Genomic DNA, 57,501 nt, shown 5'->3' with positions numbered 1-57,501 from the left:
TATTATCTTTTACTCGATAATGTTTAAATTTATCATATTTTTGATAATTTTGAAAAATAAAATCATCTATATTTTCTAACCTATATGCAATTTCTCCAACATCATATCTATTCAAATCTTCATATATTTTATTAAAAAAGTTTTCACCATTAATAATATTATTAATATCCATTTTAAAGTTGTTTCCTTTCCTGATTTAAAAATAAATCATCACACACATTAAAATAAACACCTAAAAAAGCAAGTTATTTTTAACTTGTTTTTCAAATATTTAATTTTTTTTAATATTATTTAATACAATTTTGATACTTTTTTGATAACAAAAATGTTATATCTTAATTTAAAATAAAAAAAACAAGATTTTTAATCTTGATTATAATAGTTTTCGTTAAAATAAATTTTTAAATAATATTTAAAATCAGAATCATCATCACTAAAAAAGGCATTTTTTACAATTGTAATAATTTTTATAACAAATATAGCAACATGGACTATTACATACAATACATTCATATCCTTTTTTTGCTTTTCTATAACACAATCCTCTTGCACCAGTAAATTGACATTTTTCATCGTTAACATGTTTATTATATTTTTCTCAAAATATTTTTTTAAAAAATTCATTTTCTTTTTTATTTGTTCTTCACTTTTTGGGTTATATTTTAATAAATATTTTATTTCTGCTACAATTTTTTCAAATTCAAGTTCAAATTCAATTTTAGATTCTTTTTCCACTTTTTCCTCCACTTGTTCTTTTTTTTAATAACATATTATCAAAAAAATAAATTTTTATCATTATTCTTTGTATATATTTATATTCATTATATAATTTTTATATAAATAAAATATCAAGAAAGGACTGGGTTATTATGAAAAAATGATTAAGTCTTTTAGGTGCAATCACCTTAATTGGAACAAGTACAGCAAGTTTAGTTGCTTGTAATAATAAAACTAAAATACATGAATATACACTCGAAGAATTAGAACATTTAAAACAAGAAAACCAAATATACACAAATTGACAAGAAATAAAAAACAACTTAGAATGAATTTGCCCTCAAGAAAAACCATTTAATAAAGTTGATAATAAATATTATTTTGTTGTGTGAAAAGGTGACAATCAATGAAATATTAATAAATTTAAAAATGATGAATTTCCAAAACAAATAATACCTAATAGTAAAGGTAAAGATAAAATATTAATTAATTATGGGGATTTTACTGCTGGACAAAGAGAAAAAGAGTTGTTTTTTGTTTATAGAGATTCACTGACAATTAAATATTGGTCTGATGATATAGAGGGATCATATTTTAAATATGTTTATCGTTGAAATGGCGGGGAAGAAAATTTACCTTATTTAGTTGTTAATAATGATGGTAATATAAAAGTTAATGGTGAATAAAAAAGCAATTTAGTAAAAATTGCTTTTTTTTAATTTATTTAATTTTCTTTTTCATCATCTTTTTTAATTATGTCATTAATATTATCTTCTTTATTTTCATCTAACAAAATACATTCATTATTAATTTTTTCTTTTAATTTTAGCATTAGTTTATTAATTTCAGTAAATAAAATTGGCAATCCCAATGTTAAACCGTGAACTATTCAATATGCTAATCGTAAAAAAACTCAGTCTTTTTCTTTTTCATTTTTATTACCATCCTTATTTTTTTGTCTAATATTTATTTTGTTGTTATTGGCAAGTTTGTTATTTATAATTGTAATAACATCTAATTTCGTATTAATATTATTAATTTCAATTTTAATATCGTTTATTTTTTCTTTTAATTCTTTATTTTCATCTCTAATTTTTTGTTGTTTTTTACTCAAAATAGTTGCCGTTATGCCGGTTGTTCCACCAGTAAAAAGTGATATAACCAAAACAATAATTTCTAAAATAGTTTCACTCATAAATACACCTACTTTCTTTTAAAACTTGTAAACAGTGTATAGTGTAAAAATATCAATTTAATTATATTTAAGGTATTATTATGGTTTTATCTCTGTATAAAAATATTTATAAATTTGTTAATTTATTAAAAATTCAAATAATAAATTTAAAAGTTATTATTAAAATTATTATTAGTGAAATAATTGTTTTAATTGGTTATACCATTCATGATAATCAAAAAATAGATGGTATCAAATTTGTAAAAAATGAATTTATTAAATAGAAAAATGAATTTATTATTTCTTCGATATTTTATTTCTCCTTTCTATTTAAAATAATTTATACAGAGAGAAAACCATAATAATATCAACTTAATTATAAACTTATGATTTTATATTTTAATAACTATTGTTAAAAATTAAATAGTATTTTTCAATTTTTATTATTTTTATATTTAACAATGTTTATTAACAGTGTTTATTAAATATTAAATAAACAATATATTAACATTATGTATAACATTGTTAATAATCAGTGTTTATTACAATTAAAAAACATTATATAAACATTATTTATAACATTGTTTATTAAACAAATATTTAGTTAGGAGATGATAAAATTGAGTAATTTTGTTAAGAAAAATCAGAATGTAGAAAATTATTTTATTAGTAAGGGATTTATACCTTTTACAACATATAAAGCAAGTTTTATTAATTTACCTAATCATAATCGTCATATTGGTTTTTGATTGAGTAATAAGTTTATTTATCCGAGTGAAAAACATTCGGAACAAGTAGCAATCGGTTTAATTTATGATAATTCTTATCCTATTGTAAAATATGATGAAAATTTAAAACGTCATATTTGAAAATATTTAACTAGAACAGAATTAATCAATTTATATAATCAATATAAACAAAATTACTTTACTAAAATGAAAGAAGCGTTATTTTCAAGTGAACCTAAAAAAGTAAAAGCAAATAATAACAATAATAATTTAACAAATTGAAGTGTTAAAAAAGTACAAGAATTGATTAATGATTTAGAAAGTTTAAATTAAATGAGTTTATATGATTATTGAGTTCAATTTGTTAGTTATATTATTGGTGCAAATGCCCCTGAGTTTTTATATGTTATGTCGTTTGTGTTATTTATTGTTTTGTTTTTTGGAATGTTTTTTAAACTTATTCAAAAAATGTGGAGTTTTTAAAAATGCAAAATGATTGAATTAAATTAAAAGAGTTTTTTATTCATATATTTTTGTTTATAGATAAAACTAATGTTGAAAGTATTACAATGTGGAATTTAACGCAAAATGAATATTTAACTTTGATGGTTGGTGTTTGAATTGTGATTTTGTTTTTAACTTGGTTTTTCTTGTGAATGGTTTTTAAAATAGTTGGGTATTTTAAAAAATGAAAAAATTTATATTTTTCTTTAAAAACTATTGTTATATTAGTGGTTCAATGCTTTTGTTTAATTTAATTGATTTATTACTTTGGATAATTTCTTTGTATTGTGTTGGTTTAGTATTTTGAATATTATTTGCTTTGCAATTTGTATATTTTCTGTGATGATTGTGAAAAAAATATTTTTTATCAGTTAAATTCTTTTCGGTTAGTAAATTTTGTTTAAGATAATCCGTTATCGGTAATTATTGGTAAGTTAGGAACTGGTAAAACATTACTTTTAACTTATTTGTCGCAAACTATGAAATTATTGACAGATGAAATTTATAGTAATTATCCGTTAAAAGATGATAAAGTTAAAGTTTTAACATTTAAAAATTTAGATTTTACAGATAGAACAAAACCGGTTCCCCCAGATGATAGTGTTATTTTATTTGATGAAAGTTATTTGTATATTGATGGAACTAGTCCTCATGATGAGAAAAAAGTTCATAGTGGTAAAATACCGTGAATTGTTTTAGCGAGACATTTTGGTAATCGTGCGTTGTTTACTGCTCAGCGTGAAGGTATGATTTGAAACAATATTCGCCAGTTAGCAAGTGGGATTATTATTCCAATTTCATTGAAAAAACCTTTTGCTAAAAAAGGATTTAATTTTTTTAATCGTTTCTTTATTATGCGAATTGGGATTTTCCAAGATATAACGGATTATGAAATTTGAAAAACAAAATCAGTAGAACGAACAGCAGAAGGTAAAAGAGCAAAACATAAGTCRGATRTTGGGTTAGGAATTCGGTTTTTTAAAATAATAATTCCCCTTGAATTTGCGAATAAATATGATAGTCAATGATTAAAATTTGTGCGGGAGTTAAAAAATGATGAAATTGTTAATAAAAAAGAATATTATTGGTCGGAAATTACAAAATTAAGTGTTAAAGAACGATTAGAATTGTTTGATATTGATATTTTGAAAAAGAATTTAAAACCTAAAAAAGAAAAAGGAAGTAATAAAGATGATTAATTTATTAGTTGAAAATAATAATAGTAATTGAGACAAGATTTTTAGTTTTGTTTTTGATATATTTTTGTTTATTTTTGATGTAATTTGAAATACAAAATTACCGATGACAAATACATCGATTGCTTATTTTTTAGTCTTTTTTATGATTATTAAATTATCTGTCTATGCAATTCACGGGACATCAACACAATATAATAATTTAGGTTCAACAGTCAATAATGGTGTTTCGCAAGTATATTCGTCAACTGTACGAAAAGGTATTAATGTTGGCAAAAATGTTTATCAGAATAGTAATAAGCAACAAGTTAAAAAAGAACTTAAACGACAAAGTATTAGATATCAAGCAAAAAATATTAGAAGTACTAAATTTAAAGGAGATAAAAAGTAATGATTAAATTAATTTTATTGGTGGCGGGGATTGCCATATTTGGTACTGGTTTTATTACTGTTATTATTAATCAATTTACATCAGCAAAATAAAATTATTATGGATTTATATAATTCTGATACTTGGTTGATTTGATTATTTGGTAGAATGGCAGTTTTGTTTAGTCATCCGTTAATGTTAACGATATCAAGTTTATATATTGTTGAGTTTATTGTTTCAAAAACATTGTATAGTTAGGAGTTGATTTTATGAAAAAATTGTTATCTTTATTTGCCATATTTATTTTAACTTTTTTGGGTTTGGTTATTCCATTTATTACTTTAACGGCGTTTAGACCGTTAAATGAGGAACATTATACGCTTAAACAAGATATAATAGTACTGATAAAGGTATTAATGAAACTGATTTTATTAATACGATGTTTTTACGCAGTATTTTTTTGAAAATTGGTCGGAAACAAATTATTTTATTAATCCAACTTTAAAAACATCAAAAAATTTATTGTTTAATGATAAATGGTATTTAGATTTTTTACAAGATAGTTATTCAACCGGAGTTGTTTATGATAAACCAGATGAAGTATTTTTGTCTTATTATCAACAATGACATAGTTTAAAAAATCGGTATATGGTTAAAAAATTTTATGATGTTAAAAGGGAGAATTTTTTGAATGATTTAACTGATTTTATTTATGCCTTTGCTGTAAAATATAATATGTTTGATGTATCTAAAAAAATTGTGGAAAATATTGATCGTTATAAATTAGTTCGTTATCCAAGAGTTAAGTTGAAAGTAGATAATTGAAAATTAATTAATTTTAATAATAGAAAAAATGAATTTTTAAAACCAAATAATAAATGATATTTTTATGTTCGTCAATTTGGTAGTGAATATAAATATGAAAAATTTTATTTTGATGATAATTTTATAAAAAATCAAAATACACACTGACAACATTTAAAAAATGGAACAGATTTTATATGAAAAAATAATTCTGTTTATTGTTTTAATGGAAGCAGTGAACCATAAATACCTACTATCAACAAAAACACTGGTGAAATTACTAATTGAAATAGTTATCAACAAACTCGCGTAAAAGAATTTATTGATTTATCTTTATATTCTGTTTTGCAGGAAAATATTAGAGTTCAGCGAAGTGGTAGTGCGGATTATGAAAATCCGAATAATGTTGGTACAAAGCGGATAATTTTTGATTTTGAGACGGTTGATGAATTAGATGTTAAAAATATTAAAAAAGCAATTTATCGGATGATTTTAACTGTTGATGAAGCAAATTTAATTATTTCGGGTAATTTGGAATTAAATAATATTAATAATGACGATTTAAGTTTTAATTTTAGTTTTATGCGAACGGGAATTGGTGAAGTTTTTAATTTTAATGGTTCAATTTATTCATCATTAAATAGTAAAGATTTAAAGTATTATCAACAGTTTAGCGGTCAGTTTGATTTATCTAAGTTTTTACAGTCGTTTTTTGCAAGTGCATTGGTGCCAGTGCTTCAAAATCGTAGTTCGTTTATTGAAAATGGATATATTGATAATTTACAATATGATACTGTTTTAGTTAACTTTTTTGCGTTGAAATTACAAAATTTTAATAATATTTTGTTGAGTGAAAATATTAACGATAAATTACAATTTGATAAATTATTAAATAGTATGTTTAAGATTTCACAGAAATTTTATACTAATTATTTAGGTACGATTTTTGATTTAGAAAATAATACTTATGTTCAAGGTTATAATAGAAAATATGGTTTGTTAGTAAATAATGGTTTTAAAATTTACCCACGATATTCTTATTTTTCTGATAAATATCAGCAATTAGATATTAAATTATATTCAGCATTTAAAAATCGGTTTTATACGATTAATAATTATGGTAGTGTTTTTAATTATGATTTTTCGGTTGCTAATAATTATAATATTAACTCAAATTCGGGTTATGTTTTTGAAGATGCTTTAAAAGATAAATATGGTTTAAAGTATAAAAAAATTGAAGAACAAAAAATCGGTTATAATGTTTTTGAATTGCAAGCACAAAAAGAGCCAGCACTGATAATCCTTTAAAGCGCAGTTCATAAGGAATATTAACCTGGGCTGTAATTCCTAATACTGCTTGGAGAGTATCTTCTAATAGTTTTGCTATCTTATCAAAATTAATATTATATAAATCAAATGAAATGTCATTTTCTCCTAAGAATAATGGCATTCTATCAACGTAATAATTTGAATATCGATCTCGTAAATGTTGATTCAAATTATTAAACTCTGCTTTAAAACCAACAAGCAACTGATTTAAAAAACCATATTCACTAATTGCTGTGCTCGTTAAAGTTAAGAAGCCATCATTTTTTGTTTTTACCTCTGCGACTAGTTCTTCAAATGATGATATTTGCTCTGGATAATCCTTAATAATATCAATCATTGTCTTTGTTTGCCATCATGGTAATAAAGTTTCTTTTGTTTCCTTTTTTATTTGATTTAAAATTTCAAGATCTTGATTGCGATCTAACTCATCGTTATCATCAAGCTCATGTTTTGCTCGCACTGTACAACTAACAACACCTAAACTACTACCGAAACCTAAAACAAAAACACTAAAAAGTGTTAATAACCGTTTCATCTAATTGCCACCTTCCTTTTGTGTGATACTCATAATTATACTTTAAAAAAGTACCCTAGTACCTTTGAGCAAATCAAGTTGCACTTGCATTTACAGTTTACATTTATAATAAAAAATAACCTTAAAAGGTTATTTTTTTTAAATCCACAACATGTTTTTTTAAATTATAAAATGTTTTAATTCCATCATATTCAGCTACTTTTCCCAGTTCATCTTCAATTGCTAATAAACGGTTATATTTTGCAATTCTATCACTTCGTGACATACTTCCTGTTTTAATTTGACCAGTATTTAAAGCGACTGCTAAATCAGCAATTGTTGAATCTTCGGTTTCTCCTGAACGATGTGAAACAACTGCCGTTCAACCTGCTTTTTGTGCTAATTGAATTGTATCAATTGTTTCAGTTACTGTTCCAATTTGATTTAATTTAATTAAAACAGAATTTGCGGCATTACGAGCAATTCCTTCTGCTGTAATTTTTGGATTTGTAACAAATAAGTCATCACCAACAATTTGAATTTTATGCCCCATTGTTTTTACTTGCAATTCAAAACCAGCTCAATCACCTTCTGCTAAACCATCTTCAATTGAAATAATTGGGTATTTATCAACTAACTTGTCTAAATATTTAATTAATTCTTCTGTTGTCATTGCATATTCTTTACCTGTAACTTTTTCAATTTTCTTAAAGTGATATTTTTTATCATCAAAATATAATTCTGATGAAGCACAATCCATTGCAATCATAACACCATCTTTGCCTGGTTTATATCCTGCTGTTTCAATTGCTTCAACAATTAAATCTAATGCAACTTCGGCTGGTGTTTTTGCTTGAAATGAAGTTAAATTTTGATCTTTATATGCTCAATTAAAATGCGGAGCAAAACCACCTTCATCACCAATAGCTGTAATATCACCTTTATCCTGTAAGATTTTCTTTAAAGTATGAAAAATTTCTGATGACCATCTTAAAGCTTCTTTAAAAGTTTCAGCTCCAACTGGCATAATCATAAATTCTTGAAAATCAATTGCACTATCAGCATGCTCTCCTCCATTAATAATATTTAACATTGGAACTGGCAGTTTTTTCCCATTAACACCACCCAAATATTTATATAATGGCATTTCTAATTCAGAAGCTGCTGCTTTGGCAACAGCCATTGACACTCCTAACATTGCATTAGCACCTAAATTCTTTTTAAAATCAGTTCCATCTAACGCAATCATGGCATGATCAATTTCAACTTGGTTTGTTACTTCCATTCCAACAAGTTGTTCTGCAATTTTTGTATTAACATTCCCAGCTGCTTTTAAAACACCTTTCCCTTGGTAACGTCCTTTATCACCATCTCTTAATTCTAATGCTTCACGACTTCCAGTTGAAGCTCCTGATGGTACCATTGCTGAACCATATCCGCCAAATTCTGTTCAAACTTCAACTTGAACAGTTGGATTTCCTCGTGAATCAATTACTTCACGAGCATTAATTTTCTCAATTCTCGACATAATTTTGTACTCTCCTTCTAAGTATATAATGTTATTATATTATTTGTTCAAAAAATAGTAAACAAAATCGGTTGAAAATCCATGAAAAAATACTACTTTTATTGTTTTTCTTTTGGAAAAACTAAAATATTTGCTATGATATTAATAAATACATTATCAAATTTGAATAAGAAAGGAAAACATATGGAACAAAAAAAAACAACAATTGTTTCAGGCATTACTGCCACAGGGCAATTAACATTAGGGAATTATATTGGAGCGATAAAAAATTTTATTGAATTACAAGAAGATAATAATTTAATTATTTTTGTGGCAAACTTACATGCAATTACAATTCCAATTAGTAAAGAAGAATTACGAAATAACATTAAAAATATGATTGCATTATATTATGCATGTGGTTTAAACCCACAAAAAGCAATTATTTTTGTTCAATCAGATGTCTTAGAAGTTACCTTATTGGCACATATTTTATTGTGTAACACAACTATTGGGGAATTATCACGAATGACACAATTTAAAGACAAATCAAGCAAAATGAAAGCAGAAAATGGAACCGAATTTATTCCAACTGGATTATTAATTTATCCGACTTTAATGGCCGCAGATATTTTATTATATGATGCTGATTTAGTTCCAGTTGGAAAGGACCAAAAACAACACATTGAATTAACACGAAATATTGCCGAGCGAATGAATAATCGTTATCAACAAAATTTATTTAAAATTCCAACCGACTTCATTCCACTAATTGGTGGCAAAATTATGGATTTACAAAATCCAACCAAAAAAATGAGTAAGTCTTCAAACGACCCCAAGTCCTTTATTAGTTTATTAGATTCACCTGAATTAATTCAAAAAAAAATCCGTAGTGCAGTAACTGATTCAGAAGGAAAAATTGCTTATAATCCTGACCAAAAACCAGGGGTGAGTAATCTTTTAACAATCTATGCTGTTTTAAAAAAAATAACAATTGAAGCAGCTGTTAAGGAATTTGTTCAACAAGATTATGGGCAATTAAAAGAACAAGTTGCCAATGCAATTATTGAAACTTTAGAGCCAATTCAAAAAAAATACCACAAATTAATGAAAGACCAAACAATTGATGAATTAATTAATTTGGGAGCAACAAAAGCACAAGCAATTGCTAATAAAAAAATAACAAAAGTTAAAAATGTTGTTGGATTAAATTATCAAAAGAAGTAGCATTTAAATAAAAATAGACACATAAAGTATAAAACTTATGTGTCTATTTTTTGTCATATTTAATTTTGAATTTAATATTTTAATTCATTTAATTCTCAAATATAATTACCATTTTGGTCAGTTACTTTAAAATTAAATTTTCCACTTTGATTAGCTTTACTAGTATCTAACTGATCAAAATGAAAAGCAATTTTATTTTTTAAATAAGAATATAACTTATCAATATTTTCAATTGTTTTAATATTGCTAATTTTAAAATTATTTGAATCACTATAAACATTTGTTAACCATAATTTAATAATTTTTTCTGTTGTCATATTTTGTTTAAAAGTAAAAGTTGGATGATTCTGAATATAATTAATTAAGTATTCTTCCAAGTCTTTGTTAAGTTCATAACTTCAAAAAACATTAGAATTTAAATTAATTGTTAAATAATAAATTGTTGTTAAAAAATGGTTACCATCTAAAGTATATTCTTCCATTGTTGTTTGCCCCGTAGTATAAGTATACTCGGTTGTATCATGAATTAACGAAAACAAAATAAAATCACGATATAACTGGTCAGGTATTGGTAAATATGTTGGCATAGCTGCAATATATGTTTTAAATAAAACATTAGCTGTTGGTAACTCAAATGCTGGAACATTTGAAGGATTATTAAAATTATAATTAATAATTGGTCATAAAGTATGAGCTTTTCTTTCTTTTGTAAAAGTTGTAAAAATTGTATTATCATCTTGATGTTTTACCAAATACTCGCCTTCGTCATTAATGGGTTGCAACATAAAATTTGCTAAAAACTTACTAACTGCTGGTTGCAATGTTGAATCTTGTGATGGAATATAATATTGTTTTGGATAAGTACAACTAATAGTTAAGAGACTTGGAGTTATAAACATTATTATAGTTCCAAGAAGACTAAGTATTTTTTTCATGGAATTATTCCTTTTGATAAACTTTCTTTTAAATTATAACAAAAAATAACAATTAAAAATTAAAATTATTTGGATCAGCTCCTAGTCTTGCCTGTGGTAAAACAAATAATGCTGTCATATCTTCATCATCTAACATAAAATCATCTAGTTCAGTATTAGCAATAATACGTTCCTTATGTGTTGATTTTGGAATAACAACAATATTTTGTTGAATTGCTCATTTTAAACAGATTTGGGCAGGATTTTTCTGGTGTTTTTCTGCAATTTTAAGAACAGTTGAATTTGTCATACATTGTCCTTGCATTAAAGTTGCTCATGATTCAATAATAATGTTGTTTTCTTGACAAAACTTAATAACATCTGTGTTATTTAAACCCGGATGAAGTTCAACTTGATTAACCATTGGTTTTATTTCACTAATTGCCATTAACTCTTGTAAATGAGAAACTTCAAAGTTGCTAACCCCAATTGCTCGAATTTTTTTTGCTCCATAAGCTGTTTCTAACGCACGGAAACATTCATTTCGATCTGCAGTTGGTCAATGAACTAAACATAAATCTAAATAATCAGTATCTAACCGTTTTAGTATGTTATCGATTTCTTGTAATGCCGCATCATACTTATGATTAGCATTTCAAATTTTACTTGTTAAAAAGATTTCTTTTCGTGGAACACCACTATCTTTGATTGCCTTGCCAATTAATTCTTCATTTCCATAGATTTGAGCGGTATCAATATGACGATAACCATTTTGTAATGCTGTAATAATAGCTTGATAAACTTCATGCTCATCAGTCATTTTATACGTTCCTAAACCAATTAATGGGATTTCAACACCATTGAAAAGTTTTAATTTTGTTGTCAGTGCTTTCATTTTTATACTTCCTTTTCTTTTTTTGGCCTTTGTATAATTATAACTTTAATTAAAATCAATAACAAGAAAAACAAACCTAAAGTGCTTTTAATGGTTAATTCAAAATTTATTAAAAATATCTTATTTCTAAGATATTTTTCTTTCATAGTTATTTGTTTTAATCTACTGGTTGTTCTAATTGTTGTTCATTTAAAATTTTTTGATATTGAATCTGAATCTTATTATGTGTGGTATTTAATTGTTCAATACTAGTATTAAATTTTACAAAATTTTTTGTAAACTCTTGTCAACGTTCAACCCAACGCTCAAATTCGCCTTTTATTTTTAATAAATTAGTTTTAATAGCCTCAATATTTTGGTTAAAAGCAACTTCCCGCATATGTTTTTCTAAAACAAATAAAATTGCTGATAATGTTGTTGGTGAAGTAACTCATACACGTTTTTTAAATGCAAAAGTAATAATATCGTCTGGAAATTGGCAATAAATAAATGCAAATAAATCTTCGGAAGGAACAAACATAATTGCACTTGAAATTTCATTTTCAAGATTAATATATTTAGCAACTTCATTAATTCGGTCTTTTAAATCTTGTTTAAAAAGATTTAAATATTTATTTTTAATTGTTGTATCACTTACTTCTAAGTATTTGTTATAGTTTGATAATGGAAATTTTGCATCAATAGCAATATTTTCTTTTGCTCCCCCAGCTTTAACTAATGCATCAACAACAGTTCCTGTTGGCAATTTATATTGGCGCTCTCATCCTTGATGTCTTTCTCCATACATATCACTTAAAACTTTTTCTAATAAATATTCACCTAAATTACCACGTTTCTTATTATTTAAGAAGATATCATTTAAAGTCTTAACTTTTGTTTCAACTTCTTTTAATGTTGTTGTTGATTCTTTTAAAACTTTTAAATTTGATAAAACATCAGTAAAAGACTTTGAAATAATTTCACCTTGATGGGTTAAATTATTTTTTAAATCTGTATCTTGCTTTGACAAGTTATTTTTAAAATTATTTAATCCTTCGTTTAAAATCGCTAAGTTTCGATTAAATTCAGTATCATTTTTAACTGAATTTGTTTGAAATTCACTAATTAAAGTTAATAATTCCCTTTTTTGTTCAGAAAGTTGATTTTGCAATCCTAACCCTTGTTTCTCTAATAATTCTTTTGATGCTTGAATGTCTTTCTGTAATAATGCTGAATCATTATTTACAAGTGGTTTTTTATGTGTTTTTACTAAATAAATTATTAGAAAACTAACTAAAATAACTAAGATAATTCCTAGTAAAGCATATGAAATTGTTGTCATTGTATTCCCCCTAAATATTTTAATGTTCTATTTTATTCCGCAATAATTTTAATTATAGCCTGTTTAAACAAAAAAATAAACTCATTAATCTTATGAGTTTATTTTCTTTTATTCAAATGTAACATCTAATTTATAAGCTGGGATTTTTGTCATTATATAAGCTAACTTATCAGAAACAGCTAGAATTTTTGACCCTGGTTTAGCTTCAACAATTGCTCCTTTGCCATCTTCATTAAAAGTTACTCAAAGTTCATTATATCAAAGTTCATTATACTGATCAGCAAATTCTTTTCCTAACAACTTGGTAACAAGATCATAACGAAGTTTGTTTTCAGTTTCTTTTGTATAAGTTTCATTTAATTTAACCGGGATTAGATTTTTCGTTGGTTTAATATTATCTTGCGTTAAAAACTTCCGTGGTGGTGTTGTATTAACTTTAAAATTGGCAGTTAGTGTTGAACGATTAATAACATGCTCAACCTCAGTTGTAATTTTTAAAGTACCTTCCCCATTTTCTTGATTAATTGATAAGTCAATGCCACCGTTTAATGCTCCCATCATTGCTTTTAACATTGCATCTTTATATAAACTTGCAAACCGATTACGATCCCCAACAAACTCCATAATGGCTGCTGTCATATTCATAGTTGTACCTTCAGGATTTTTCTTATAATCTGCTCAGACTGCAGCATCAATATAAATATCACCAATATTTCGCAATGGAAATGCCTGCGAAAATGTAATTGGTTCATTAATAATTTCAACTGCTGAACCAGTAAAATTACCACCTGGTTTTGGTACAATTACTCATTGACTAATTTCTTGATCAAAGTTTACTTCAACATCTGAAAAAGTAAAATTTGTTCCATTTAAACTATTAATAACAGTTAATACTTCATCTACGGTTAATTTTTTCCCAGAACCATTATCATATGGCAAAGAAGTAACAGTAATCATTTTATTAATATCATTTGTTGTTCATTTTAAATCAACTTTTTTTGTTAAAAATGGGGGATTTGGAGCATCTGGCATAAAACGAATAGTTGCTGTTTTCATTCCTGGTGCTAAATCAACGTCTAAGTTATCAACATCATAACCTGCTTTTTTTAAATTTGCCTTAATACTACCAACAGTTGGTACTCCTGTCGTATCAATTTCACCCCCAGTTTGAGGACTACGACATGCAACTGCCGTACCAATAATTGGGGTTGATACTGATATTGATGCTAAAATCATCATTAATTTTTTCATTATTTTCTTCTCCTTTATTTTTTTCAATAATTTTTATTACATAGTTAATATTAATTAATTTTAAAAAGATCACTTTATTAAAATTTTAGCAATAATAAATTTTCTTTCTTGTGGTGGTGTTGTTTCCTTTTTGAAAAGTATTAACCGATATGTTTTAATAATATTTGCAATAATAAATGAAATAATAATTAGTTTTTTTAATAAAAAAATAACTAAAATATTAATTCGATACCGCATAAAAAGATACGGTTCTAAAATATTTAAAAATAACGTTAAATTAAGAAACGGATTAAAATAAATTAAATCATTAATCTTATACCAATAAATTAAATAAATTCGCAATGTAACTAAAGCAACAAAAAAGGTAGTAATAAATAATCCATAAAAGAAATAAAACAAAATTAAAATTACTTGATAAAGTTGAAAATAAAATTGTGAAAAACAACTAAGTAACCCTGTTATCGCAATATTTCAATAAATAGTATATGATAATCAAAAAATATTTGTTAACCATAATAAAATTACAATAACATTAACTTTTAAAATACTATCTCATTGCAAGATAATCTGTTTATAATGCTTAAAATCACTTAAAATTTGGATTAAAACAGCTAAGAAAAATAAAACGGCTCCCGTTATTAAAACAATATAAGTTAAATTTAATGAGATACTAACAAATGCCCAATTTGTATAATGTGAAACAAAATAAGGTAAAAATAACGAGATTCCGAAATATAAAATAAACAAAATAAAATATATATTAAAAAATACTTGAAAATACTTTTTGAAATCTGTTCTCATTTTAATCACCCACATATATTTGCTTTTTATTTTGATTATATCTCTCGCTATATTTAATTAAAAACCCTATTGTGAACCAATAATTAAAGCAATTATAATTATCATCTTAATTATTAATAACACGTTCTGAATAATTATACCGTGAAAAGTTTTAAAATTAAAATTAGAATTTTATTTTTTAACATATAATTAAAAAGAAAATAGTCTATATTTTTTACTAACCTCTTACTTAATTAACAACGATGAAAGAAAAAATGAGGAAACTATATGCACCAAAAAAATAACATCTTTTTTATTAAAAAAATGAAATATTTATTTTTTTGCAATTCCGTTATTCGTAATTTCTCTTATTAGTTTAGGAATTCTAATTGCAACAGGATGATATCAAATTGATTACCAAATTGCTGCTGAACTTGCAAAACCTTTATCAAATGAATTTGTTAAATATTGAGTATGTTTTTATGATCAATTAGGAAATACTGAAATAGTCATTGTAATTATCATTTATTTAGCAATTTTGTTAGAAACATGGTTTTTACTTAAAATAAAACAAAAAAAAGCAAAAATTTGTAAAAAATTATTTGCTTACTCTAGTATTATTTTCTAGTCATAGGAGCATGGCTTATTGGTAATATTGTTAATTTATCTTTAATTCCAAGTCTTGACGAGGAATTTGGTCCTGGAATTGACTATATTTTATTTGATAATTATAAGTATAAGTTAACAAGTGTTATTTTAGTTTTTCTTTATCAATCAATCTTATTAGGAATTGGCCTTTATTATGTTCGCTATCGGGTTAGTTAAAACCAACCGTTTGTTAACAGAACAAACATGGTTAAAAGCAACTAAAAGATTAAGTTTTTTAATTAGTACATATATTATTATTGTGATTTTAAAAGGAGCAACACATAAAATTTATTATTATAATGCTATTTTTGGAGATTTAATTAATGCTCATCCTGAATTCTTAGATGCCTATCTTAAATCAGGTTTTCATTTTGGATATAACTTAAATAATGGTTATCTTAATAATATTACCTGAGAATGGCAATATCCTTGGTGAAAACCACCAATTGGTTTATTTAGTAATGTTAATATGCCAACATTTAAAACCCCATGAAAGTATGCTTTTCCAAGTAGTCATATTAATGCTACATATTGTACTGGTTCAATTATTCTTTTATTTTTAAAAAACAAACAAAACACTAAAATTAACTGAAAAATAAAACTTTGTTTTATTATTTGATTAATTCATGTTTTAACAATGAATTTTGCTCTTGTAATTGAACGCTTTCACTGAATTTCTGACACTGCATTTACCTTTATTTTTTCAAGTTCCATGATTTTAGTTGTTCATTTTAGTGTTAATAAAATTTTTGCAAAACTCTTAATTTAAAGATATTTTAATATGAAAAGGTTTAGGTGTTATCAAACACCTAAACCTTTTTTATCGTGAATAATTAAATTTTAAGTAGTAATAAAATTATCTTATGAATTAATTAAATGATAAGTATCTTCACAAATCATTACTTCTTCATTTGTTCGCATCGCATAAATAAGAACATCTGATTTTAATGTTGAAATTAGATTTTCTGTGTCATATGAACTTTGATTTGCTGAAGGAAATAATTCTAAGTTCAATAAAGTAACTTCATTAACGACTAATTGGCGCATTTCATCAGAATTTTCACCAATCCCAGCGGTAAAAACAATTGCATCTGGTTTTGTTTTTAAATCATTAGCATAACTAACAATATATTTTGCAATTCTTTTTGCACTCATTAGCAACGCTAATTTACTACGTTGATTATCCTTGCTACTTTTAAAAACATCACGTAAATCAGATGATACTCCCGAAATTCCTAATAAACCAGATTCTTTATTTAAAGTATTAGTTATTTCATCTAATGTTGTTCCAATTTGATTTGCAATAAATTGGTGAATTGAGGGGTCAATATCACCACTTCGTGTTCCCATAATTAATCCTTCTAATGGCGTTAAGCCCATTGAAGTATTAAAACTTTTTCCATTTTTAACTGCACAAATTGAAGCACCATTGCCTAAATGACAAATAATTGCATTAAGTTCAGCTGCTGGTTTTTGTAAAACTTCAGCTAATCGTTTTGTAATATAACGATAAGAAATGCCATGAAAACCATAACGGCGAACTTGATAATTACTATATCATTCATAAGGAACTGAATATAAATAATTTTCCTCAGAAATTGTTGTATGGAATGAAGTATCAAATACTGCAACATTTGGTACATCAACAATCTTACGAAAAGCTTCAATTGCCGCAATTGAAGGCAGATTATGCAGCGGAGCTAATGTTACCATTCGTTTAATTTCGGCAAATACTTCATCGTTAATAACTATTGATTGTGTAAACTTTTCACCACCATGCACAATTCGATGGCCAATTCCTTGAATATCAGCAAAATATTGAATAATATGATGTTCTTTTAATTTAGCGATTAAAACCTTTGCTGCTGATTTATGATCTGGAAAATCTTCTTTTGTTTGAAACTTCTGACCATTAAATTTAAGGATAAAAATTCCATCAATGTTAATTCGTTCAGCGAGTCCTTTACAAATTACTTCATAATTTTTTGCTGAATTAACTTTATATAATTGAAATTTCATCGAGCTACTACCAGCATTTATTACTAAAATCATTTTTCTTTTTTTCCTTTCTAATCATTTGATTTATGTATACATAAATACGCTGTTACTAAAACAGTATTGTAAATATCATTAATAGTGGCACCACGTGATAAATCATTAACTGGCCGGTCTAATCCAATCACAATTGGACCAATTGCTTCAAATCCTCCCAATCGTTGTGCAATTTTATATCCGATGTTTCCCGCATCTAAATTTGGAAAAACAAAAATATCAACAGGAGCTTTTAAAGATGATGATGGTGCTTTTTTATTACGAATAGTATCATCTCATGCGGCATCAAATTGAAATTCACCTTCAACATAACAATTTTTTAAATTCTTTGCTCGTACAAGGTCATAAGCAGTACGAACTTTATCAACAGAAGTCCCACGTCCTGAACCTTTTGTTGAAAATGATAATAAAGCCATGTTTGGATTTTGAAAGGCAAAAACTTGACTAGCCTCATATCCTAAATAAGCAATATCTGCTAATTCCTCGGCTGTTGGATCAATATTTAAAGCACAATCAGTAAAAATATAGCGCTCAGTATTACGAACCATTAAAAAAAATGATGAAACTAATTTTACATTTGGTTTTGTTTTAATAATTCGTAACGCTGGACCAATGATATCTTTTGTATCATAAGTAATCCCACCAACCATTCCATCAGCTAATCCTTTTTTAACTCATAAAATTGCCAAATAATTGCATTCACGAACTAACTGTTTAGCTTCTGATAATGAAACTTTTCCTTTACATAATTCAACTAAATATTCTGCTAATTCTATTTCATTTTGTTCTTCTGCAACAAGGACTTCACTTTGTAATTCGTCAATTGTTGAAAGAACTTCTGCTCGTGTTGCAAAAACAAGAATTGGCGTAATATTTGTGCCAATTAATTGTTTAGCTACTGTTTGAATCCGTTCAGAATTTCCTTCTGGAAAAATAATTTTTATTTTTTGAGAAAAGGTATTAATTTTTTCAAGTATGTTTTCTAATATGTTCATTTTTTATTCCTTTCTGCTATTAATCATTACCAAATAATTATATTACTTTTTTTGAAGTTTTTAGAAAAAGTAATAAATTAATTATAATTAATTAAAAATTTTCCTATTTTAATTGTTGAAGTTTTGTCACATCAAGTTCAGTGTTTCATGTTCCATCATAGTGAACAACACTGCCAAGATGAATTGCATCACAATAATGACTAACTTCCTGATAATTAGTCAAATTAATGCCACTACCACCTTGAATTTGAACGCCATAATTTCGAAGGTTTTGTAAAGTTACTAAATTTTCCATAATTGGAGTTATCCCACCTTGTGTTAAAATTGTGCTAACTCCTAACTGTGCTAATTATTTAATAAGAGTAACTTTATCTTCAATCAAATCAAAAGCCCGGTGAAAAGTAACTGCTAGTGGATATTCTAAGGTAATTAATTCTTGCATCCGTAATAAATCAATTTGGTGATTAGGTGTTAAAATGCCAACAACAATTCCTTCTGCCTTTGTTGTTTTAATATAAGCAATATCTTTTTTAAGTTGGAAATATTCATCAGCAGGACAATAAAAATCAGTGTCACGATGACGAACCATTACCCGAATGGGAACTTTAATTTGCTCAATACATTCCCTAATAACTGCATAGGGTGGTGAAACCCTCTCTGTGATAAGTTAGTACATAATTCAATTCGGTCAATATTCCCAGCTTGTTCAATAATTTGGCATTCTTGATAGTTTCTTGCAATAACTTCAATAAACATTTATTCTTGCTCCCCACTAATAAACTTAATACGGTTAATAATCCCATTAATTTTATTATTATATGTTCCTAACTTAATATTTAATAATAATACATTATTAACTTTTAATAAATTAGCATAATCCTTATAGATACCAGCAAAAGCAGTAATACTAATTTCGCCACTTTCATCATAACAATCTAAAAATGCCATTTTATTATTGTTTTTATCAGTAATTATTTTTAATCGCTTCACTAGAATTAAAACATTTGTTGATCCTAAACTTAAACGTAAATTACTAATTAATGTTGTTTTATCTTGATATCCTGCTTTTTCACGAATATATTTTAACGGATGATTTGATAAATAAAACCCTAAAAATTCATATTCTTTTTCTAAACAAATAACTTCATCGTTTGGTTCAATTACTAATTCTGGTTTTTCAGCTAATGAAAAATCAACAAATAAATTTTCATTCTCTTCTTGAGTTTTAATTAACTCAATGTAAGTAAGAATCCGTTGATAATTATTAAACAAAGTAATCCGGTTCAACTTAAAAACATCTAATGCTCCGGAAAAACATAATGCTTCATAAGTTTTTCGATTTAAACCTTTTTTATACAGGCGAATAAACAAATCGTATAAATCCGTAAACATTCCATTAGTTTGATACTCTTGGGCAATTTTATTAAAAAAAGCGAAACCAATTTGTTTAATAATTAATAATGGAACACAAATTTGATTATCAATAGTATGATATTGTCAATATGGAGCATTAATATTTGGTGGGACAATTGTTAAATGATTCTTTTTTGCTAAAGCAATATAATCATTTGTTTTATGTTCATCACCAATAACATGTGTTAATAAACTAGCTAAAAAATGGGAAGGATAATTTGCTTTTAAATAGGCCATTTGATAACCTAATAATGAATATGCAACCGCATGGCTCCGATTAAACCCATAGGCAGCAAATTTATAAATTAATTCTCAAATTTCTTGTGCTATTTTCTCAACATAATGGTTTTTAACTGCTTCTTCAATAAATTCAGTTTTCATTTGACTCATAATTGATGCATCTTTTTTCCCCATTGCACGACGAAGCACATCAGCTTTAGCTAATGAAAAATTAGCAACTTTTTGAGCAATTAACATAACTTGCTCTTGATAAACAATAATGCCATAAGTTGGTGCTAAAATTTCAGCTAGCCGTTCATCAATATAAGTAACTTTTGCTAAATTTTTTTTCCGTTTAATAAACAAGGGAATGTTATCTTGAGGGCCAGGACGATATAACGAAGAAGTTGCAACAATATCCTCTAATTGGTCCGGAACCATATCAACTAAAACTTTCGTCATCCCTGGTGATTCTAATTGAAAAATCCCTTTTGTATCTCCTTGAGCTAATAATTGATAAGTTTTTTGATCATTTAATGGTAAAGTGTTAACATCTAATTTTACTTTTGTTTCTTGGTAAATATTATCAATCACATCATGTAAAATTGTTAAATTTCGTAATCCTAATAAATCCATTTTTAAAATTCCCAATTCTTCTAAATAATTCATTGAATATTGCGTTTGATAAATTCCATTATAGCCTTCTTTAACTGGGATAATTGTTTGTAACCGTTGTTGCGTTAAAACAACACCAGCCGCATGGGTTCCTGTTTGGCGTGGTAAACCAATAATTTTTTTTAAATGTAAAAATACTTGGGGGTATTTTTTTTGATAAATTTCAAAAAGAGGATTTGAATTAATTGCTTCTTCATAATGATAATTATATTCTAATGGAACTGCTTTGCTCATCTTGTCTGCTTCTTCAATTGCAATATCAAAAATTCGGCAAATATCTCGAATTGCCATTTTCATTCCAATCGTTTGAAAAGTGATAATATGTGCAACATGTTCACTCCCATATTTTTCAAATAAATATTCAACAACCATTTCTCGTTTATCATCTTCAAAATCAATATCAATATCTGGTAAACTTTTTCGCTCTGGATTTAAAAAGCGTTCAAACAGTAAATTATAGGTAATTGGATCAATTGTCGTAATATCTAATAAGTAACTAACTAAACTACCAGCAGCACTGCCTCGACCAGGCCCAACAAAAATATTTTGTTGTTTTGCATAACGAACATAATCTCATACAATTAAAAAATAATCATTAAAACCCATTTTATTAATCACTGTTAATTCATAATTTAACCGCTCAAGATATGTTGTTTTAGAACTACTAATTCTTTTTTGTTTTAAAGCTGTTTGACAAATTTCTTGTAAAAACTGTTGTGCTGTTTGACCTTCTGGGGTTGGATAACGTAATAAATTATCAAAAATAGTCCCTTTGTGTAAAGAAAAAACATTAATTTCAGTAATAAATGTTTTAATATTGTCAAAATATTGTTGATAATGGGGGGGTGGTGATACTCAACCATATAAATCTTTCATTTTACTTTCTTTAAATAAAGTTTGTGTTTTAATTGTATCAACAACTTTATAAGCAATAAAATCTTCACTTGTAAAATATTGTACTTTATTATTTCAAATAATTTGTTCACTTGCAAGTAATGTTTGCAGTGACTCTAACAATGATAGATTGCCATTATTAATACCTAGATATAAATCTGTTTCAACTTTTAAAAGGTTCTTTAGCGTTTGATATAATTCAGGCTGATAATCATCTGTTGTATAATTAATAATAATCTTAACATCTGTTGTTAAAAACTTGCTAATTTCATCTAATGTTACATTTTTTTTATGTTCAGTATTAATCATTACTAAAGATGAAATTTCAACTAAATTAAAATAACCCTTTTTATTACGGGCAAATAAATTCATATTATAAGGAATATCATTAAATCAAATAATAACATTTAAGCCAATAATTGGTTTAATTTTATTTTTTTGACAAAATTGGTGAAATTCATAAACCCCAAACATATTATTATCACAAATTGCCAATGATAATAAACCCGTTGTCATAGCATAAGTAAAATATTTATCAAAAGTAATTAAAGATGATAATAAACTATAACTTGTTCGAACATTTAAATGGGGAATTGTCATTGTTGCTACCTCACTCTCCTTTCATTTTAACGAAAAAGAAAATAAAAACCACACTTGTGGCCTAATTTTATAATTTAATTGCAATAATAATAATAATAATTAAAAGTGCTAAGATCCCAAAAACTAAATAACGTCATAAACGGACTTTTTTCTTTGGAACTATTTCTTTTAATAATTCTTTTTCTAAATCAATTCCATTTTCATTATAAAAAGAATTTTGTTCTTTGTTCATATTTATTACTTTAATATCTTCATCTTTAACATCACAAATAATTGAAAATTCTTCATCAATTAAAATTGTTTCTTCTAATAAATTTGTTCGTGATTGTTCTGCTTTTTGTAATTCAGATTCATTAACTAATTGTTTTGTTACTTCTTTCTTTTTTTGAAAAAAACTAGTTTTCTTCTTCATAAATCACGCCCTTACCAACGACATATGTTTTTATATTTTTTTTAATTATAACATCAATAATTTCTGCTCACATTAAATTTTTTTCTTGAAATTCTGCTTGTTTTATCCGTGGTTTTGTAACCGGATTCTTTGGAACAAATAAACTACAACAATCTTCAAATGGTAAAATTGATGTCTGATAAGTATCAATTTGTTTTGCAATATCAATGATTTCATTTTTATCAAAACATAATACTGGTCGCAAAATTGGCAATGTAGAAACAGCATTGATCGTATTAATACTTTCAATTGTTTGCGAAGCAACTTGCCCCAATGATTCTCCAGTAATAATTGCCTGACATTTTAATTCTTTGGCTAATAAATTAGCGATCCGATAAAACATTCGTCGCATAATAATAATTCGATAACTAGCATCAGGAATATGCATTAATTCATGCTGTAACATTGAAAAATTAACCACATACAAGCGCTGCTGATTTTGACCAGCATAATAATTTAATTTTTGAACTAAAGTTTTAACCTTTTGTAATGCTTCTTCAGTCGTATGTGGTGGTGGTGCAAAATGTAAATATTCAACATTCATTCCCCGTTTCATTGTTAAAAAAGACGCAACTGGTGAATCAATTCCCCCCGATAGCATTACTAATCCTTGACCAGATATTCCAACTGGTAAACCACCAATTGTTTTAATTTTATTAACAAAAACATATGTAAATGTTCGTCGTACTTCAACATCAATTTGTAAAACTGGTTGATGAACATCAACCTTAACTTTTGTTTGTTGTAATACTTTTGGTGCTAATTGTTGTTTAATTTCTGTCGATGTAAGTGGAAAAGTCTTATCATTTCGGTGCACTTCTAATTTAAAAGTTGCTGGTTGATAATAATTTACAATATTAATTGCACAATTAGCAATTTCTGATAAATCACAACTAACCTTTTTGGCTAATGATAAAGATGATGAACCAAAAACATTTTTAACAATGTTAACAATTTCTATACTAACTGTTGCATCTAATAATTCAATAAATAAACGATCAAATTCTTTTTTAAGTTGATATTGATTTTCATAGACTACTAATTTTGTTTTAATATTATTAACTAAAACTCTTGTAAAATTATTACGGTTTTTTCCTTTTGTTGTTAATTCGCCATAACGAATTAATATTACATCAAAATTCATTTTATACTCCATTTCCTATATTTTTCCTTGTTCTTCATGAATAATTTTTAACGCTAAAAATAATGAGCCATCATAATCGCCATCACGATAAGCAATCTGAGCATTACGTAATTGGTCATCAACATCATCATTTGTTAAAATAAATTTTTGTGCATAAACTAATGTTTCTTGTGATAATAAATCTAATAAAATATTATTTTTAATTTTCTCAAACAATTTTAAAACTTCTGTTTTTAACCGATTTAGTTTACCTGTTACTTCATCAACTTCACTAGGATTATTAACATCAAATGATATTCGTTTAATTTTTTCTAATGATTGGCGATAATCACTAATTGCTTTTTCATATTTTGTTAATAATTTTTTATATTGTAATTGATTTAAGCGAACTTCAGCTTGTAATAAAACAACTTCTAATAAATGAATTGTTTTACGAATTTCAGTTTCTGCAAAATTACGTTTTTCAATAATCTTAACAACATTTTCTAATGCTTCTTGAGTTACAACAGCATTTTCTAATAAACGCACTAATTCTTGATTAAAATTAACATAATCACGACCATTACGATTAATTTCTAATACTAAGCGGTTAGTATCATGCGTTAAATCCTTTGTTTTTCCCATTGCTTCACGATAAATACCTTCTTCATGCGCCGTTAATGTTGATGAACTACGCAATGCTTCAATTTGTCGAGAAATCGCATTAAAACTCCGTTCAATTTTATTAATATAATCCATCACAACTTGATAATACTTTTTAAAGCATGAAATTATTGCTTTTTGGTGCTCAATACTTTGATCAAAATCACTAATTTGATTAATAATCTCAATTGTTTTCTTAGTTGCTTTTTTATATTGCAAGTTATCAATATATTTAGAAATTAAAATTTTAGTTTCATCAATATTTTGAGTTAATTCATCAAAACTATACTTTAATAAATCACGGCTACTTTCATCTTTATTAAAAAGAACATATTTATCTTTTAATAAAGAAAGCTTGTTTGGAACTACTTTCGTTAATAAAATTTTAATTTGTGGAATGTTATCTAAAATCTCAACAAAAATAGTTAACGAAGTAGTAATATTTGATAAAATTTGTTCTGTTTTAACAAAATCACCCGCTGTTAAATAATCCTCAAATTCATCAAACATACTTTCAATATTTCGTTCAAAATCACTAATCTTTTTAGAATCTAAGGATACATTCATTTGTAATTTTACGGCATCTTCTAATAATGAATTAAACATTTTCTTATGTGCTAAAATATAATCTCGTTGCAATAATTCAATTCGTAATTGACTGTTAATTTCATCTAATAATCGACGAGCTTCTTCTTCCAATAAAGTTAATTCTTTTAACAACGGAATAATTTTTTGTACTGATACTTTTGGCATTTTCTTTGATGCTGTTTTATTAATTTGATATAACTTACGAAATACTTCTAAACAACTTATTAATTTTTTTTCATAAATAATTTCATACTTTGTTCGTCATATAATCAAGTCTTTTGCATAGCGATTATTATAACGAGCAATTTCAGAAATCCGAAAAATTTTATGTTTTAATGGTAATCGTTTTAAAATATCAAATTTTTGTAAAACTTTAATTTCAATTGTTTTTAAATAACGCTTTTGCCCTCAGAACACTAGTGTTATTATTAATAGTAATAGGCAAGTAAAAAATAAAATCAATAACGTTAATTTAATTGGATTATTAATAATATTATTAATAATATTTCCCATTTTGCCTAGCCTCCAATCATTACTATATATCAATTGAATTATAGCACTTGCAAAAGATATTACATTAAAAATTAGAAAAAAATATTGAATTATCCTTGATTTTATTATACAATGTTTCCTAGACAACACAGAGAAGCAGCAGAATTGCATAGTAATGTTCTTAGTTTTTTATTAATTAGGATTTAATATTAAAGTAACCCTAGCTGTTAGGGCGAAGCAAAAAACTTCCTTTATTAGAGCAATTCAATGAATCTTTTTGTATGTCATAATGATATATAGGAGGTTTTTTAATGGCACGTTATCGTGGAAGTATATTTAAAAAAGCAAGAAGATATGGTTTTAGTATCTTAGAAAACGACAAAGAGTTTTCAAAAGGGAAAAAAAGAACAACAACACCTGGTCAACATGGACAACGTCGTTCAAAATTATCAAACTATGGATTACAATTACATGAAAAACAAAAAGTTTGTTATATGTATGGTTTAACAGAACGTCAATTCCGTAACACTTACAGTAAATCAAAAAAAATGAAAGGAATTGCCGGAACAAACTTCTTAATTATGTTAGAATCACGTTTAGATAACATTGTGCATCGTATGGGACTATCACAAACAAGAGCAGGAGCTCGTCAATTGGTGAATCATGCTCATATTCTTGTTAATGGAAAAAAAGTTGATATTCCATCATACAATTGTAAACCTGGCGATGTAATTAGTGTAAAAGAAAGTTCACAAAAGAATGTTAAGATTTTAGAAAGTTTAGATAGTCAAGTTAGTACATTAGAATTTGTTAAATTTGATAAAACTAAAATGACAGGAACATATGTTCGTTTCCCTCTTCGTGAAGAACTAAATAGTAATATTAATGAAGCATTAATTGTTGAATGATACAACCGTTTAGTTTAAAAAACATCTCAAAAGAGATGTTTTTTTATTTGTTAAAGTTTTACATATTATCTTGTTACTCCTAGTTTTTTCAATCTTTTATAAATTTGTTTATTTTTATCATTGCTTCACAAATCATATTTAGTATTAAAAGATTTTAGTAAAGCATAATCAAAATTAAGGTTTACTAGTTGTTTGATGCATTTAAAATAATCATTTTTAAGTGGCAAAATAATTTCTGTCACTTTTTGTTTTCAAGCCTGTTTATAAACAATTCCACTATAAATATCATTTAATTCAGGAACAATATAATTATAGATTCCACCCACCCCACAGGTTTCACCAGAATTTTGGGCTGGATTTGGATATTCAACAATTTTAATATGTAAAACTAAATGTTCTAATAAATTACAATAGACTAAATGATCAGCTTTTTGATAATCAAATGGATTTTTCTTTGCATATGCTGGAGTTGACAACATAATTGCTTTATCTTCATCAATATGATGAATATATAAGCCTTCGTTTCCCCGCGTAATTCCACTTTTTTTTGATACAATATCTGGCTGTATAAATTATTTAAGGGTACTTAATATATTTTAAGACATTATAACCGATTTTTTGTTCTTCAATTTTTTTATATTGCAAACCATATTTATTTTGTAAATTACCGCCAAAAACATAACCCGAATTTAACTTAATATCATAATTATTAGCAACCGAAAAATCATAATTAAAAACACTACCATAATTATTAATCGTATAAAACCGATTTTTAAATGATGAATATAATTTAATATCTAATTGCTTATATTTATCCGAAAAATAAAAATATCGTGGGTAAATTCTAAAACCATTATTTACTAACAAACCATATTTTTTATTATAACCTTGAACATAAGTGTTATTCTCTAAATCAAAAATCGTACGTAAATAATTAGTATAAAATTTCTGTGAAATCTTAAACATACTATTTAATAATTTATAAAATTGTAATTTATCGTTAATATTTTCACTCAACAAAATATTATTAAAATTTTGTAATTTCAACGCAAAAAAGTTAACTAAAACAGTATCATATTGTAAATTATCAATATATCCATTTTCAATAAACGAACTACGATTTTGAAACACTGGCACCAAAGCACTTGCAAAAAAAGACTGTAAAAACTTAGATAAATCAAACTGACCGCTAAACTGTTGATAATACTTTAAATCTTTACTATTTAATGATGAATAAATTGAACCATTAAAATTAAAAACTTCACCCATTCCCGTTCGCATAAAACTAAAATTAAAACTTAAATCATCATTACTTAAATCATCATTATTAATATTATTTATCTCCTTGTCATTTAATATTTTTATCTTCTAAATCAATAATGGTTGTTTGAGAACAACTTTTATTTTTAGCAATATATTTTGCTTCTTCTAATGTATAAAATAATTCAGTATCTATTCCAGTAAATGAACTATTTGTTATTAATAAATATCTTTTTTCCATAATTTAACTCCTCCTAATTCTTTTTATTTAATGCTCAATGTTCATCAGTAATTTCATCTTTTGAAACTAGATAACTTCTAAGCATTAATTCATTTATTTTGTTGATAATTTTTTTATTTAACTTTTTCATCTTTACCTCCTAAATTATTCCTTTTATTTTTTTATCAAATTGTAATATTTTTCATCTATCTGATGCTAAATCTAAAATATCGTTAATTTTGTAATGTTCCATATAAGAAGCAATAAGATTTCACTTGTCTTTAAATAAATTTAAGTACATTTTTGCTCATTCTAAACATTGCAAATCATAATGTTTTTTATGATGTGAAATACGACAATCAATAGGTTGACAATTAACTCAATCAAATGATGTTGTTATTTCATCTTAAGTTTTATTAATATATTTACTTTTATATTCCATCATTTTTTCTCCTATCTTTAACTTGCTGGCACTCACTCCCAAGTAAAAGTGCCAAAGCGAGAATTAGTTATATTTAATTTACTTTGCCTTCCGCTTCACTGGGGGGTGAGCGGAGGCAGTATTATCTTTGTTTTAGCATCTATTAAAAATCTGCAACTATATTTTTAAATTAGACGCCAGACATATATGTCTTCATTCTTCCGTGCCCATTTGTGCTTTCGCTCTGGGATTTGACGCTTAGTTTTTGAAATTAAATTTACTTGCACCCATATGAAGGACCGAATGCTATTTAAACTCCAACCAACCACACTTTTCGCAAATTTAATTGTTTGTGTCACCATCTCTATTTTTATTGTGGTTCGATGTTAGCCTTGGACACATCATCACTATCGCAAGTTATTAAAAATAATAACCAACGCCGATTTACCTCTTTACTCATACACTATTTCAGTACTTGCCTCGGCCGGCTGGCTGTGGGAATGAGTATAAACTCATGTTCTTATGGAAGCACTTAGTTATTTATAAAATAACTGTCCCACTCTGCTATTAAGTTTTATCTTTTAGGAGTTGTTTTATTTCAAATAAAAAAACAACCCTTTAACAAGAGTTGCTTTTTTACGGGTTCATCGTACACGATGCCCAGATAAAAATATTTTTCATCAGACAACACCGGTTCGTTCTCCACAGTCAAACGGTAAGATTGAAAGATTTCATCAAAATTATACTAAATTATTTGTATTTGAAGAAAAAATATTAAATGCAGTTAGTTTACAGAATAAATTAAATGATTATTATTATTTTTATAATTTTGAAAGAGTACATAAGTCTTTAAATTTTCAGACACCATTTAATTTTTTGAATAGTTTAAGTTTAATTAAATAATTTTAAATTATTAAGTTTTTGTGTTTAAACTAAATAAGTTTATTATATTTTAATTAATTAATAATATGTAAATTAACTCATAAAATATGTCATTAAAATAATAAATAATAAAATATGTATTTATTAATTAAAATTTAATAAATTATTTTTTAGTGTGTTTAATTTTATATTTTTTATTTATTTATTTTATGATATTTTTATAATTATAAATAAATATTTTTATAATTTTTGTTATTTTCTTGTAATCTTTAAAATGTGTGTGGTATACTACATAAAACTGAAAAATCCTTTACTGTAAAATTTTTGAGAGATATTGACCAAAGATACTCTATGGATGATGATTGAATGAACTTGTGGGTTGAAGAGTTTATGTATAGTTTTTTTATTTTCCCTAGTGTTGAAGAACAATCCATTAAGAGTTCGAATAAGACTTTAAAACGTTATTCATTTTTACAGATAATTGAATTTAAGGTTGTTTAATAAATATTGAAGATAATTGGAATAAAATAATTTAAACTAAAACTAGTTTTGTAACAAACACTAAAAAAAACTTAAATTCAGTCTTTTTTAGTTAAGAATACATATATTCATATTTTTAAAAATTATTATGTTAGTAAATAAAATGGAAATCATAACTTTCTGTTAAGTTTATGATAATAAATTTAAATAGTTTATTTGGGGAAAAGATATTTTAAAAAAGAGTTGAAATATGATTTAGCACTTCACTTTATTTTATTCCAACTTTCCTAATTTATCTTCTTAATTTTCTTGCATTTTTATTATTAAGGTATTATAATAATAAAGTAATTAAAAAAGATCAAGAAAGAGCACAACTGTGCTCTTTCTTTAATGCCATAAATTTTAGTTATGTTTGATTAAGAAAGGATGGTGTTGGATGGAACATTTTATACAACAAGAGACACAATTAAAAGAAACTTTGGAAAATTATTTAACAAAACAAAATTTAACATTGTTTGCAATTAATTATTTCCAAGATTTTGACACAAATGTTGTACAAGTGTTAATTGAAGATAAAACAACTGTGTTTGATTTGGAACGTTTAACAGTTATTAGTGAAGAAATTAATCAACTTGTTGATAACCTTGATTTATTTTCAGAAGAATACTTGTTAGAAGTTTCAACACCAGGTGCTGAGCGACCATTACGAAATTGAAATGAACTACAACAACATGTTAAGGGATATGTTTATTTAGAATTTAACGAAAAGGTCAATAATTTAGTTGAAGTTACTGGTGAATTATCAATGGTTGATCAGCAACAAAATCTTACTATTACTTATTTTGTTAAAGGTGCTCGCAAAACCTTACAAACAAATTATCAAAATATTAAATTTGCGCGTTGTGCGGTTAAATTTTAGGAAAGGAATGTTATATAGCATGATTGATGGTGCAAAATTATTGACAACAATTAATGAAATTGTTAGTGAAAAACAAATTAGCCGTGATTTAATTTTAGATTCAATTAAAGAAGGAATTAAAAAGGCTTATGAAAAGCATTTTGATCCAGAAGCAACAGTTATTGTTAATATTGATCAAAAAACAGGACAAATTAAAGTTGAAAAAGAATTAACTGTTGTTAAAAAAGTAGAAGATGATTTATTAGAAATTGGTTTAAATGAAGCAAAAGAAAAATATGGTGAACAAATTACAATTGATGATAAAGTTTATGAACCAGTTAATTCAGAAGAATTTTCACGATTAGCAATTTTCCAAGTTGGGCAAATTATTAAACAACAAATTAAAGAAGCAGAAAAAGATTCAATCTTTGATGAATATATTATACAAAAAGGGCATTTAATGACAGGTGTTGTTATTGCTGCTGAAGAAAAATACTTATTAGTTGAAGTAGAACGAACATTTGCTTATATTCCTCGAAAAAATTTAATCTTTTCTGATCATTTTGAAGTTGGGCAACCAATTACCTTTTTGGCAGAAGATGTTATTAAATCAAAAAATGCAGGACAAATTACTGGTTCACGAACAAGCAATGATTTTTTATATCGTTTATTAGAGCGTGAAATTCCAGAAATTTTTGAACAAGTAATTGAAGTAAAAGCAATTGCTCGTGATCCCGGGCGTCGTAGTAAGATTGCTGTTTATAGTACAAATGAAAATATTGATCCAATTGGTGCTTGTGTTGGTAGCAAGGGAAGTCGAATTAATAAAGTAACAGCTGAATTACAAGATGAAAAAATTGATATTTGTATTTATAATGATAATAGTCAACAATTTATTATTAACTCATTATCACCAGTAAAAGTAATTTCAATTACAACTAATGATGAAGGAAAAGAAGCTGATGTTATTGTTCCTAATGAACAATTATCATTAGCAATTGGAAAAGGCGGAAGTGCCGCAAAATTAGTTGCAAAGTTAACAAAATGAAAATTAAACATTATGAGTTATAGTGAAGCGTTAACAAAACAAGTTGAAATTTTATGAAATGGAAATTTAACAACTGATGAACTTAGTGCATTACAAGTTAAATTAAAAGATAAAATTAAACCAAAAACGACTGTTGAAACAAATACTGTTGATGGAGCAGTAGATTTACCAGTTGAAAAATTTGAAATTATTGAAGAACAAATGGCTGAAGAAACAATGATTTTGGATGAAGAAAATTATCATGTTGATGATTTAACAGAAACAACACCTAGCGGGTTAGAAAATGAAATTCAAGAAATTGAAGATAATATTTCTTATTTTGAGAATGAACAATTTGAAAATCAAGATGATGATGAAGATGAAATTAATTATGATGACTATGATGATTATTATGATCAAGATAAATAATTAATTAGGAGGGATAACGATGACAAATCATAAAAAAGTTCCCTTACGAAAATGTGTTGTTTCACAACAAATGTTACCAAAAAAAGAACTGGTACGAATTGTTAAGACACCAAACGGGGAAATTATTATTGATTCAACCGGAAAGGCCAATGGTCGCGGTGCTTATTTACGACCAACATTAGAGATTTATGAAAAAGCAAAAAAAAATCACGCTTTAGAACGTGCTTTAAAAACAAAATTAACCGATCAATTTTACGAAATGTTATATTGTGAAATTAGCGAAGGTTGAGATTAATCATGCTAGGTCAAAAAGGATATAGTTATCTTGGCCTAGCCAAACGAGGGGGTAAACTAATCACAGGGACTTGTTTATTAACTGCCATTCAGCAAAAAACAGTTTATTTAGTATTAACTAGTAATGATGTTGGTCTTGCGCAAGCAAAAAAATATCAACAAAAATGTTTTTATTATAATATCCCTTATTTTAGTTGCCTTGATTTCAATTTAACCCAACAAGCTTTAGGAACAAATAATGTTAAAATGATTGGTATTAGTGACCAACATCTTGCCCAACGGTTGCTGACATTATTAAATAATTCTTAAAATTCAAAAAGGAGGAGGGACAGATGAGTAGTCAAAATAACAAACAAAATAAAAAAACATTAGCTAAAAAACAACGAAATCGAATTCAATCGCAATTAAAAACGATTGAAGCACATGTTACGGAGGGAGTTTTTGTTTATGATGAGACATTAACCATTGCTGAATTTGCACAAAAAATTAATAAACCCGTTAGTGAAATTATTAAATATTTTTTTAGTAAGGGAATAATGTTAAATCAAAATACTTTTTTAACTGAAGATCAATTGGGAGAGTTATGTTTAGAATTTGGGTTAGATTTTAAACGAGAAAAATCAGTAACGCATGAAAACTTAATTGAAAGTTTTGAAGTTAATGATGACCCTGCTTCGTTGGAAAAGCGTCCGCCAATTGTTACAATTATGGGCCATGTTGATCATGGCAAAACAACATTATTAGATACCATTCGAAATACTAATGTTGTAAGTACAGAACATGGGGGAATTACACAACATATTGGAGCTTATCAAATTAAAACTAAAAATAATGAAAAGATTACATTTGTTGATACTCCTGGACATGAAGCTTTTACACAAATGCGAGCACGAGGGAGTGCGGTAACAGATATTGTTGTCCTAGTTGTTGCAGCTGACGATGGGGTAATGTTGCAAACTAAAGAAGCAATTGATCATGCCAAAGCAGCTGGAGTACCAATTATTGTTTTTGTTAATAAAATGGATAAAGTTGGGATAAATTTAGATAATATTTTAATGCAATTATCACAAGAAGAATTAACTCCAGAAGAATGAGGAGGCACAACCCCTTATGTTAAAGGAAGTGCTAAACAAAAGCAAGGAATTGATGAATTATTAGATACAATCTTATTAATCGCTGATTTGATGGAATTAAAAGCAAATCCAAATCGCTTTGCGTTAGGTACAGTGCTTGAATCACACTTAAATCGTGGTTTAGGACCAGTTGCAACATTATTGGTGCAATCAGGAACATTGAATATTAAAGATGCCTTAGTTGTTGGTTATAGTTTTGGTTATGTTCGTGATTTGTCTGATGAAAGTGGTAAAAAAATTAAATCAGCAGGACCATCAACTCCAGTTATGATTCATGGTTTAAATGAAGTACCAAATGCTGGTGATCGTTTTATGGTTTTCCGGGATGAAAAATTAGCACGTGAAATTGCCTTAAAAAGAAAAACAATTGATACAATGAATAAACGTTATAAAAATCAAAATTTTTCATTAGAAAGTCTATCAGCACAAATTAAAGATGGGCAGTTAAAGCAAATTAATATTATTTTAAAAGCTGATACTCAAGGAACAGTTGAAGCGGTAAAAGCAAGTTTATTAAAAATTAATATTGCAGGCTTAAAAATTAATGTTTTACGAGCAACTGTTGGGGGAATTTCCGAAAGTGATGTAACATTAGGATTAGCTAGTCAAGCATTTATTGTTGGTTTTAATGTTCGTCCAACTGCGCATGTTCGAAAAAAAGCCGAAGATGAAGGAGTTGCAATTCGTTTGCATACCATTATTTATAAATTAACGGAAGAAATAGTTGCAGCAGCAGAAGGAATGTTAGATCCAGAAATGGTTGAAGAAGTGTTAGGGCAAGCGGAAGTACGTCAAATTTTCCGCCATTCTGATATTGGAACGATTGCTGGTTGTTATGTTACTGATGGTATTATTCCACGAAAATCACGAGTTCGCGTTTTACGCGATGGGGTTATTGTCTATAGTGGTGAATTAGCATCATTGAAACATATTAAAGATGATATTAAAGAAGCTAAAACAGGAGCTGAATGTGGCCTAACAATTAAAAACTATAATGATTTAAAAGAGCAAGATGTTATTGAAGCATATACTGAGAAAGCCGTTACAAAGTAATGGTTTTTTTGTTTATTTTATGTTATTTTTGGTTTTTTTGGTTAAAAATAAGATATAATTACAATAGTTGATAAAATTTTAAAAGAACTACGATGAGAAAAAATTTTAGCTTTTTTAGATGATCAACAATTGGTATTAGTTAACGACTTAATTACGCAATTGCAATTATCACCAACAACATTACGCCGTAATTTAACGGAAATGGAGCAACAAGGTTTATTAAAAAGAGTGCATGGTGGTCTTAAATTACAAAAGAGTTATGAAGTTTGAATAGAAGAGCAACTAAATGAGAAAATCCAACAGCATGCTGAAGAAAAATATTTAATTGCTCGTCAAGCCGTTAAGAAAATTAAACCAAAAATGTGTCTTTATTTGGATGCTGGTTCGTCAACCTTAGCACTAATTAAATTATTACAACCAGCAGATGATTTAGTAATTATTACTAATTCAATCTTCCACGTAGAGTTATTAGCTTTAGCAAGTTTTAATAATGTTTATGTTTTGGGAGAAAAATATAAGCATCAAACAGGAGCATTAATTGGCTGAAAAGCCGTTACAATTTTACAAAAATATCAAATTGATTGTGCTTTTTTAGGAGTTAATGAAATTAATGGTCAGGATTTATATACGACCGACCCAGACGAAGCAATGATTAAAGCGGCAGTTATTAAGCGAGCAACAAAAAGTTATATTCTTGCTGATTTATCAAAATTTAACATTAAATCACTAGTAAAATTCGCTTCTCGTTCGGAAGTTAAAATTATTACAAGTTCATAGAAAGGATAAAAGAATGAAACATTATGAAAATAATTGATTATTTTAATGAAACAACAACATTTTTAAAAACTTCTGCGACAGATAAAACTGAAGTCTTTGCAACATTAGCAGCAGCATTAGTTAACAATGAAACAGTTACTGATTCAGCAAACTTAATTAAAGATTTGAAGAAACGTGAAACAGAAGGTCCAACTGGGGTTGGTGATGGTTTAGCAATTCCCCACTGTTCAAGTGGTAGTGTTACGAAACCATCAATTGCAATTATGACATTAGAAAAGGCAGTTGATTGACAAAGTTTAGATAATAAACCAGTTGATATCATTTTTATGATTACTACGCCATCTCAAGGAGGAGAAAAACACTTACAAGCACTAGCAAAATTAGCTGGTTTTTTAGGAAAAAGTGAAGTTGTAGCACAAATTCGTGCGGCAAAAACTTTTGCTGATATTCTTAAAGCATTTGTTGAGCCAGTTACTGACCATGATAAAACGAAAACAGATGGTCATTATGATATTATTGGTATTACAGCTTGTCCAACTGGAATTGCCCATACTTATATGGCAAAAGAAAAAATGGAAGAAGCAGCAAAAGCAATGGGCTTAACAATTAAAGTTGAAACGCAAGGGCGTAGCGGTAATGAAAATATATTAACAGCAACTGACATTGCTAATGCAAAAGCAATTATTCTTGGAATTGATAAAAAAATTACGGGAATCGATCGTTTTAAGGGTGTTTCATATTTAGAAACAAGTACAAAAGATGTAATTTACCATGGCACAAATGTTATTGAAGATGCCTTGAATGGAAAACGTTTAACAATTGGCAAAGGTGGTAAAGATGGCAACGATGAAGTTGGTGAATTAAGTTTAAAAAACTTTAAAGATGTAACAAAAAATCTCTTAGGAGGGGTTTCCCGAATGTTACCATTTGTTGTTGCTGGAGGAATTATTTTAGGAATTGGTTTCTTATTAGATTCAGGTAAAACAGGAAAAGATTTTGGGGTAACTAGTGATGTTGCGGCATGATTTTCAGGATTAGGAAAAGTAATCTTTGGTATGATGGTTCCTATTTTAGGTGCTTATGTATGTTACTCTATTGTTGGACCACAAGGATTATTACCAGGAATGACAGCAGGATTAATTGCTAATGCTCCTGGGATGTTATATGATGCAGAAAATAAAACAGGCTGAGCAAATACATGGGGGCGATTATTCCCTGATTCAATCTCAAACTTTAACTCAGGGTTTTTTGGAGCCTTAATTGGTGGTTATCTTGTTGCCTTTGTTGTCTATGGTTGTCAAAAAGGATTTGCTCGGTTCCATCCATCACTACGAGGAGTTTGTGATATTGTTTTAATTCCTGTTTTAACAGCTTTAGCAGCAGGAGTTTTAATGTTTGGATTAAATATTCCATTAGGATATTTAAACTATGGTTTAAGCCAAGGTTTAAAAGCAATTGCCGATTATAATTTAAATGCTTTAATTGGAATTATTATTGGTTTAATGATGGCGGCTGATATGGGTGGTCCAATTAATAAAGCTGCCTATGTCTTTGGAACCTTAACAATTGATGCTACACAAACAGCTTATGCTGGAATTCGATCAACTAATGGGGGGACAGTCTTTATGGCTTGTGCAATGTTAGCTGGAATGGTACCACCATTAGCATTAGCATTATGTACAAGAATGTTTAAAAAATATTGAACAAAAAAAGATGTTGAGCAAGGAAATACGAATTATTTCTTAGCAGCATGTTTTATTACCGAAGGGGCAATTCCATTTGCTGCTGCTGATCCAAAAAGAACAATTCCGTCAATTATGGCGGGAAGTGCTATTACTGGCGCAATTGTTAGTGGTTTTGGTGTAACATTAGCAGCACCTCATGGTGGTATCTTTGTCTTTCCGTTATTGCAAATTCAAGATAATGGTAAAAATTGGTTTAGTATTGCTAATCACGGTGCTTCAATTGGTGTAGCAGTCTTAATTTCACTTATTGCTTTAATTATTGGAAGTTTTGTTAGCGCCTTAATTCTTGGATTTTGAAGAATGAATGATGTTAAAAAAAATAAAATTACTGTAGCAATTTAGTTTAAAAAGTAAAAACCCAATTAGTTGGGTTTTTATAATATTAAAATAAGAAGGGAAGGAGTAAGAAAAATGATTTATTCATTAACATTAAATCCTGCTATTGACCAAGTTATTGAAGTGCCGAATTTCCAATTAGGAGAAACTAATAAAGCTATTAGTGAGTATAAGGTGATTGGTGGAAAAGGAATTAATGTTGCAGTAATGTTGCAACATTTAGGATATCCAACTACAGCATTAGGTTTTTTGGGGCGTGATAATAAAGAAATGTTTGAACATTATTTAGCAAATCAAAAGGTTGCTGCTTGTTTTCGTGAAGTTAATGGTAAGAACCGAACTAATATAAAAATTAAAAGTTTAGAAATAAAACAAGAAACAGAATTAAATGGCCTCGCTTTTTCTCCTAGTGATGATGATGTTATGGCACTGTTAACAATTCTTAAAACAGAATTAACTAAAAATGATTGTTTAATTATTTCTGGTTCATTACCACGTGATTGTCCATCTGATTTATATCAAACAATTAGTACCTATTGTGATGAAAACGAAATCTTATTTGTTGTTGATGCAACAAAGGATGTTTTATTATCAACTTTATCAGCTAAACCATTTTTAATTAAACCAAATTTAGCTGAATTAAATGAACTATTTGAAACAAATTACCAATTTAATCAAAAAACAGAAATTGTTACTTTAGGAAACAAATTACAGGAAAAAGGGGCACAGAATGTTTTAATTAGTAGTGGTAAAGATGGAAGCATTTTAATTACTCCAACAAATGTTTATGTTGGTAATACTGCAACAGGGCAATTAATTAATTCGGTCGGAGCTGGTGATTCAATGGTTGCTGGATTTGTTGGAACTTATTTAGCAACAAATGATTATCAAGAAGCGATGTTAACTAGCATTTGTGCTGGATCAGCAACAGCATTTAGTCAAGGGATTGCTGATAAATTGTTAGTGGAAAGTTTAAAACAACAAATCAAAATTAGGACTTTTAAATAAAAAAATGATATTGTAAATACAAGTGCAACAAATCTATTAATTTATAAGACTACAAAATAAAATTTATTTAGGATTGAGTCTTGTTGAATACAGAATAACTCAATCTTTTTTAATATGTTTTATCCTTGTTGTTGCTTCCTTACTTGCATCAAGATTTATTTTTGCATCTTTTAAGATATTGTTCATTGTTAATGGTTCATGTCTAAAGTTGCATCTGAAATTAGTGCTATTTCATCATTGCTGTCAGTTAAATAAACCGCTTCTTATTATTTAAATTTAATTCATTCCACCCATCTATTGGTTATTGTCCTATAAAATTAGTTTTAGGTTCAATTATTACTCTCCATCTAATTCTAATTTGCCTAAAGTAAATTAATCAAGAAAAGTAGACTAATAAAAAATGACTAAAGGTTTAGGTTCCTGTATTCAACAAGACTTAGACCTTTTAATTTTGATTGTGGTCTAAAATTATTATAAAAATAAATATACTTAGGTAAATTACTTATAATTCATTTTGTAGTTCTCTTTTTTCTTGAAATTTGATTTAAAAATTCACTTTTCATTGTACCAAATCATGATTCAGTATGGGCATTATCATATGGATTACCTCGTTTAGACATTGATATTTTAATTCCTAAATAATTGCAAAGTCTTTGATAATTTTGATTTGTGTAATGAAATCCTTGATCAGATTGTAAAATTCATGTTTTAAGTTTACCAGCTTTTATTCAAGCATTAATAATATTTTTTAAAACAAAATTAGTACCTAAATTATTACTAATTTGATAGTCCAAAATTTGGTTATTATGAAAATCTTTGACAATTGATAAATAATAAGTTTTTTTATTAGTTAGCAAATATGTAATATTGGTTCCTAGTTTTTGATTAAGTTTCAGTAGTCCTAAAGTTTTGACTCAATAAATTTTCATATCGAAAAGGACCAGATAAAAGTTTATATTTGAATTTTTTAATTCTTTGAACAGATTTTAGATTTAAATATTTCATATATCTATATACCATATGAGCTTTTAAAGATAAATTATAGATTTTATTAATTATTAAAGTTAGCATTTTATAACCATAAATTTTATTAAATTTTAAAAATGATATTTTAATTAATTTAGTTAATTTTGAATCTCACTTATTAAATTTTTGCATACCATTGTTAAATCACTTATAATACCCTGATTTAGAAATATTTAAAATATGAGTTAAATATTTAATCGTGTATTTTTTCTTCAAGGACCAAACCGCTCAAAATTTCATTTTTTTCGATTTGGTTAAATACTTTTTTATATCTTGTATCATTTCTATATATTTAATTAGTTCTTCTTTACTCATACTATTAAAATCAATAGTTTTAGGTCGGCCTGGTCTGCGAATTCTCTTTGACTGAAGACCCTTTCCAGAAATTAAATTATCTTCATTTGTGATTTTAATTCATCTGCTTAAAGTTTCCTTTGCAATAGTAAATTTTTTTATTGTATTCATATACCCATTTTTATGATAATATTTAATAATTTTTATTTTTTCTTTTTTTGTGTATCATTTTCCCATAATAATAAAAGAACATCTCCTAATAAAATATTACACTCTTTTTAAGAGTTTACTTTATTATAGATGTTCACTAATTAAGAGTCTTTATTTTTATTACCACTTTGATTGTAATCTTCGGTAATTGCATTAGCCGCTTTAATTTTATTTTCTAAATTTGGATGAATTTTTAATAAACTTCGAAAAATAATATCAGATATTAAAATTTGAACAATTTTAGAAGATAATGCTGGAAAACGCTCATTTTCTTTTGTATGAACTTCAAATAAAATTTTATGTTTAATTTTATATAATTCATCAATGTTAGGATTATTAGTAACTAAAGCAACATCAATGTTGAGTTTATTTGCTAAATTAATGATATTAACGACCTCATTTGTCTTTCCTGATTTACTAAAAATAATAATTAAATCATCGGCTTCGGCATTTGAGAGAGTAACCATTAATGAATGAATATTTTCTGTTGTATAACAGTTATAACCAATCATATTTAGGTTACTATGTAACACGCGGCAAGCAAGAAATGATGCACCAATGCCAAAGGCGAAAATTCGTTTTTTAAGAACAATATCATTAATTAGTCGGTCTAAGACTTCTAAATCAATATTGTCAATTGTTTCATGGATACTATAAGAATAATAGACACGCATATTGTTAGCGATATCTTTTAAATTCATGGTTTCATTAGTTTCGTAATTTTTGTTTAGAAAATTTAATCGTTCATAAATATGCATTTGTAATTCTTTAATATTTTTAAATCCTAAGTGTTTTGCCATTCGGGTAATAGTTGATTCACTGACATAATAAGTTTTTGCCAATTCAGTTATTGTTTTACTAGTAAATAGCAAAGGATTTTGAAAAATTTGTTTAATAACTGATATTTCAGTATCAGTCAAAGTATTTTTATCATATTTTAACAGAGACAACATAGAAACTCCTTTCATCAACTTCACCATGAAAATTATTTTCATAATATCAACTAATTTTATTTTACAACATATTATGCGAATAATAAAGTAGAAAATAATTTGTTAATTTATTAAAATATGCATAATTTGCATATTTTTAAATAAAATTATTCTATAATATAATTATAAAATAATGAAAATTTATATAAAAATCCAAATATAAGCAAGTTATTTTAATAGAAAGAGTAAAAAATACAATGATGTTAAGTTTATCGCCACAACATATTACCTATTTATCAATTTTAATTTTTGGAATTATTGTGGGGACAATATTGTTAATTATTTGAATTTTCCAAAAGAAACGATTAGTTAATAGCGGAGATTATTATGCTAAAAATAATAAAAATTTAGATTTATGGAATTATATTAAACGTAATATTGCGTTATATAGTGCTTTTTTTTGTTATGTTATTAGTCTTTCCGCTCTTTTTCTATTGGTTTTATAAAATTGTCATTATTTTAAAAAAATGAAAAAAAATTTTTACTTTGTAGTAATTAACTTAACTTTTAGTTAGTTAAATTCTATAATTATATTAGTAACTATTAATTTAAAAGGAGAAATTAAAAATGAATGAGAAAGCCAAGCTTAAACCTTTTATGTCAAAGGCTTGATGGAAACAATCAAATCAAAGGACAATGGGGACTTTAAGTAAATTAAGTAAAGCATTTCTATTACCAATTGCGTTGTTACCAATTGCTGGAATCTTTTTAGGAGTTGGTGCAACTATTTCATCAAAAGTTGATCCTGCTTCAGCAGCTTGATACTTTGGAAATTTTTTAAATAAAATGGGAGATATTGCTTTTGGTAATTTACCAGTATTATTTTGTATTTCTGTTACAATGGCCTATACGGAAGATGCTGGAGTAGCAGCATTAACTTCCGTAGTTGGGTTTTTAGTTTTTAATGCAATTCAGTTGTCATTATTAAATGAGGCATATGCTCATATTCAATATGTTGTTAATATTGAAGGGGGTGCTTCACCAATTATGGGATTAACTGTTGATGGTGTCACATCAGCCAACACAACTTTACTAACGGGTGATGAATTATTAGCATGAATGAGAACCAGTGATATTTATAAAGAATTAGTTAAAGGGAATGTTACTGTCACAATTGTTAGTTCAGTACGAGTAACTGATCAATTTAATTTGTTATTTTATACTGGCCAAACATGAGCAGTTCAAAATAAACTATTGACTTCTAATTTAGGAATTAATTCATTAAATACTGGTGTTTTTGGAGGAATTTTTGTTGGAGCAATTGCAGCTTTCGCTTATAATCGTTTTCATAAAACACAATTACCTTCAGCGTTAATTTTTTTTAGTGGAACAAAATTAGTTCCAATTATTATGTTTATGGCAGTAATTCCATTAGCTTTTATTTTTATGATTATTTGACCATTAATTGGTACTGGGTTAGCATGATTTGGAAATAACTCAGGAAAATTACCAATAGGGTTAGATTCTTTAATTTTTGAGATTTTTGAACGATCATTAGTGCCATTTGGCTTGCATCATGTCTTTTATTCACCATTATGATGAACACAAGCGGGAGGAAGTATGGCAGATTTAATCGCTAATGTTTCAAAAGATCCTTTAAGTTATATGGCTTTTCTTAAGGATTTACAAGAGCTAAATTATATTGATGCTAATATTGATTTAAATACAATTACAGTTGGAGCAGCACAGGCAGCAATTACTAGATGAGTATCAGAACTAAATGCTTCAACAATAGCAGCAGTTGGTGATCAAACAATTATGTATAAAGTTATTGCTGATCCAAAAATTACCTTCACAATGGTTCAACACATGGGGTTAAATTTAGGGCGATTCCAAACTGGTAAGTTTCCATTTATGATGTTTGGATTACCAGCAGCAGCAGCAGGAATGTACTTTAGTGTTCCAAAAGAAAATCGAAAACCAGTAATGGGAATTTATTTTTCAGCAGCCTTTACTTGTTTCTTAACAGGAATTACTGAACCAATTGAATTTACTTTCTTATTTGTAGCACCATGGTTATTTTATGGTGTTCATATGCCATTGTGTGCAATTTCATTTATGTTAATGGGATTATTACATGTACATACATCAATGACCGTATCGGGTGGATTTATTGACTTTATTGTCTTTGGTATTATTCCATTTGTTGGTGGAAAAGGAACAAACTTCTATTGAATTCTTGCAGTTGGAATTCCATGTATTGGAATTTATTTTGCAGCTTTCTACTTCGCAATTAAATATGGAAAAGTTCAAATTCCGGGTCGTGATGGCGCCACAAAACTATATACTAAAGCTGATTTTAAAGCAAAAAAAGGTACTAATGAAACAACTTCATCAGGACCAGCAAAAGGTGATGCGGCAAAACGGGAAAAAGCCCGTAAAATTATTGAATTTTTAGGTGGGGCTGATAATATTACGGCAGTTGACTCATGTGCGTCACGTTTACGAATTACAGTTGTTGATAGTAAACTTGTCAATCAAGATGAAATTCAAGCATTAGGTGGCAGCACCGGAATGCTTATTCGTGGTCAATCAGTCCAAATTATTTATGGTGGAGAACAAGAAGTAATTAAACCATATATGCGTGAATTATTAGCTGAAATGCGTAATAATAAAGAAGCACCAAAATTAAATTCAAAACAAGGTTAAAATTAAATAAATATGAAAAAACATTAATTTTTTAATTAATGTTTTTTTGTCTATTTTAACAAATGCTATTTTGTGATAAAATTATAATATATAAAAATGGAGTGGAAAATAATGACATCAATTTTTGGATATCCAAAAGAAGAATTACAGTTAGATTTAGTTGCGCATGGTTTTAAGAAATATTTAGCAGAGCAAATTTTTGATTGAATATATGTCAAAAACATATATTCTTTTGATGAAATGACAAATATTTCTAAAACTGATCGTAATAAATTACAAGAATATTATACGATTGAGCCATTAAAAATTGTTGTTCAACAACAGTCGAAAGATGGAACATTAAAGTTTTTGTTTCAATTAGCCGATGGCTATAAAATTGAAACAGTTTTAATGCCCCAAAGTTATGGTAATTCTGTTTGTGTTACAACACAAGTTGGTTGTAATATGGCATGTACTTTTTGTGCCTCAGGATTATTAAAAAAAACACGGAATTTATCAACGGCAGAAATTGTTCAACAAGTTATGATGGTTAATCGTTATCTAGCAACAACAAATGAACGTGTGAGTCATATTGTAGTAATGGGAATTGGTGAACCATTTGATAATTTTGATAATACGCTTAAGTTTGTCAACATTATTAATGACCCAAAAGGTTATCAAATTGGTGCGCGCCATATTACAATTTCTACTTGTGGGTTAGTTCCAAAAATTAAACAATTTGCAGAGTTAAAGACGCAAGTTAATTTAGCGATTTCATTACATGCTCCAAACAATACGATTCGGAATCAATTAATGCCAATTAATAAAGCTTACCCAGTAGAAAAATTAATGGATGCAGTTCGTTATTATATTGAGTTAACTAATCGACGTGTTACTTTTGAGTATATTTTAATTGAGAATGTTAATGATAGTCGTGAAAGAGCATTAGAATTAGCAAAATTAATTTGAGGATTAAATGCGTATGTTAATTTAATTCCTTATAACACAGTTGCAGAAAATGGGTATCAACGTAGTACTAAAATTAATCAATTCTTTGAAACTTTACAACAACAAAAAATTAATTGTATTGTTCGTCGTGAATTTGGTCACGATATTGATGCTGCTTGCGGTCAATTACGAGCTAAAAATGAAGGGATTATTAGAAAATAATTATGCAAATACGGTTTGGATACAAAACTGATATTGGTGCTTATCGTAGTAGTAATCAAGATTACTTTGATTTTGCCAATAATAGTTTTAACAATTATATTGCCATTGTTTGTGATGGGATGGGTGGTCATCAACATGGCGAAGTTGCCAGTAAAATGGCTGTTGATAGTTTGGTGGAACATTTTAAACGGACAAATTTTAACCATTTGTCCGATGAAGAAATTAATAAATGGTTTCGTCAAACAATTTTAACAATTCAACAAGAAATGGTTACTTATGCTCAAATTTATCCTGATACAAGTGATATGGGAACAACAGTTGTTGCTGCATTAATTGCTAACGGAAAAGTATATGTTATTAATATTGGTGATTCACGGTTATATAAATTACATCATGATAAAATTTATCAAATTACTACTGACCAAAATATGGAAAATTCAACAGAGTATCGAGAAAAACAAGAATTAGAATTTCAAGGTCAATATAAAAAACAATATAATATGCATACTTTTTGAAAAGTATTAACAAGTGCTTTGGGACCAACAAAGAATTTAAAAATTGATACTTATGTTATTGAGGATATTAAAGGGCAGTATTTATTAACCACCGATGGAATTCATGATTATATTGATGAAATTGATTTAATTGAAACATTAAAATCGGCAAATAAATTAAATGATAAAGTTAAAATTTTAATTGATCGGGCATTAGAAAATCTATCAACTGATAATTTAACCGGAATTGTTTTTGAAATAACAGATTAAAGCGCTGTTATTTTTATTTGTTCTTTTTTCTTCTTAGTTTTTTTGTGTTATGATGTTTACAAGTTAAAATAATAAGGTAAAAGGGTGCAGAAGATGGAACAAATCACAATTGGAACTATGTTACATAATCGTTATCAGATTTTAGCTAAAATTGCCGATGGTGGTATGGCTGAAGTTTTTGAAGGATATGATATTTTATTAAAACGACATGTTGCAATTAAAATTATGACATTGACATTATCAAAAAATAAAGAAGCAGTGGAACGTTTTAATAAAGAATATAATTCAATTGCGCAGTTTTCCCATAATAATGTGGTTAAAGTTTATGGCTCATTTCAAGCGTATGATCGTCATTGTCTAGTTTTGGAATTAGTTAAAGGTTATACTTTAAAAGACCGCTTACTAACATTAGGTCCTTGTACTGTTAAAGAATTATTATATTTTTTTGATGAAATTAATTTAGCTATTACCGAAGCTCATCATAATGATATTATTCATCGTGATATTAAACCAGAAAATATTTTAATTTCATATGATGGTAAAATTAAGGTTGCTGATTTTGGTGTTGCAATTTTAGAAAATAGTGAAGATTTAGAATGTGGTAAAATCATTGGAACATCAAAATACATGGCACCAGAAATTGTTCAATCAAAACCAGCAACAAAACGTAGTGATATTTATGCTTTAGGCATTATGTTGTATGAGTTAGCAGTTGGTATGGCTCCTTTTGTTGGGAAAAACCCAACATTTGTTGCGGTTAAACATGTTAAAGAATTACCATTACGACCACGGTTAGTAAATCCGTTGATACCACAAAGTTTAGAAAATATTATTTTAAAGGCAATCGCAAAAGATCCAAGTGAGCGGTTTCAGACAGTAGCAGATTTTAATAATAGTTTACAAGCAATTGAAGCACCAGAGCATCAATCTGAAAAACCTTTAAAGTTATCAAATTTGTTTGAAGTAAAAGGCAAACAGCGCAAACTTTATGATCGGTATTATTCTTATCCATGATTTTTAAGAACTAAGGTTGCTTGGTGATTTAGTTTCTTACTAGTTAGTTTTATTAGTGTCTTAGTTTGACTTTGCTTGTTTTTACCAGGATAGAATAATATGCACCAAACAGGAATGATTATTCGCATTGTTAGCGAGTTTTGTTATGTTAAAAATGATACTGATCATCAAATTTATGCTTGCAAAGCAAAAGGATTATTTCGTCATCAAGAAATTAAGCCAGTTGTTGGTGATTATGTTCAATTTGAAATTCAAAATGACAAGCAAGGAATTATTTATCAAATTGAACCTCGTAAAAATAAATTATACCGTCCACGAATTGCTAATGTTAATCAAGTTGTTATTATTACAGCAATGGCAGAACCGACTTTTAATTCATATTTATTAAATAAATATTTAGCATTTATTGAATATAAAAACTTAAAACCAGTTATTGTTTTTACTAAAAAAGACTTATTGAAAACAGATGAACTTTATCAAAAATATTTTAACTGGTATCCAAAGTTAGGCTATGAAGTTTATTTTATTAGTAATAAAAAAGATGATAAAAAAATATGACAACAATTTGAACAACTTTTTCAAAATAAAATCTCAGTGTTAACTGGACAAACTGGTAGTGGTAAGTCGTCAACTTTAAATACATTATTACAAGCGGAAATAATTAAGACGCAAGAAATTTCTAAAGCATTAGGGCGAGGAAAACATACAACCACAACTAGCGCATTATATGAGTTATTAAATGGAATGGTTGCTGATACGCCAGGTTTTTCAACATTTGATTTAAGAGATTATGAAAAAGGAGAATTAGCACGCTCTTATCATTTTTTTAATCAATATGCTAATGAATGTAAGTTTCGAACTTGTTTACATTTACACGAACCGCATTGCAAAATAAAAGCATTAGTTCAAGCGAATATTATTCCACAATTTTTTTATAATGATTATGTTCGCATTATGCAAGAGCAATAGAAAGAGGTAATGATGAAAAAATATCTTGTTGCACCAAGTGTTTTAAGTGCAAATTATTTAATCTTACAAAAAGAATTAGCAGCAATTAAGGAAGCTGGCGCACAATGAATTCATTTTGATGTAATGGATGGTGATTTTGTATCAAATTTAACTTTTGGTCCAAAGATTTTAGCTGATATTACTAGTTATAGTGATTTGTATCTTGATTGTCACTTAATGGTTAAAATTAAAAATAGTAGTGTTGAAAATTATTTGCTGCCTTTTATTAAAGCAGGTGCATCAGCAATTACTTTGCATTATGAAGCATTAACCCCACCACAATTAACTGAATTTTTAAATTTACGAATAAAATTAAACATAAAAATTGGGTTAGCAATTAAACCATCAACCCCAGTTAAATTTATTTTCCCTTATTTAAAACATCTTGATTTAGTCTTAGTAATGACAGTAGAACCTGGTTTTGGCGGTCAAACTTTTATTTCAGCTGCAGCAACAAAGATTAAAGCCTTACGAGACTATCTTGATCAAAATAATAGCAAAACATTAATTGAAGTTGACGGAGGAATTAATGCTGAGACTGCAACTCTTTGTAAACAATATGGGGTTGATGTATTAGTAGCGGGTAATTATTTATTTGGTCATACAGATTTAGCAACCCGATTGAAAGGATTATTAGAGAATGAAAACAAATAAAGTTTTAATTGTTTGTTCAGAAACAAACTTAGATTTACAACAGTATCAAGATTATTATAAAATTGGTGTTGAACGGGGTGCCTTAGATTTAATTAAAAATTTTGCTACTTTTGATCTTTTTTGCTGTGACCAAGATAGTTTGACAACAATAGAAGCAAAACTGATTGCTAATAAAGCAAAAGAGTTACTAATAGTTTCCCAAATTAAAGATCATATTGATGGTGAATTAGCATTACAAGAAGCTTTAAAATTAAACCCACAAGAAATTATTTTTATTGCCCAAGGCAATCGATTTGATATGGAGTTGAGTTGTTTTAATTTTATTTGTCGTTACAATATCATTTTTATGAATGATAATACTTATGCTTATTTACTAAAACCAGGAATGAATGAAGTTTATCAAAAGTCAGGTTATCGTTATTTTTCATTATTTAGTTTACAATCAGCAACTGTGACGATTAGTAATTTAAAATATAATGCTAAACAATTAAAATTAGTAGAATTATCGCCTAATGCAGTTAGCAATGAATTTCTTGCGTCAGTAGGAAATATTGATGTTTTAGCAGGTCAAGTTGTCGCAATTTATAGTAAATAAAAATCGGTTTTTTAAACCGATTATTTTTTGCTTTAAAATTTGGTACCCATGATCGGGCTCGAACCGATACGAATTTCTTCGGTAGATTTTGAGTCTACTGCGTCTGCCAATTCCGCCACATGGGCATTTGTACTTTTTTAATTTTATCGTATTTTAGAGAAAAAGGAAGCATAAATTTTAAAATTTATGCTTCCTTTTTTATTATTTTATCAATGTTTCTTTAAACTTTATTTATTGCGCAATTTGTCCTTTACGCTTTAATGTTTTTAAAGTTCTTGTTGCAACACGTAATGTTTTAACTTCACCGTCAACAACAATTCTTACTTTTTGTAAATTAACATTTCATTTACGACGGGTTGCATTTAACGCGTGTGAACGTTTGTTTCCTGATAAAGCACTTTTACCAGTAATTTCACATTTTCTTGCCATAATTTCACTCCTTTATATCTGCATACTATAAAATAATAACTAATTTTTAAATTAAAAGCAAGTATAAATCTAATTTTTATGAAAACCATCAGTTTTTTGCTAAATTTAAGTTAAAAAATGGATAAAACCATTATTAAAAGTGTTATTCATCTTCACCTTATCTTGAATTTTCTTCAACTTGTGTTGTTTGTTCCTGTTGATTTTCTTGTTGGGTCATATTTTTTACTTGTTTGTTAATTGCAATAATGTTCTTTTTTTGTAATTCTTTTAAATGTGGTTTGGAAGGAACAGATTGTGGGCTTTTTTATTGGTTTGTGCTTGAACCCCACTTGGTCCTGGCTGTGATTCTAAATTTAATAATTCTTGATCAGATAATTTTACTCGTGGTGGTTTTGCAATTGGATTTATCTTTGACTTAGGTAAATATCATTGGGTATTTTTTTGTGCATCAGTTATTGCTTTGTCTGTGTTTAAGACAAAATTATTAACTTTAGTTTTTAAATTTTGGTAAGTACCCGTAACTGTTTCAATAATTTCTCGGCCATTTGGAATGATTTCTTCATTTTTATGTTGAAAATAGGGGAAAAATACTTCTGTATATAATTCATTTGAAACATTTTTAATATCTGATAATTCTTCTAAATTTATTGTTTCTTTTAGATTTTTATCTTTTTTTATTATTTTAAGATATTTATTTTCTAACTTATCAAAATCTTTTAATAATTTTTTAAAATCACTGTTCACCTTATCTAAATTAATTAAAAATTCTATTTTATTCATATGTTTACATCTTTTTATTGAAAAGTAATGTTATTTACTAATTAAAATAGTCATACACTAATTATATAGTAACTTATTTTATTGAAAAATAATATATTTATAACATTGCAGTTATTATATAATTAATGCTCATTTAATTTGCCTAGTATTCAGTAAATAATTTGCTTAATGATTAAACTTTAAAAGGTAGTAATTATCCTTAATTTATAGTAGAATTACATCTAGGAGGAAAATGTTATGATTGAAATGACAGTACGAAAAACAAGTGAACAAGGGAATAATCATTATTCTTTTACTCAAACTTTATCATTTGATAATACAATTGGTGGCAAACGTAATCAAGAATCGTTAAACCATAGTATTGCTCATGCAATAGTTTCTTTAAGAGTACAACATGGATTTTCTTGAGAGGATATTAATGAATGTATTAAAATTAAAAATGTTTCAGAAAAAAAGAAATTAATACAAAAGACTTTGTTTTAAAGTATCAAGAATTAATATTAGCGGAAGAGAAAACATTAGAAAAACTTGTTAGTCCTAGTCATATGCTAACGAACATTGATGATTTTTTTAAATAATAAGGGGGAAAGACAACAAAGAGTTAACAATTTAATTAAGAAAATATAATAAATTTATTGCTTTATTGTATTTTCTCGTTATAATTAATAATGTTAATTTAGTTTAGTGGTGATTTTTATGATTGAGAAAATTAATGTAGTTAAAATTGCAGATTTAGTTCATGCAGCAGTAATTACAGTCCCTGGGGTCGCTGGATTCGCAAAGGTTGATGATACTGAAAATAATGAAGACAATGTGATAATACTACTTAAAGATTACTCACAGTCAATTAAATTGAGACAAGATGGTCGTAATTTTTATATAGAAATCTTTATTATTTTGCTAGAAGGAGTAAATATTAAAGATATTGCCCAAGAAATACAAATTAGGATTAAATATGAATTAGAAAAACTGGATATTTATTCAAATGATATTATGATTTATGTGAATGTAAATATTCAAGACTTATTAATTTAGGTAGGAAATTTTATTAAAATGAGATATTTGAATGATGCAAGATTTACAATTATATCACTTAGGAAAACTAAAAAAGGGAACTTAATTGATGAAAAATGTAAAGGTGATAGAAATGGAATTTAATGCAAAATCTTTTAAAGATTCGCTGATCAGCGGTTATAATAATTTATATAATTTTTATCCAGAAATTGATAAATTAAATGTTTTTCCAGTTCCTGATGGAGATACAGGAACAAATATGAATTTAACGATGACTAATGCTGTTAAGGAAATTAATGAACTCAATTCGGAATCAATTAGTAAGATTGCTGATGTTTTTGCGCGTGGCTTAATTATGGGGGCACGTGGCAATTCAGGTGTTATTTTATCGCAGATCTTTCGTGGTTTTGCCAATGGTTTAAAAGAATTTGATGAATTAAATTTTGATTCAGTTAAAGCAGGAATTTCACAAGCTAATGAAGTTGCTTATAAAGCGGTGATGAAACCGGTTGAAGGAACAATTTTAACTGTAATCCGTGAAACTGCGGAACATGTTTCAACATTAGAAAAAGAAATCCCTGTTCCAGAGTTATTCCAAAAAATTGTTGATTTTGCAACTGAGTCATTGAATCATACTCCGGAGTTACTACCAATTTTGAAAGAAGTTGGTGTTGTTGATTCAGGTGGTTTTGGTTTAGTAAAAATATTTGAAGGCATTACAGAATATTGAAAAACAGGAAAAATTGTGCCACAACGAAAAAAACAAGTTGAAAATACTGGTGATAATGTTGTTATGGATTTGCAAAACGAAGAATTTGGTTATTGTACTGAGGCAATTGTAATGTTAGATAATAAGCATATTAATAAAATTAATATAATGCAAATTCGCCAAACATTAGAAGATCAAGGTGGAAAATCAATTGTTGCAGTTGTTGATAATGATATTTTAAAAGTTCATGTTCATACTTTACTTCCGGGTTATATTGTAACTTTTTTACAACAACATGGTGAGTTTAAGAATATTAAAATTGAAAATATGAATTTACAAGCAGCCAAACATGTTAAGACAATTAAAGTTGACCGGCAATTAAAAAATTCTGCGGCTATTATTGCCGTTACACCATCAAATGGAATTGCCAATTTTTTCAAAACTGATTTAAATATTCAATTTACTGTTAATGGTGGAGCATCAATGAATCCATCAACTGATGATTATTTAAATGCAATTGAAGCAGTTGATGCGGTTGATGTGTTTATTTTGCCAAACAATAGTAATGCAATTTTAGCAGCACAACAAGCAGCCAAAGTTGAACGTAAATCAAATGTATATATTGTGCCAACAACATCAATTCAAGAAGGAATGGTAGCATCTTTATCATTTGAACCAGGAGAAGCACCGAAAAAGATTTATTCAACATTAAAATCAAGTCTTAAAAATGTGACAAGTTTATCAATTACTGTTTCAGCAAAAACAACTTCAATTGATGGTGTTAAAATTAACAAAGGGGAGTATATGGGGATTATGAATAAAAAAATTATTTGTTCATTTCCAACCTTATCATGAACAATGAAATACTTGTTTGACCGAGCAATTACAAAATCAACAGAAATTGTTACAATTTTTACTGGTGAAGAAGCAGAAACACGAGATATTAATGCAATTCGAAAATATCTCGATGAAAGTTTTGATGTTGAATATGAATTTATTGATGGTGATCAAACATTATACCCATTTTTAATTGCTGTTGAGTAAATAAAAATAATAAAATGAATTTAATTTTTTTATTTATTTATCTTGAAATGAATTATGAATATGATAATATAGTAGGGGTTTAGATTTTATGGCACTATAGCCAAGGTGGCTAAGGCATGGGACTGCAACTCCCCGATCGTCGGTTCGAATCCGACTAGTGCCTCCATTTAAATCTACTCAACATTTAAATATTGCTTTATTTCTTATGCGCCCATAGATCAATTGGATAGATCGTTTGACTACGGATCAAAAGGTTGAGGGTTCGAATCCTTCTGGGCGCGCCATTTATTTAAATGTTATTTTTTTTCGGAAAGTAGCTTAGTTTGGTAGAGCACTCGGTTTGGGACCGAGGGGTCGCAGGTTCGAATCCTGTCTTTCCGACCATTTTTATACTATTTTGGGCCCGTAGCTCAGCTGGGAGAGCACCTGCCTTGCACGCAGGGGGTCGACGGTTCGATCCCGTTCGGGTCCACCATTAACAATTAATAAAACAATTAAACTTGATATGGCGGGATAGCTCAGTTGGTTAGAGCGCTCGGCTCATACCCGGGAAGTCAAGAGTTCAAGTCTCTTTCTCGCTACCATGGACCCTTAGCTCAGTTGGTTAGAGCATCCGGCTCATAACCGGATGGTCACTGGTTCAAGTCCAGTAGGGTCCACCATTTATTATTTATTTAGTTGCTTTACAAGCATTTTTGGAAGATTACCCAAGTCTGGTTGAAGGGATCGGTCTTGAAAACCGACAGGCGGTGAAAGCCGCGCGGGGGTTCGAATCCCTCATCTTCCGCCATTTTTCAGAAAAAAACTTGCAATTAAAAGTTAAGTTGTGATAGTATTAAAATTGTGGGGTGGAGCAGTGGTAGCTCGTTGGGCTCATAACCCAAAGGTCGCAGGTTCAAGTCCTGCCCCCGCAACCAATGGTCTTGTAGTGAAGTGGTTATCATGCCTCTCTGTCACAGAGGAGATCGCGGGTTCAAGTCCCGTCAAGACCGCCAATCGTGGTTCAGTAGCTCAGTTGGTAGAGCATTTGATTGAAGCTCAAAGTGTCGGCAGTTCAATTCTGTCCTGAACCACCATTGAATTTAGTTAAAAATAACCCTAGAATCTAAATTAATCATAGATTAATTTAGATTTTTTTAATTTTGTTATATAATTAATAAAGGTGATGGTAATGTTTTCAAGATTAACAAAAGATATAAGTTTTTATTTAAAACGTGAAGAGTGAAAGTTTACGTTAAATGAAGATAATTTTAAATATAAACCGCGCTTTGTTTTAGATCGTTATCAAAAAAAGATGGGAACGGAGAATTTCTGTAATTTTAAATATTGAATTTTTAAACGTTGAATTTTAAAAAATTTTGCTTATACTCAAGATTTTATTCACCGATTTTACAAATATCAACGGAAACTAAATTTAGTGTTAACTGGTCGTGAACAAGAGTTTATTTATAATGTTGAAGAGGTTAATTTTACATTATGACGACCTTTAAAAGTTTTGCCAGTGGCATTTGATTTACAGCCGAAGGAAAAGTGTCATTTTAAAAATAATGCTGTTAATATTCATCTTTTTACAACACATAAACATAAAGATATCAAGTTTTTTTGTAAGGGTGTTTTATTAATTACTAATAAGCGGTTTATTATTGATGGGTTAGATAAGAATAATAACAAGAAAGTAGTACAGTTTAATTTAACAGATATTTCAAATGTTGAATTTATTGATATTGGGGTCAAAATTACGGTTGGAAAGCAAACTTATTTGGTTCGGGAAAATAATCATATGTTAATTTTAGCATTGCTTTATCGTTGCTTGGGGCATAAGAAAGTTACCTTTGATCTTAAAAAACTACCAATAAATTTTAAATTTTAAGATAGAAAGATGAGAGAAACAAAATGATTTTAAAAAATGCAAAAATAGTTTGTGAAGAACAAATAATTTCAAATGGTTGAATTGAAATTAAAGATGATAAAATTGTTAAAATTACAGCTGGTCAAACTGACCAAGTGGATTATGATTTGCAACAAGCAATTATTATGCCTGGTTTTATTGACTGTCATGTTCATGGTGGGTATGGTGAAGATACTAAAAAAGGAACAATTGCTAGTTTTCAAAAATTTGCTCAAGTAGTACAGCAAGAAGGAATTACCAAATATTGTCAAGCAATGATTACTGGTAGTGATGAGACTTTAACGAAAATTTTAACGGTATATCCATTTACTGCATTTAATCATAATATTGATTTTTTCCATTTTTAGTTTCTACAATCTAATATTTAACGATTGATTTATTAATATAACTAAGTGAAACAAAACAAGGACAACACCTTTACTAAGTTAGTATGTGTGTTATTTACTAATTTCTTAATTTAATATGGTTTTTTTCAGAAAGGAAACAACTTTTTATTATTTTAAAAATTATAAATATATATAAAGATGCTGTCCTTGTTTTGAATCAATTAGTTATTTTAGTTTTTTTCAAATAAAAAAACCATTTTAGTAAATGGTTTAATTATTCTTATTTAATTTCTTTATATTTTTATACCCTACTTTTTTTATGCAACCAATATTTAAGTGATTAAATAATTTTTCATCATGAAATAACGATAACTTTGTGGATGGTTTGGTTCTAAACCAATGTATTCATCTAAGTTAAAAGTCGTTACTTTACTTCAGTCTGTCTTATTTTTTTATAATCTTCAATAATATATTGATAAGTTGTTTCTGGTGATGAACCAGTTGCTAAACCAAAAACAACTTTTGGATTTTGTTGCACATAATTCACAAAGATTTGCCCAACAACTTTTCCAATTGCATTTTTATCTTCAACAATAATTAATTTCATTTTTTATTCCTCTTATTGTTTTATAATTTGTATTAAGTTTAAAAGCATTAAATATTAAAAAATGAATTGATGAAAATGGACAAGAATTAGCAGAATTTATATACAGACAACAAACTTGATTAATAAATGGAGAATATAAATCACAATTACTAAAAGATTTAAAATTAGTAGTTTCAAAAATTGATTATATTTTTAGAGAACCATTAGAAAAATTTAAATCACTTAAAAATGATTTAAATTTTATTAGAAATATTATTTTAAATTTAGAAAAAAATATTAAGAATAATCATGATTATTTAAAAAATAGTGTCATTAATATTCAATTTCAAAAACAAAATGAAATTGTTGAAAATCATAAAAAAGAACAATTTTTAGAAATTAAAAGTGTAGCAAAACAAGAGCAAGAATTAAAAATTATTACTAGTAATTTTCGTAAAGAAAAATTATTAATAAAAGATATTGAAATATTAGGTATTGATGATGATTTTTTAGAAAATGCTAATCAATATGAATTAAAGCAATTAATTAAATATTTAATTATTGATGAAAAGTTAGTTAAAAATACAATTAAAGCACAATGAGATACAAATACTGATAATAAAGTAGTTGGTATTAAAGGAATAAATATAAAAATTAAAGGAGTGAAATAAAATGACAAATGAATTACAACAATATATTAAAGGTGCAATTATTAAATATGAATTAAAAGTTAATGATAAATATGTAAAAGAAAATATATTAGCACTTGAAGAATTAAAAATGAAAAATGGACAAAATTATATGCAATTAGTTAATAATGCTGATAATGCTAAAATAACAGCATTAGGAATTATTAAATTAAGTAATAAAGGGTTAATTTTTGGTAAAGATTTTAATATTATTCCGTTTAAAAAATGAGATAAAGATAAAAAAATATTATTTATAGTTTAACTACTTGTTATTGATAGTAAAGTTTATTGTAAAAGAATGGAAGAATCAGGGTATAGTCCAAGAAAAGAAATTATATTTAAAGGTGAAAAATTTGAATGAGATAGTTTAAATTCATGTCCTAAAATACATGAAATTAATTTTAATGCAAATACTAGTGATTATAATGAAATTATTGGTGCTTATGCTTTTGCAAAAGATAAAAATGGAAATTATCAAGGTATTTTATTAAGAAAAGCAGATATTGATCGTTTAAAAAATAGTAGTCCTAGTGGTAATATGAGATAGTTTAAATTCATGTCCTAAAATACATGAAATTAATTTTAATGCAAATACTAGTGATTATAATGAAATTATTGGTGCTTATGCTTTTGCAAAAGATAAAAATGGAAATTATCAAGGTATTTTATTAAGAAAAGCAGATATTGATCGTTTAAAAAATAGTAGTCCTAGTGGTAATAGTGAATATTCACCTTGAAATAAATG

The 57,501-nt window shown here is 27.2% G+C and carries 59 protein-coding genes, 11 tRNA genes and 6 pseudogenes; 47 read left to right on the top strand and 29 right to left on the bottom strand.

The features are described from left to right. Positions 1–363: 363 nt before the first annotated feature. A complete protein-coding gene (locus C6B38_RS06715) occupies positions 364–735 on the bottom strand; it encodes a hypothetical protein (protein ID WP_105299066.1) in 372 nt (123 codons plus the stop codon). Between the two features lie 134 nt (positions 736–869). Here C6B38_RS06715 and C6B38_RS06710 point away from each other — a divergent pair, with 134 nt between their 5' ends. Further along, a complete protein-coding gene (locus C6B38_RS06710; RefSeq protein WP_105299065.1) occupies positions 870–1,403 on the top strand; it encodes a lipoprotein in 534 nt (177 codons plus the stop codon). Positions 1,404–1,441: 38 nt separating this feature from the next. Here C6B38_RS06710 and C6B38_RS06705 read toward each other — a convergent pair whose 3' ends face one another. Next, positions 1,442–1,912 carry a hypothetical protein gene (locus tag C6B38_RS06705; protein WP_105299064.1) on the bottom strand — a complete coding sequence of 157 codons (471 nt, stop codon included), beginning with the start codon at positions 1,910–1,912 and terminating at the stop codon, positions 1,442–1,444. 80 nt (positions 1,913–1,992) lie between these two features. On the opposite strand from C6B38_RS06705, the gene C6B38_RS06700 reads away from it, so the two are divergent. From C6B38_RS06700 to C6B38_RS12405, 8 genes and pseudogenes are all read left to right on the top strand, one after another. Next, positions 1,993–2,175 (top strand): hypothetical protein, encoded by a 183-nt coding sequence (locus tag C6B38_RS06700; RefSeq protein ID WP_233485623.1) that lies wholly within the window; start codon positions 1,993–1,995, stop codon positions 2,173–2,175. A 327-nt stretch (positions 2,176–2,502) separates the two neighbouring features. Then, positions 2,503–2,952, top strand: a complete 450-nt coding sequence (locus C6B38_RS06695) for a DUF3627 domain-containing protein (protein ID WP_105299063.1) — start codon at positions 2,503–2,505, stop codon at positions 2,950–2,952. 152 nt (positions 2,953–3,104) lie between these two features. Then, positions 3,105–3,305, top strand: a pseudogene (locus C6B38_RS06690) (DUF2649 domain-containing protein); the annotation flags it as partial. Positions 3,306–3,307: 2 nt separating this feature from the next. Then, positions 3,308–4,322, top strand: a pseudogene (locus C6B38_RS06685) (hypothetical protein). Then, positions 4,315–4,710: a hypothetical protein gene (locus C6B38_RS06680; protein WP_105299062.1), complete on the top strand. Its 396-nt coding sequence runs from the start codon at positions 4,315–4,317 to the stop codon at positions 4,708–4,710. Before C6B38_RS06685 ends, C6B38_RS06680 begins: the two are co-directional and overlap by 8 nt. Then, positions 4,710–4,802 carry a hypothetical protein gene (locus C6B38_RS12410; protein ID WP_443028758.1) on the top strand — a complete coding sequence of 31 codons (93 nt, stop codon included), beginning with the start codon at positions 4,710–4,712 and terminating at the stop codon, positions 4,800–4,802. The genes C6B38_RS06680 and C6B38_RS12410 overlap by 1 nt, the downstream gene beginning before the upstream one ends. 7 nt (positions 4,803–4,809) lie before the next feature. Continuing rightward, positions 4,810–4,947 carry a hypothetical protein gene (locus C6B38_RS11400; protein WP_233485620.1) on the top strand — a complete coding sequence of 46 codons (138 nt, stop codon included), beginning with the start codon at positions 4,810–4,812 and terminating at the stop codon, positions 4,945–4,947. 11 nt (positions 4,948–4,958) lie between these two features. Continuing rightward, positions 4,959–6,780: pseudogene (locus C6B38_RS12405) on the top strand (spiroplasma phage ORF1-like family protein); the annotation flags it as partial. A gap of 10 nt (positions 6,781–6,790) precedes the next feature. Here the strand turns inward: C6B38_RS12405 and C6B38_RS06665 are convergent. Further along, positions 6,791–7,357 (bottom strand): annotated as a pseudogene (locus C6B38_RS06665) (hypothetical protein); the annotation flags it as partial. 121 nt (positions 7,358–7,478) lie between these two features. Next, complete coding sequence (gene eno / locus C6B38_RS06660; protein WP_105299061.1) at positions 7,479–8,864, bottom strand: phosphopyruvate hydratase; 1,386 nt, start codon at positions 8,862–8,864, stop codon at positions 7,479–7,481. Between the two features lie 183 nt (positions 8,865–9,047). Between eno and trpS the strand changes: the two genes are divergently transcribed. After that, on the top strand, positions 9,048–10,070 hold the full coding sequence (gene trpS / locus C6B38_RS06655; RefSeq protein WP_105299060.1) for a tryptophan--tRNA ligase: 1,023 nt from the start codon (positions 9,048–9,050) through the stop codon (positions 10,068–10,070). A gap of 71 nt (positions 10,071–10,141) precedes the next feature. On the opposite strand, the gene C6B38_RS06650 is transcribed toward trpS, so the two are convergent. The 5 genes from C6B38_RS06650 to C6B38_RS06630 form a co-directional block, all read right to left on the bottom strand. Next, entirely contained in the window at positions 10,142–11,005 is an 864-nt protein-coding gene (locus C6B38_RS06650) for a hypothetical protein (RefSeq protein WP_105299059.1), read from the bottom strand. A gap of 52 nt (positions 11,006–11,057) precedes the next feature. Next, positions 11,058–11,879: an aldo/keto reductase gene (locus C6B38_RS06645; protein ID WP_105299058.1), complete on the bottom strand. Its 822-nt coding sequence runs from the start codon at positions 11,877–11,879 to the stop codon at positions 11,058–11,060. 157 nt (positions 11,880–12,036) lie between these two features. Further along, positions 12,037–13,200 carry a DNA recombination protein RmuC gene (gene rmuC / locus C6B38_RS06640; protein ID WP_105299057.1) on the bottom strand — a complete coding sequence of 388 codons (1,164 nt, stop codon included), beginning with the start codon at positions 13,198–13,200 and terminating at the stop codon, positions 12,037–12,039. 108 nt (positions 13,201–13,308) lie between these two features. Next, complete coding sequence (locus C6B38_RS06635; RefSeq protein WP_105299056.1) at positions 13,309–14,451, bottom strand: Vmc-like lipoprotein signal peptide domain-containing protein; 1,143 nt, start codon at positions 14,449–14,451, stop codon at positions 13,309–13,311. Positions 14,452–14,511: 60 nt separating this feature from the next. Beyond that, positions 14,512–15,252 (bottom strand): hypothetical protein, encoded by a 741-nt coding sequence (locus C6B38_RS06630; protein ID WP_105299055.1) that lies wholly within the window; start codon positions 15,250–15,252, stop codon positions 14,512–14,514. A gap of 781 nt (positions 15,253–16,033) precedes the next feature. On the opposite strand from C6B38_RS06630, the gene C6B38_RS11395 reads away from it, so the two are divergent. Continuing rightward, a complete protein-coding gene (locus C6B38_RS11395; protein ID WP_233485618.1) occupies positions 16,034–16,648 on the top strand; it encodes a phosphatase PAP2 family protein in 615 nt (204 codons plus the stop codon). Positions 16,649–16,740: 92 nt separating this feature from the next. On the opposite strand, the gene C6B38_RS06620 is transcribed toward C6B38_RS11395, so the two are convergent. From C6B38_RS06620 to C6B38_RS06590, 8 genes are all read right to left on the bottom strand, one after another. Then, on the bottom strand, positions 16,741–17,931 hold the full coding sequence (locus C6B38_RS06620; protein WP_105299054.1) for an acetate kinase: 1,191 nt from the start codon (positions 17,929–17,931) through the stop codon (positions 16,741–16,743). A 17-nt stretch (positions 17,932–17,948) separates the two neighbouring features. Then, positions 17,949–18,926 carry a phosphate acetyltransferase gene (pta, locus tag C6B38_RS06615; RefSeq protein WP_105299053.1) on the bottom strand — a complete coding sequence of 326 codons (978 nt, stop codon included), beginning with the start codon at positions 18,924–18,926 and terminating at the stop codon, positions 17,949–17,951. Positions 18,927–19,029: 103 nt separating this feature from the next. Next, positions 19,030–19,221, bottom strand: a complete 192-nt coding sequence (locus C6B38_RS11390; protein ID WP_233485617.1) for a BtpA/SgcQ family protein — start codon at positions 19,219–19,221, stop codon at positions 19,030–19,032. A 54-nt stretch (positions 19,222–19,275) separates the two neighbouring features. Next, the gene (locus C6B38_RS11385) at positions 19,276–19,524 is read right to left on the bottom strand and encodes a copper homeostasis protein CutC (RefSeq protein ID WP_233485625.1); all 249 of its coding nucleotides are present in this window, start codon (positions 19,522–19,524) and stop codon (positions 19,276–19,278) included. A gap of 158 nt (positions 19,525–19,682) precedes the next feature. Further along, positions 19,683–22,727 (bottom strand): DNA polymerase III subunit alpha, encoded by a 3,045-nt coding sequence (locus C6B38_RS06605; RefSeq protein ID WP_105299052.1) that lies wholly within the window; start codon positions 22,725–22,727, stop codon positions 19,683–19,685. 67 nt (positions 22,728–22,794) lie between these two features. Beyond that, positions 22,795–23,139: a hypothetical protein gene (locus C6B38_RS06600; RefSeq protein ID WP_105299051.1), complete on the bottom strand. Its 345-nt coding sequence runs from the start codon at positions 23,137–23,139 to the stop codon at positions 22,795–22,797. Then, positions 23,123–24,322, bottom strand: a complete 1,200-nt coding sequence (gene thiI, locus C6B38_RS06595) for a tRNA uracil 4-sulfurtransferase ThiI (RefSeq protein ID WP_105299050.1) — start codon at positions 24,320–24,322, stop codon at positions 23,123–23,125. Before thiI ends, C6B38_RS06600 begins: the two co-directional genes overlap by 17 nt. A gap of 15 nt (positions 24,323–24,337) precedes the next feature. Further along, positions 24,338–26,065: a septation ring formation regulator EzrA gene (locus tag C6B38_RS06590; RefSeq protein WP_105299049.1), complete on the bottom strand. Its 1,728-nt coding sequence runs from the start codon at positions 26,063–26,065 to the stop codon at positions 24,338–24,340. Between the two features lie 290 nt (positions 26,066–26,355). Between C6B38_RS06590 and rpsD the strand changes: the two genes are divergently transcribed. Next, the gene (gene rpsD, locus C6B38_RS06585; RefSeq protein ID WP_105299048.1) at positions 26,356–26,970 is read left to right on the top strand and encodes a 30S ribosomal protein S4; all 615 of its coding nucleotides are present in this window, start codon (positions 26,356–26,358) and stop codon (positions 26,968–26,970) included. 47 nt (positions 26,971–27,017) lie between these two features. Here the strand turns inward: rpsD and C6B38_RS06580 are convergent, their stop codons facing one another. From C6B38_RS06580 to C6B38_RS10275, 4 genes and pseudogenes are all read right to left on the bottom strand, one after another. Beyond that, positions 27,018–27,431: a hypothetical protein gene (locus C6B38_RS06580; RefSeq protein WP_233485616.1), complete on the bottom strand. Its 414-nt coding sequence runs from the start codon at positions 27,429–27,431 to the stop codon at positions 27,018–27,020. A gap of 115 nt (positions 27,432–27,546) precedes the next feature. Next, positions 27,547–28,296, bottom strand: a pseudogene (locus tag C6B38_RS06575) (spiroplasma phage ORF1-like family protein); the annotation flags it as partial. After that, positions 28,286–28,453, bottom strand: coding sequence for a hypothetical protein (locus C6B38_RS10280; protein WP_162475921.1), 168 nt, complete (start codon positions 28,451–28,453; stop codon positions 28,286–28,288). The gene C6B38_RS10280 and the pseudogene C6B38_RS06575, both read right to left, overlap by 11 nt. A gap of 139 nt (positions 28,454–28,592) precedes the next feature. Beyond that, positions 28,593–28,733, bottom strand: coding sequence for a hypothetical protein (locus C6B38_RS10275; protein ID WP_162475920.1), 141 nt, complete (start codon positions 28,731–28,733; stop codon positions 28,593–28,595). A 738-nt stretch (positions 28,734–29,471) separates the two neighbouring features. Here C6B38_RS10275 and C6B38_RS06570 point away from each other — a divergent pair. The 9 genes from C6B38_RS06570 (at position 29,472) to pfkB (ending at position 38,915) form a co-directional block, all read left to right on the top strand. After that, positions 29,472–29,756, top strand: coding sequence for an integrase core domain-containing protein (locus tag C6B38_RS06570; protein WP_308686804.1), 285 nt, complete (start codon positions 29,472–29,474; stop codon positions 29,754–29,756). Positions 29,757–30,651: 895 nt separating this feature from the next. Further along, positions 30,652–31,134, top strand: coding sequence for a ribosome maturation factor RimP (locus C6B38_RS06560; RefSeq protein ID WP_105299047.1), 483 nt, complete (start codon positions 30,652–30,654; stop codon positions 31,132–31,134). A 19-nt stretch (positions 31,135–31,153) separates the two neighbouring features. Next, the gene (gene nusA / locus C6B38_RS06555) at positions 31,154–32,569 is read left to right on the top strand and encodes a transcription termination factor NusA (protein WP_105299046.1); all 1,416 of its coding nucleotides are present in this window, start codon (positions 31,154–31,156) and stop codon (positions 32,567–32,569) included. 19 nt (positions 32,570–32,588) lie between these two features. Beyond that, positions 32,589–32,864 carry an RNase P modulator RnpM gene (gene rnpM / locus C6B38_RS06550; protein WP_071937862.1) on the top strand — a complete coding sequence of 92 codons (276 nt, stop codon included), beginning with the start codon at positions 32,589–32,591 and terminating at the stop codon, positions 32,862–32,864. 2 nt (positions 32,865–32,866) lie between these two features. Next, positions 32,867–33,172, top strand: coding sequence for a L7Ae/L30e/S12e/Gadd45 family ribosomal protein (locus C6B38_RS06545; RefSeq protein WP_105299045.1), 306 nt, complete (start codon positions 32,867–32,869; stop codon positions 33,170–33,172). A 23-nt stretch (positions 33,173–33,195) separates the two neighbouring features. Further along, the gene (gene infB / locus C6B38_RS06540; RefSeq protein ID WP_105299044.1) at positions 33,196–35,049 is read left to right on the top strand and encodes a translation initiation factor IF-2; all 1,854 of its coding nucleotides are present in this window, start codon (positions 33,196–33,198) and stop codon (positions 35,047–35,049) included. 54 nt (positions 35,050–35,103) lie between these two features. Continuing rightward, on the top strand, positions 35,104–35,826 hold the full coding sequence (locus tag C6B38_RS06535) for a DeoR/GlpR family DNA-binding transcription regulator (protein WP_308686803.1): 723 nt from the start codon (positions 35,104–35,106) through the stop codon (positions 35,824–35,826). Positions 35,827–35,849: 23 nt separating this feature from the next. Beyond that, complete coding sequence (locus C6B38_RS06530; protein ID WP_105299042.1) at positions 35,850–37,913, top strand: fructose-specific PTS transporter subunit EIIC; 2,064 nt, start codon at positions 35,850–35,852, stop codon at positions 37,911–37,913. Positions 37,914–37,982: 69 nt separating this feature from the next. Then, a complete protein-coding gene (gene pfkB / locus C6B38_RS06525) occupies positions 37,983–38,915 on the top strand; it encodes a 1-phosphofructokinase (protein ID WP_105299041.1) in 933 nt (310 codons plus the stop codon). Positions 38,916–38,978: 63 nt separating this feature from the next. Here pfkB and C6B38_RS11965 read toward each other — a convergent pair whose 3' ends face one another. The 4 genes from C6B38_RS11965 to C6B38_RS06515 form a co-directional block, all read right to left on the bottom strand. Further along, positions 38,979–39,101 (bottom strand): hypothetical protein, encoded by a 123-nt coding sequence (locus tag C6B38_RS11965; RefSeq protein ID WP_255401092.1) that lies wholly within the window; start codon positions 39,099–39,101, stop codon positions 38,979–38,981. A gap of 218 nt (positions 39,102–39,319) precedes the next feature. Beyond that, positions 39,320–39,772 carry a DDE-type integrase/transposase/recombinase gene (locus C6B38_RS11380; protein ID WP_233485614.1) on the bottom strand — a complete coding sequence of 151 codons (453 nt, stop codon included), beginning with the start codon at positions 39,770–39,772 and terminating at the stop codon, positions 39,320–39,322. A 28-nt stretch (positions 39,773–39,800) separates the two neighbouring features. Continuing rightward, positions 39,801–40,472: a hypothetical protein gene (locus tag C6B38_RS11375; RefSeq protein WP_233485613.1), complete on the bottom strand. Its 672-nt coding sequence runs from the start codon at positions 40,470–40,472 to the stop codon at positions 39,801–39,803. Positions 40,473–40,546: 74 nt separating this feature from the next. Then, positions 40,547–41,413, bottom strand: coding sequence for a MurR/RpiR family transcriptional regulator (locus C6B38_RS06515; RefSeq protein ID WP_233485612.1), 867 nt, complete (start codon positions 41,411–41,413; stop codon positions 40,547–40,549). A gap of 221 nt (positions 41,414–41,634) precedes the next feature. Between C6B38_RS06515 and C6B38_RS06510 the strand changes: the two genes are divergently transcribed. From C6B38_RS06510 to C6B38_RS06475, 8 genes are all read left to right on the top strand, one after another. Next, complete coding sequence (locus tag C6B38_RS06510; protein ID WP_004027754.1) at positions 41,635–41,883, top strand: hypothetical protein; 249 nt, start codon at positions 41,635–41,637, stop codon at positions 41,881–41,883. A gap of 121 nt (positions 41,884–42,004) precedes the next feature. Continuing rightward, complete coding sequence (locus tag C6B38_RS06505) at positions 42,005–44,086, top strand: PTS transporter subunit EIIC (RefSeq protein WP_105299039.1); 2,082 nt, start codon at positions 42,005–42,007, stop codon at positions 44,084–44,086. 111 nt (positions 44,087–44,197) lie between these two features. After that, positions 44,198–45,235, top strand: a complete 1,038-nt coding sequence (rlmN, locus tag C6B38_RS06500; RefSeq protein WP_105299038.1) for a 23S rRNA (adenine(2503)-C(2))-methyltransferase RlmN — start codon at positions 44,198–44,200, stop codon at positions 45,233–45,235. A 2-nt stretch (positions 45,236–45,237) separates the two neighbouring features. Then, positions 45,238–45,999, top strand: coding sequence for a PP2C family protein-serine/threonine phosphatase (locus tag C6B38_RS06495; RefSeq protein ID WP_004027751.1), 762 nt, complete (start codon positions 45,238–45,240; stop codon positions 45,997–45,999). A 93-nt stretch (positions 46,000–46,092) separates the two neighbouring features. Then, positions 46,093–47,106, top strand: a complete 1,014-nt coding sequence (locus tag C6B38_RS06490) for a protein kinase domain-containing protein (RefSeq protein WP_105299037.1) — start codon at positions 46,093–46,095, stop codon at positions 47,104–47,106. Positions 47,107–47,112: 6 nt separating this feature from the next. Then, positions 47,113–47,982 (top strand): ribosome small subunit-dependent GTPase A, encoded by an 870-nt coding sequence (gene rsgA, locus C6B38_RS06485; protein WP_105299036.1) that lies wholly within the window; start codon positions 47,113–47,115, stop codon positions 47,980–47,982. 12 nt (positions 47,983–47,994) lie between these two features. Further along, positions 47,995–48,675: a ribulose-phosphate 3-epimerase gene (gene rpe, locus C6B38_RS06480; protein WP_105299035.1), complete on the top strand. Its 681-nt coding sequence runs from the start codon at positions 47,995–47,997 to the stop codon at positions 48,673–48,675. After that, positions 48,662–49,270, top strand: coding sequence for a thiamine diphosphokinase (locus C6B38_RS06475; protein ID WP_105299034.1), 609 nt, complete (start codon positions 48,662–48,664; stop codon positions 49,268–49,270). The genes rpe and C6B38_RS06475 overlap by 14 nt, the downstream gene beginning before the upstream one ends. A gap of 40 nt (positions 49,271–49,310) precedes the next feature. On the opposite strand, the gene C6B38_RS06470 is transcribed toward C6B38_RS06475, so the two are convergent. The 3 genes from C6B38_RS06470 to C6B38_RS06460 form a co-directional block, all read right to left on the bottom strand. Continuing rightward, positions 49,311–49,395: transfer RNA gene (locus C6B38_RS06470), tRNA-Leu, on the bottom strand. Between the two features lie 106 nt (positions 49,396–49,501). Next, the gene (rpmB, locus tag C6B38_RS06465) at positions 49,502–49,699 is read right to left on the bottom strand and encodes a 50S ribosomal protein L28 (protein ID WP_004027746.1); all 198 of its coding nucleotides are present in this window, start codon (positions 49,697–49,699) and stop codon (positions 49,502–49,504) included. A gap of 267 nt (positions 49,700–49,966) precedes the next feature. Continuing rightward, positions 49,967–50,479 carry a hypothetical protein gene (locus tag C6B38_RS06460; protein WP_233485611.1) on the bottom strand — a complete coding sequence of 171 codons (513 nt, stop codon included), beginning with the start codon at positions 50,477–50,479 and terminating at the stop codon, positions 49,967–49,969. 237 nt (positions 50,480–50,716) lie between these two features. Between C6B38_RS06460 and C6B38_RS06455 the strand changes: the two genes are divergently transcribed. The 15 genes from C6B38_RS06455 (at position 50,717) to C6B38_RS06385 (ending at position 55,502) form a co-directional block, all read left to right on the top strand. Further along, positions 50,717–50,962 carry a hypothetical protein gene (locus tag C6B38_RS06455; protein WP_233485610.1) on the top strand — a complete coding sequence of 82 codons (246 nt, stop codon included), beginning with the start codon at positions 50,717–50,719 and terminating at the stop codon, positions 50,960–50,962. Between the two features lie 213 nt (positions 50,963–51,175). Continuing rightward, a complete protein-coding gene (locus C6B38_RS06450) occupies positions 51,176–51,514 on the top strand; it encodes an Asp23/Gls24 family envelope stress response protein (RefSeq protein ID WP_105299033.1) in 339 nt (112 codons plus the stop codon). Positions 51,515–51,626: 112 nt separating this feature from the next. After that, on the top strand, positions 51,627–53,246 hold the full coding sequence (locus tag C6B38_RS06445) for a DAK2 domain-containing protein (RefSeq protein WP_105299032.1): 1,620 nt from the start codon (positions 51,627–51,629) through the stop codon (positions 53,244–53,246). 90 nt (positions 53,247–53,336) lie between these two features. Then, positions 53,337–53,412, top strand: a tRNA-Cys gene (locus C6B38_RS06440). Positions 53,413–53,453: 41 nt separating this feature from the next. After that, positions 53,454–53,530 (top strand) — tRNA-Arg (locus tag C6B38_RS06435). A gap of 23 nt (positions 53,531–53,553) precedes the next feature. After that, a tRNA-Pro gene (locus tag C6B38_RS06430) sits at positions 53,554–53,630 on the top strand. A gap of 15 nt (positions 53,631–53,645) precedes the next feature. Beyond that, positions 53,646–53,721, top strand: a tRNA-Ala gene (locus C6B38_RS06425). A gap of 32 nt (positions 53,722–53,753) precedes the next feature. Beyond that, a tRNA-Met gene (locus tag C6B38_RS06420) sits at positions 53,754–53,830 on the top strand. 1 nt (position 53,831) lies between these two features. Further along, positions 53,832–53,908 (top strand) — tRNA-Ile (locus C6B38_RS06415). Between the two features lie 35 nt (positions 53,909–53,943). After that, a tRNA-Ser gene (locus tag C6B38_RS06410) sits at positions 53,944–54,036 on the top strand. A 52-nt stretch (positions 54,037–54,088) separates the two neighbouring features. Next, positions 54,089–54,163 (top strand) — tRNA-Met (locus tag C6B38_RS06405). 2 nt (positions 54,164–54,165) lie between these two features. Further along, positions 54,166–54,241 (top strand) — tRNA-Asp (locus C6B38_RS06400). Between the two features lie 5 nt (positions 54,242–54,246). Further along, a tRNA-Phe gene (locus C6B38_RS06395) sits at positions 54,247–54,322 on the top strand. 95 nt (positions 54,323–54,417) lie between these two features. Next, positions 54,418–55,116 (top strand): hypothetical protein, encoded by a 699-nt coding sequence (locus C6B38_RS06390; RefSeq protein WP_105299031.1) that lies wholly within the window; start codon positions 54,418–54,420, stop codon positions 55,114–55,116. Positions 55,117–55,139: 23 nt separating this feature from the next. Then, complete coding sequence (locus C6B38_RS06385; protein ID WP_233485608.1) at positions 55,140–55,502, top strand: hypothetical protein; 363 nt, start codon at positions 55,140–55,142, stop codon at positions 55,500–55,502. A gap of 403 nt (positions 55,503–55,905) precedes the next feature. Here the strand turns inward: C6B38_RS06385 and C6B38_RS12075 are convergent, their stop codons facing one another. Beyond that, positions 55,906–56,088 (bottom strand): 6-phosphogluconolactonase, encoded by a 183-nt coding sequence (locus C6B38_RS12075; protein WP_277938482.1) that lies wholly within the window; start codon positions 56,086–56,088, stop codon positions 55,906–55,908. A 651-nt stretch (positions 56,089–56,739) separates the two neighbouring features. Between C6B38_RS12075 and C6B38_RS06375 the strand changes: the two genes are divergently transcribed. The 3 genes and pseudogenes from C6B38_RS06375 to C6B38_RS06365 form a co-directional block, all read left to right on the top strand. Next, positions 56,740–57,018, top strand: coding sequence for a hypothetical protein (locus C6B38_RS06375; protein ID WP_105299030.1), 279 nt, complete (start codon positions 56,740–56,742; stop codon positions 57,016–57,018). A 36-nt stretch (positions 57,019–57,054) separates the two neighbouring features. After that, positions 57,055–57,303 (top strand): recombinase RecT, encoded by a 249-nt coding sequence (locus C6B38_RS06370; RefSeq protein ID WP_105299029.1) that lies wholly within the window; start codon positions 57,055–57,057, stop codon positions 57,301–57,303. Then, positions 57,287–57,501 (top strand): annotated as a pseudogene (locus tag C6B38_RS06365) (recombinase RecT); the annotation flags it as partial. The gene C6B38_RS06370 and the pseudogene C6B38_RS06365, both read left to right, overlap by 17 nt.

Origin of the sequence: Spiroplasma sp. ChiS (genome assembly GCF_002968355.1) — a bacterium.
In the GTDB taxonomy this organism is placed as follows: Bacteria; Bacillota_I; Bacilli_A; order Mycoplasmatales; family Mycoplasmataceae; genus Spiroplasma; species Spiroplasma citri.
Note: the sequence above shows the minus strand (reverse complement) of the source record. Positions and strands in the feature narration are given on the sequence as shown.